This is a genomic window from Sphingobacterium humi, from assembly GCF_009768885.1.
Taxonomy (GTDB): domain Bacteria; phylum Bacteroidota; class Bacteroidia; order Sphingobacteriales; family Sphingobacteriaceae; genus Sphingobacterium; species Sphingobacterium humi.
The window spans coordinates 288,356-346,026 of record NZ_WSQA01000003.1; the positions used below are offsets into that span (position 1 = coordinate 288,356).

General features: G+C 43.4%; 46 protein-coding genes and 3 tRNA genes (2 of these 49 running past the window's edge). 21 read left to right on the forward strand and 28 right to left on the reverse strand.

Going from position 1 to position 57,671, the window contains the following annotated elements:
- Window positions 1-498, reverse strand: partial view of a ZIP family metal transporter gene (locus tag GQF63_RS05395; protein ID WP_160368093.1) — the 5' portion only. 363 nt of this gene lie to the left of the window's left edge; only the first 498 of its 861 coding nucleotides appear in the window; it begins with the start codon at window positions 496-498; the stop codon falls past the left edge of the window.
- The gene (locus GQF63_RS05400; RefSeq protein WP_160368094.1) at window positions 495-1,094 is read right to left on the reverse strand and encodes a phosphatase PAP2 family protein; all 600 of its coding nucleotides are present in this window, start codon (window positions 1,092-1,094) and stop codon (window positions 495-497) included. The genes GQF63_RS05395 and GQF63_RS05400 overlap by 4 nt, the downstream gene beginning before the upstream one ends.
- 188 nt (window positions 1,095-1,282) lie before the next feature.
- On the opposite strand from GQF63_RS05400, the gene glmM reads away from it, so the two are divergent.
- From glmM to rpmA, 4 genes are all read left to right on the forward strand, one after another.
- Complete coding sequence (gene glmM / locus GQF63_RS05405; protein WP_160368095.1) at window positions 1,283-2,665, forward strand: phosphoglucosamine mutase; 1,383 nt, start codon at window positions 1,283-1,285, stop codon at window positions 2,663-2,665.
- Between the two features lie 76 nt (window positions 2,666-2,741).
- Window positions 2,742-3,314, forward strand: a complete 573-nt coding sequence (locus GQF63_RS05410) for a hypothetical protein (RefSeq protein ID WP_160368096.1) — start codon at window positions 2,742-2,744, stop codon at window positions 3,312-3,314.
- Window positions 3,315-3,405: 91 nt separating this feature from the next.
- On the forward strand, window positions 3,406-3,717 hold the full coding sequence (rplU, locus tag GQF63_RS05415; protein ID WP_160368097.1) for a 50S ribosomal protein L21: 312 nt from the start codon (window positions 3,406-3,408) through the stop codon (window positions 3,715-3,717).
- A gap of 43 nt (window positions 3,718-3,760) precedes the next feature.
- Window positions 3,761-4,027 carry a 50S ribosomal protein L27 gene (gene rpmA / locus GQF63_RS05420; RefSeq protein ID WP_160368099.1) on the forward strand — a complete coding sequence of 89 codons (267 nt, stop codon included), beginning with the start codon at window positions 3,761-3,763 and terminating at the stop codon, window positions 4,025-4,027.
- 111 nt (window positions 4,028-4,138) lie between these two features.
- Here rpmA and GQF63_RS05425 read toward each other — a convergent pair whose 3' ends face one another.
- The 5 genes from GQF63_RS05425 to GQF63_RS05445 all read right to left on the reverse strand — a co-directional run bounded on the left by GQF63_RS05425 (window position 4,139) and on the right by GQF63_RS05445 (window position 10,473).
- Window positions 4,139-4,375 carry a hypothetical protein gene (locus tag GQF63_RS05425; protein WP_160368101.1) on the reverse strand — a complete coding sequence of 79 codons (237 nt, stop codon included), beginning with the start codon at window positions 4,373-4,375 and terminating at the stop codon, window positions 4,139-4,141.
- 263 nt (window positions 4,376-4,638) lie between these two features.
- A tRNA-Ala gene (locus GQF63_RS05430) sits at window positions 4,639-4,712 on the reverse strand.
- A 29-nt stretch (window positions 4,713-4,741) separates the two neighbouring features.
- Complete coding sequence (locus GQF63_RS05435) at window positions 4,742-6,643, reverse strand: DUF3857 domain-containing transglutaminase family protein (protein ID WP_160368102.1); 1,902 nt, start codon at window positions 6,641-6,643, stop codon at window positions 4,742-4,744.
- On the reverse strand, window positions 6,640-8,583 hold the full coding sequence (locus GQF63_RS05440) for a DUF3857 domain-containing protein (RefSeq protein WP_212592473.1): 1,944 nt from the start codon (window positions 8,581-8,583) through the stop codon (window positions 6,640-6,642). Before GQF63_RS05440 ends, GQF63_RS05435 begins: the two co-directional genes overlap by 4 nt.
- A 117-nt stretch (window positions 8,584-8,700) precedes the next feature.
- On the reverse strand, window positions 8,701-10,473 hold the full coding sequence (locus tag GQF63_RS05445) for an ABC transporter ATP-binding protein (RefSeq protein WP_160368104.1): 1,773 nt from the start codon (window positions 10,471-10,473) through the stop codon (window positions 8,701-8,703).
- A 296-nt stretch (window positions 10,474-10,769) separates the two neighbouring features.
- Between GQF63_RS05445 and GQF63_RS05450 the strand changes: the two genes are divergently transcribed.
- From GQF63_RS05450 to yajC, 4 genes are read left to right on the forward strand one after another with little or no spacing between them, the layout of a single operon-like run.
- Window positions 10,770-11,840, forward strand: a complete 1,071-nt coding sequence (locus tag GQF63_RS05450; RefSeq protein ID WP_160368105.1) for a Glu/Leu/Phe/Val family dehydrogenase — start codon at window positions 10,770-10,772, stop codon at window positions 11,838-11,840.
- Between the two features lie 45 nt (window positions 11,841-11,885).
- On the forward strand, window positions 11,886-12,836 hold the full coding sequence (gene nusB / locus GQF63_RS05455) for a transcription antitermination factor NusB (protein WP_170292226.1): 951 nt from the start codon (window positions 11,886-11,888) through the stop codon (window positions 12,834-12,836).
- Window positions 12,837-12,842: 6 nt separating this feature from the next.
- Entirely contained in the window at window positions 12,843-13,283 is a 441-nt protein-coding gene (locus tag GQF63_RS05460) for a DUF1573 domain-containing protein (RefSeq protein WP_160368106.1), read from the forward strand.
- A gap of 28 nt (window positions 13,284-13,311) precedes the next feature.
- A complete protein-coding gene (gene yajC, locus GQF63_RS05465; protein ID WP_160368107.1) occupies window positions 13,312-13,626 on the forward strand; it encodes a preprotein translocase subunit YajC in 315 nt (104 codons plus the stop codon).
- Window positions 13,627-14,416: 790 nt separating this feature from the next.
- Here yajC and rlmF read toward each other — a convergent pair.
- Window positions 14,417-15,295: a 23S rRNA (adenine(1618)-N(6))-methyltransferase RlmF gene (rlmF, locus tag GQF63_RS05470; protein ID WP_160368108.1), complete on the reverse strand. Its 879-nt coding sequence runs from the start codon at window positions 15,293-15,295 to the stop codon at window positions 14,417-14,419.
- Window positions 15,296-15,329: 34 nt separating this feature from the next.
- Between rlmF and GQF63_RS05475 the strand changes: the two genes are divergently transcribed.
- A complete protein-coding gene (locus GQF63_RS05475) occupies window positions 15,330-16,931 on the forward strand; it encodes a Na+/H+ antiporter (protein WP_160368109.1) in 1,602 nt (533 codons plus the stop codon).
- A gap of 1,075 nt (window positions 16,932-18,006) precedes the next feature.
- Here GQF63_RS05475 and purL read toward each other — a convergent pair.
- Complete coding sequence (gene purL / locus GQF63_RS05480; RefSeq protein ID WP_160368110.1) at window positions 18,007-21,681, reverse strand: phosphoribosylformylglycinamidine synthase; 3,675 nt, start codon at window positions 21,679-21,681, stop codon at window positions 18,007-18,009.
- A 169-nt stretch (window positions 21,682-21,850) separates the two neighbouring features.
- Between purL and GQF63_RS05485 the strand changes: the two genes are divergently transcribed.
- Genes GQF63_RS05485 through GQF63_RS05495 form a run of 3 tightly spaced genes read left to right on the forward strand, consistent with a single transcriptional unit; the run spans window position 21,851 to window position 24,366 of the window.
- Complete coding sequence (locus GQF63_RS05485; RefSeq protein WP_160368111.1) at window positions 21,851-22,798, forward strand: CdaR family protein; 948 nt, start codon at window positions 21,851-21,853, stop codon at window positions 22,796-22,798.
- Window position 22,799: 1 nt separating this feature from the next.
- Window positions 22,800-23,390 (forward strand): dephospho-CoA kinase, encoded by a 591-nt coding sequence (gene coaE, locus GQF63_RS05490; RefSeq protein WP_160368113.1) that lies wholly within the window; start codon window positions 22,800-22,802, stop codon window positions 23,388-23,390.
- Window positions 23,391-23,394: 4 nt separating this feature from the next.
- A complete protein-coding gene (locus GQF63_RS05495) occupies window positions 23,395-24,366 on the forward strand; it encodes an MBL fold metallo-hydrolase (RefSeq protein ID WP_160368115.1) in 972 nt (323 codons plus the stop codon).
- 355 nt (window positions 24,367-24,721) lie between these two features.
- Here the strand turns inward: GQF63_RS05495 and GQF63_RS05500 are convergent, their stop codons facing one another.
- The 8 genes from GQF63_RS05500 to GQF63_RS05535 form a co-directional block, all read right to left on the reverse strand.
- Complete coding sequence (locus GQF63_RS05500; protein WP_160368116.1) at window positions 24,722-26,122, reverse strand: arylsulfatase; 1,401 nt, start codon at window positions 26,120-26,122, stop codon at window positions 24,722-24,724.
- Between the two features lies 1 nt (window position 26,123).
- Window positions 26,124-27,515: a sulfatase gene (locus tag GQF63_RS05505; RefSeq protein ID WP_160368117.1), complete on the reverse strand. Its 1,392-nt coding sequence runs from the start codon at window positions 27,513-27,515 to the stop codon at window positions 26,124-26,126.
- 48 nt (window positions 27,516-27,563) lie between these two features.
- The gene (locus tag GQF63_RS05510) at window positions 27,564-29,351 is read right to left on the reverse strand and encodes a RagB/SusD family nutrient uptake outer membrane protein (RefSeq protein ID WP_160368118.1); all 1,788 of its coding nucleotides are present in this window, start codon (window positions 29,349-29,351) and stop codon (window positions 27,564-27,566) included.
- Window positions 29,352-29,363: 12 nt separating this feature from the next.
- Entirely contained in the window at window positions 29,364-32,759 is a 3,396-nt protein-coding gene (locus GQF63_RS05515; RefSeq protein ID WP_160368119.1) for a SusC/RagA family TonB-linked outer membrane protein, read from the reverse strand.
- A gap of 209 nt (window positions 32,760-32,968) precedes the next feature.
- Window positions 32,969-34,030 (reverse strand): FecR family protein, encoded by a 1,062-nt coding sequence (locus tag GQF63_RS05520; protein ID WP_160368120.1) that lies wholly within the window; start codon window positions 34,028-34,030, stop codon window positions 32,969-32,971.
- Between the two features lie 131 nt (window positions 34,031-34,161).
- The gene (locus tag GQF63_RS05525) at window positions 34,162-34,713 is read right to left on the reverse strand and encodes an RNA polymerase sigma-70 factor (RefSeq protein WP_160368121.1); all 552 of its coding nucleotides are present in this window, start codon (window positions 34,711-34,713) and stop codon (window positions 34,162-34,164) included.
- Window positions 34,714-34,831: 118 nt separating this feature from the next.
- A tRNA-Phe gene (locus tag GQF63_RS05530) sits at window positions 34,832-34,907 on the reverse strand.
- A gap of 41 nt (window positions 34,908-34,948) precedes the next feature.
- A tRNA-Phe gene (locus GQF63_RS05535) sits at window positions 34,949-35,024 on the reverse strand.
- A gap of 185 nt (window positions 35,025-35,209) precedes the next feature.
- Here GQF63_RS05535 and mnmA point away from each other — a divergent pair.
- Window positions 35,210-36,307 carry a tRNA 2-thiouridine(34) synthase MnmA gene (mnmA, locus tag GQF63_RS05540; protein WP_160368122.1) on the forward strand — a complete coding sequence of 366 codons (1,098 nt, stop codon included), beginning with the start codon at window positions 35,210-35,212 and terminating at the stop codon, window positions 36,305-36,307.
- Between the two features lie 91 nt (window positions 36,308-36,398).
- Here the strand turns inward: mnmA and gap are convergent, their stop codons facing one another.
- Genes gap through pfkA form a run of 3 tightly spaced genes read right to left on the reverse strand, consistent with a single transcriptional unit; the run spans window position 36,399 to window position 39,238 of the window.
- Window positions 36,399-37,397 carry a type I glyceraldehyde-3-phosphate dehydrogenase gene (gene gap / locus GQF63_RS05545; protein ID WP_160368123.1) on the reverse strand — a complete coding sequence of 333 codons (999 nt, stop codon included), beginning with the start codon at window positions 37,395-37,397 and terminating at the stop codon, window positions 36,399-36,401.
- A gap of 5 nt (window positions 37,398-37,402) precedes the next feature.
- Window positions 37,403-38,251, reverse strand: a complete 849-nt coding sequence (locus GQF63_RS05550; protein WP_160368124.1) for a hypothetical protein — start codon at window positions 38,249-38,251, stop codon at window positions 37,403-37,405.
- Between the two features lie 3 nt (window positions 38,252-38,254).
- Window positions 38,255-39,238 (reverse strand): 6-phosphofructokinase, encoded by a 984-nt coding sequence (gene pfkA, locus GQF63_RS05555; RefSeq protein WP_160368125.1) that lies wholly within the window; start codon window positions 39,236-39,238, stop codon window positions 38,255-38,257.
- Window positions 39,239-39,378: 140 nt separating this feature from the next.
- Between pfkA and GQF63_RS05560 the strand changes: the two genes are divergently transcribed.
- From GQF63_RS05560 to GQF63_RS05580, 5 genes are all read left to right on the forward strand, one after another.
- Complete coding sequence (locus GQF63_RS05560) at window positions 39,379-40,041, forward strand: NUDIX hydrolase (RefSeq protein WP_160368126.1); 663 nt, start codon at window positions 39,379-39,381, stop codon at window positions 40,039-40,041.
- 137 nt (window positions 40,042-40,178) lie between these two features.
- On the forward strand, window positions 40,179-40,784 hold the full coding sequence (locus GQF63_RS05565; RefSeq protein WP_160368127.1) for a TetR/AcrR family transcriptional regulator: 606 nt from the start codon (window positions 40,179-40,181) through the stop codon (window positions 40,782-40,784).
- 32 nt (window positions 40,785-40,816) lie between these two features.
- On the forward strand, window positions 40,817-42,109 hold the full coding sequence (locus GQF63_RS05570; protein ID WP_246163328.1) for a TolC family protein: 1,293 nt from the start codon (window positions 40,817-40,819) through the stop codon (window positions 42,107-42,109).
- A gap of 21 nt (window positions 42,110-42,130) precedes the next feature.
- Window positions 42,131-43,189, forward strand: coding sequence for an efflux RND transporter periplasmic adaptor subunit (locus tag GQF63_RS05575; RefSeq protein WP_160368131.1), 1,059 nt, complete (start codon window positions 42,131-42,133; stop codon window positions 43,187-43,189).
- A gap of 25 nt (window positions 43,190-43,214) precedes the next feature.
- Window positions 43,215-46,382: an efflux RND transporter permease subunit gene (locus GQF63_RS05580; protein WP_160368132.1), complete on the forward strand. Its 3,168-nt coding sequence runs from the start codon at window positions 43,215-43,217 to the stop codon at window positions 46,380-46,382.
- A gap of 737 nt (window positions 46,383-47,119) precedes the next feature.
- Here the strand turns inward: GQF63_RS05580 and GQF63_RS05585 are convergent.
- The 4 genes from GQF63_RS05585 to GQF63_RS05600 all read right to left on the reverse strand — a co-directional run bounded on the left by GQF63_RS05585 (window position 47,120) and on the right by GQF63_RS05600 (window position 49,808).
- Complete coding sequence (locus tag GQF63_RS05585) at window positions 47,120-47,965, reverse strand: EamA family transporter (protein ID WP_160368134.1); 846 nt, start codon at window positions 47,963-47,965, stop codon at window positions 47,120-47,122.
- Between the two features lie 29 nt (window positions 47,966-47,994).
- Window positions 47,995-48,675 carry an ABC transporter ATP-binding protein gene (locus GQF63_RS05590; protein ID WP_160368135.1) on the reverse strand — a complete coding sequence of 227 codons (681 nt, stop codon included), beginning with the start codon at window positions 48,673-48,675 and terminating at the stop codon, window positions 47,995-47,997.
- A complete protein-coding gene (locus GQF63_RS05595; protein WP_160368140.1) occupies window positions 48,669-49,586 on the reverse strand; it encodes a hypothetical protein in 918 nt (305 codons plus the stop codon). The genes GQF63_RS05590 and GQF63_RS05595 overlap by 7 nt, the downstream gene beginning before the upstream one ends.
- Before the next feature lie 69 nt (window positions 49,587-49,655).
- Window positions 49,656-49,808, reverse strand: coding sequence for a hypothetical protein (locus GQF63_RS05600; protein WP_160368142.1), 153 nt, complete (start codon window positions 49,806-49,808; stop codon window positions 49,656-49,658).
- 114 nt (window positions 49,809-49,922) lie between these two features.
- Between GQF63_RS05600 and GQF63_RS05605 the strand changes: the two genes are divergently transcribed.
- Both GQF63_RS05605 and GQF63_RS05610 read left to right on the forward strand, forming a co-directional pair.
- Window positions 49,923-50,606: a DUF421 domain-containing protein gene (locus tag GQF63_RS05605; RefSeq protein ID WP_160368143.1), complete on the forward strand. Its 684-nt coding sequence runs from the start codon at window positions 49,923-49,925 to the stop codon at window positions 50,604-50,606.
- Between the two features lie 71 nt (window positions 50,607-50,677).
- Window positions 50,678-51,652, forward strand: coding sequence for a YihY/virulence factor BrkB family protein (locus GQF63_RS05610; RefSeq protein ID WP_160368145.1), 975 nt, complete (start codon window positions 50,678-50,680; stop codon window positions 51,650-51,652).
- A 9-nt stretch (window positions 51,653-51,661) separates the two neighbouring features.
- Here the strand turns inward: GQF63_RS05610 and GQF63_RS05615 are convergent, their stop codons facing one another.
- Genes GQF63_RS05615 through GQF63_RS05625 form a run of 3 tightly spaced genes read right to left on the reverse strand, consistent with a single transcriptional unit; the run spans window position 51,662 to window position 55,300 of the window.
- Window positions 51,662-52,675, reverse strand: a complete 1,014-nt coding sequence (locus tag GQF63_RS05615) for an ATP-grasp domain-containing protein (RefSeq protein WP_160368146.1) — start codon at window positions 52,673-52,675, stop codon at window positions 51,662-51,664.
- Window positions 52,676-52,698: 23 nt separating this feature from the next.
- Entirely contained in the window at window positions 52,699-54,531 is a 1,833-nt protein-coding gene (locus GQF63_RS05620) for a peptidase MATCAP family protein (protein WP_160368148.1), read from the reverse strand.
- Window positions 54,515-55,300, reverse strand: coding sequence for an N-formylglutamate amidohydrolase (locus GQF63_RS05625; protein ID WP_160368149.1), 786 nt, complete (start codon window positions 55,298-55,300; stop codon window positions 54,515-54,517). The genes GQF63_RS05620 and GQF63_RS05625 overlap by 17 nt, the downstream gene beginning before the upstream one ends.
- Before the next feature lie 159 nt (window positions 55,301-55,459).
- Here GQF63_RS05625 and GQF63_RS05630 point away from each other — a divergent pair, with 159 nt between their 5' ends.
- Window positions 55,460-55,906, forward strand: coding sequence for a DoxX family protein (locus tag GQF63_RS05630; protein WP_160368150.1), 447 nt, complete (start codon window positions 55,460-55,462; stop codon window positions 55,904-55,906).
- Between the two features lie 63 nt (window positions 55,907-55,969).
- Here the strand turns inward: GQF63_RS05630 and GQF63_RS05635 are convergent, their stop codons facing one another.
- Window positions 55,970-57,671: the 3' portion of a multicopper oxidase domain-containing protein gene (locus GQF63_RS05635; protein WP_160368151.1), read on the reverse strand. 614 nt of this gene lie beyond the right edge of the window; 1,702 of the gene's 2,316 nt are visible here — the last part of the coding sequence; its start codon lies beyond the right edge, outside the window — the gene reads right to left on this strand; the stop codon is at window positions 55,970-55,972.

Genomic DNA, 57,671 nt, shown 5'->3' on the forward strand with positions numbered 1-57,671 from the left:
TGTCATGGCCGCGAAAATGGCCACAAATAGGGTGATGGTTTGTCTGGAAAGTTTGGTGTTGATCAATAAACTTCCTAAGGCAAAGGCAGCCGGAATATGGTGGATGGCAATACCAAATACCAGTTCGTTGCGGTGTCCTGAAGCCAAAGGGAAACCTTCTAAAAAGGCGTGCAAACACAAACTGATTAGAATCCCCATTGGGAATTTATGCTCGTGCTGGTGGATATGGCCGTGCTCAATACCTTGCGAGAAATGCTCAAGCACCAGCTGGAATAAGAAACCTCCTAAAATGTATAATCCGATTACTTCGCCCGATGTTTGGCCACTATGGTAAACTTCGGGAATTAAATGCAGTACCGTGATGGCGAATAAATACGCCCCACTGAAGGAAAGGATTAGTTTTAAAAGTTGGGTATTGTCTTTCTTAACAAAGAATACCGCGATACCGCTAATTAAAGCAGAGAAAAATAAGATCGATACAATTAGGAAACTACTCATGCAGAAACTGGTGATGGAATTTGTTTGGGTTCAAAAAAGCGTGGATAAAATCGTTTAAAGAGGTAACCTGTGCCTAAACCTATCAACGCGCCTACAATGGCTCCGCAGAGAATATCGAGCGGATAATGGACGCCTACATAGATTTGGGAAAAGGAAATGGATGCGGCCCATAGGATGCAGAGCCATAAGGTATGTCGCCACTTTCTACGGAATAAGACGATCCAGAAGAAAGCCATGGCGAAATGGTTGGTAGCGTGGGAAGATGTAAAACTGAAACCGGAACCACAGCGCGCCCGAAGATTAACTTCACTTTTGAAAACAACATCGTTACAAGGGCGAACGCGCTTGACAGACTTCTTGATTAAATGGGAAGAAGTGGCATCGGAAATTCCGAAGGTGGCCAAGGTGCAGGCGACAATCAAGATGCCGGTTTTGCCGTAATGCTTGATGAAAAAGATGATCAAAAATAAATAGAGGGGAGACCAGGTATATGGGTTTCGTAAGATTGGCAATAACCAGTCGAAAACTGGGTTGCTGAGTCCTTGGTTGATGGCCAGGAAAAAATCTTGATCGAATTGAATTATTTTTTCTAACATAATATTGGAATAGACTTGTTCGACATTTACTGCTAACCAAATCTAAAAAAAAAATGCAAGTAGCCTGGCTATTATTGCAAATGAAACATTGTTGCAACAAAGATAGGTAAATAATGGAAAAAAAGAATAAAAATCGAATTAATTGTATAAATGCCTTAAATTTACGGGCATTATAAATTTGAACTTGTATGGCATTAATCAAATCAATCTCTGGAATCAGAGGAACTATTGGTGGAAGACCAGGGGATAACCTTACGCCCGTTGACATTGTGAAATTTACGGCTGCTTATGGTAAAATCGTGACGGAAGGAGCGGCAAACAAAACGATCGTTGTCGGTCGGGATGCGCGCATCTCTGGCGAAATGGTTTCCAATTTAGTAATCGGAACCTTGCAAAGCATCGGGATCGATGTTATCGATCTTGGCCTTTCAACAACGCCGACGGTAGAGATTGCTGTTCCGAAGTTGCAAGCAGCAGGAGGGATTATCTTGACGGCCTCGCATAACCCGGGACAATGGAATGCCTTGAAACTATTGAATAGCAAAGGCGAGTTTATTGACGATGCCAAAGGGCAGGAAGTATTGGCCTTGGGCGAAAGCTTAGACTTTGATTTTGCCTATGTGGAAGATCTTGGCAAAGTAACCAAAGACGATAGCTTCTTACAAAAACATATCGATGAGGTATTGGCCTTGGAATTTGTGGATGTGGATGCTATTAAAAAGGCAAACTTTAAAGTTGCGGTAGATGCCGTGAATAGTACTGGTGGTTTCTTTATTCCTGAGTTGTTGAAAGCTTTGGGCGTAGAAACGGTGTACAAGATTCACTGCGAGCCGAACGGACAGTTTCCGCATAATCCGGAACCTTTAAAAGAACACTTAACCGACCTATCGGCAGCTGTTTTATCGAATAAAGCTGATTTAGGTATTGCCGTAGATCCGGATGTAGACCGCTTGGTGTTTATGATGGAAGATGGGGAGCTTTTTGGTGAGGAATATACCTTGGTGGCGGTTTCTGATTTTATCTTAACCCATAAAAAAGGAAATACGGTTTCTAACCTTTCTTCTACACGCGCACTTCGTGATGTGACCTTAAAACATGGCGGTGAGTATTTCGCTGCGGCTGTAGGTGAAGTGAATGTGGTGACGAAGATGAAAGAAGTTGACGCGGTGATGGGTGGTGAAGGAAATGGCGGTGTAATCTATCCGGCTTCCCACTACGGACGTGATGCCTTAGTAGGGGTAGCCTTATTCTTAACGCACTTGGCGAAGTTAGGTAAGAAAGCCTCGGAATACCGTGCTGAGCTTCCGCAATACTTTATGTCGAAGAATAAAATTACCTTGACCCCAGGTTTGGACATCGATAATTTATTGGCGAAGATGCAAGCGAAATACGCGCATGAGCAACATTCGACCATCGATGGATTGAAAATAGACTTCGAGAACGAATGGGTGCATTTGCGTAAATCGAATACAGAGCCTATCATCCGTATTTATTCGGAAGGGCATACACCGGAGGCTGCCGAAGCCATTGCGCAAAAAATTATGAACGAGATTCAGGAAATTGTAGGCTAAGCCTTCCATTTCTCTTATAAATAAATCCCCCAAAACAGCTATTTTTTGTGTTGGGGGATTTTTCGTTATTTACAATATGAATATAAAGAGCCTTTTGTTTGCAGCTTTTACCCTGCTGGCACTTTGCAGCCAGGCACAGACCCAGGTGAATGTGAAAGTGCGCCAAGATTACGCCATCGTTCCGCAGAAAGACCATGCGTTTAGCTTAAAGAAGAAACCTTTTCAGCTGTTGTTTCATGTGAAAAACAACGATGCTTTCCTGATTGCTTTTACACAAGATGCCGACTTGTATCGCTCGGCTATCGGAAAGGCCGATTTGGAAGTGAGCTGGTTCGAGAATACGGGTATGGCGGAAGGCTTCTTCAATGAGGAGAAGACCATCCTACTATCGGATGAAGCACCTAGCTACTGGTATTTTACCGACCTGCAAGATCACCGCTTCGATAAGCATCCGCAAGGAAGGCCAATAGAGTGGACAGCCATACGTACTGTTACACAGGTTTATCAAGTAGAATCTGAGGCTACTATCCCGGTAAAAGACCTACAGAAGCCTTTATACTTTGTTATTTATCAAACGGAGGTGGATGAGGAGCTGAACGTCATCGGGCAGGAAATCCTGAATCATGGGGAGTTAAATTGGCAAAACTAAGCTGCACTTAGATTTTTAAAATAAGTTTGTTTGAGTAGAAAATAAGTTTTATCTTTGCCACTCATTAAATAATAACAATTAATTCATAACAATGTACGCAATAGTAAATATAGCAGGACAGCAATTTAAGGTTGCAAAAGACCAATTCCTTTTTGTACACCGTTTACAAGGAGATGAAGGCGCTAGTATTGAATTTGACAATGTATTGTTAGCAGAGGACGGTGGTAAATTTACTGTAGGTACGCCAAGTATCTCAGGCGCTAAAGTTTCAGCTACGATTTTGTCTCATTTAAAAGGTGAAAAAGTAATCGTTTTCAAGAAAAAACGTCGTAAAGGCTACAAAAAGAAAAACGGTCACCGTCAACAATTCACTAAAATCCAGATCACTGGTATCAGTTTATAATCGAATTTTTAATCTGACGCAAGTCATAAATTAAGATAAAGAAATGGCACACAAAAAAGGTGCGGGTAGTTCCAAGAACGGCCGTGAGTCACATAGTAAGAGATTAGGTATCAAGATTTTTGGTGGTCAACAAGCTATCGCTGGAAACATCATCGTTCGTCAGCGTGGTACACAACACAATCCTGATGCAAACGTAGGTATCGGTAAAGACCATACATTGTATGCTTTAATTGATGGAACAGTAGTTTTCCGCAAAAAAGCAAACAATAAATCTTATGTTTCTGTATTACCTGCAGAAGAAAACAACTAAGGTTTAGTATAAAACATTGAAAAAGGGCTTTGCATTCGCAAAGCCCTTTTTGTTGTGTTCTATATCTTGATGCGTAAAAGATAGGATCTTCCTCCGCAGGTAGAGGCTGCATTAAGCTGCCTGTTCGATTTTCTCTTGTTTCTTTTTGAAGAGGTAAGCGTACGTAATAAGGCTTCCCAGCACTGGAATAAACAGCACAAAAACTACCCATACGAATTTCTCTACCCGGCTAAAGGCAGCAAAGTTTAATACCTTATAGATTACAAAGACTTTCGCTATTAATTCGATGAGCAATAGGATTTGCCATAACAATAGGGGAGTGGAAAAAGCAGAACTAAGGGTTGTCATGTGATGTCGTGCTAGATTTATAATGTAATTAAAATTACGGATTTTTTGTTCAAAACCCAAGTCCTTGGCGTTGCTGTTGCTTGTCCTTGCGCATTTTTGGGCGTAAAGTTGGCCAAGCTGCGGTAGTTTTTGACGGAAGAGTGAGCAATTTTTGAATGGGCTAGTGGTGTTCCAAAAGTGAGCTGGGGAGGAGGGGTATCGGAATCGCCTATAAAAGAAAAGAGGTAAAATTCTATCTACTAGTCTTTTACCTCTTTGATCTGTGGAGAATACCGGATTCGAACCGGTGGCCTCTTGCCTGCCAGGCAAGCGCTCTAGCCAGCTGAGCTAATCCCCCTTGGCGTAGGCCAAAGATATAAAAATGTTTTATTTTTTATCAACTAAAGTTAAATTAAATTTTATCCCATCTGAAGCTTGTACTTCGCGCATAAATTTGCTGAATTCTACATAGCTTTCTACTGGGAAAGTGCCTTCTTTTAATTCCACTTTACGATAATATTTTAGCTTCCCATCCACCTTGGATACGGTCTGATGGTAAGTGGCCATCGGCACTTCTAATTTCTTCTCGTAAGGCAGAATATGCTGCTCCTTCGGATTTGGCAGTTCTATTTCAATTTCATCGATATCTGTATAGCCGCGGTAGATACGGACCGGTTTCTTCCGATTAACAATTTCCGGAATACTGGATCCGCGGTTAAAGATATTGGGATGTAAGGTTAAGCTGTTGCCATTGACAATGCCATAGCGAGGGATATCGATTTGAAGCTCTTCTGTGAGCTCAATCTTGTCGGCGTCTAAGTTATATTTTACCTCAGTAAATTCGATGCGATCGATATCGTATTGCTGACGTAAGGATTTCTTCTGCTCGTCTAGATGCTCGTGATAGTTTGAGAAATGGTTGTCAAATTGGTTGCCTTTATACAAGGTTGATAAGCTGCCGCTCAGTTTGCCACTGGCGTCCAATGTAAGGTTAGATTTGCGATGCTGTAAGCTTTCATCATAGCTGTAGCTTGCGGTGCGCATGATTTTACCGCCATCCTTCGTTACAGCCAATACCAATCGGTTATCTGTGAAATCGCCAAGGTACCCAAAAGGGTAATTCGTACTGGTGCATTCCAACCAGGTTGTGTCATTCTCGAAAGGAATACACACGATGGCATGATTGCCATCCAAGCTAGCAAAGTTAGGGTCAAAGTCGACTTGTTGATTCCCTGCGGTCACAATAGCGTAATAGGAGGGGATCTCGACTACATCCAATAAGGCTTGCATGTAGTTTGCTAAGGCCTTACAATCGCCATAGCCAACGCGATCCACCTGCTCGGCAGGAAAGGGCTCATGACCACCAATCCCAATCTGTACACTGATGTATCGGGTTTTAGTTTGTAGGAATTTGTATAAGGCTTTAGCTTTCTCCTTCGGCGTCGCCATATCGGCGGTCAATTGTTTAATCTGGGCTACGGTTGCAGGCGGTAAGTTGCGTTTGTCTTTTACTAAGTTGCTATTGTACCAAGTACCGAAGGATTGCCAATCTGATATTTTACCCGCAAACTGATAGTACTGAAACTCCTCAGGCATAACCTCCACAATGGTTGCTGATTCTCGACGAATAGGGCTATATGGCTCCACACGATTGGCTGCCATGTTTTCAAAGGTCCAAGTATAGGATTGTGTTTTTCCATTCTTTTCCACTTTGGGGCTAACCGGGCAATTCTTCTCGTTGATTCTAAGCTTGCTGCTTTCAGCTGCCGTAAACTTGAAGATGCTTTTCTCAACCGAAAGGCCTTCTTGGTAGTTTAAAATCCATGCTGGTAATCCAAAAGATTGCTTATAGCGGTATTCATACTCAATAGCTAGCGTATAAGGGTAGTTATTCATCATGGGTTGATACACCTTGACTCTACTGTCGGAGTATAGCGTAGAACTCCCGGAAGCACTATAGTCTTTAAAATCTTTCAGGCCAAATTTACGGATCACTTTACCGTCTTCGTCCAGAATTTCCCCTTTCGCACTTTTGATCTGTCTTACTTTATCATAGCCAAGGGTCTGCTCTGCAAACTTCTCACCGGCTTTATTATGCACCGTAATGATGGTTTTGTTCATAATGTCCACATCATTCGGCGCTTTCATATGGATGGTCATTTCTTCAAGTCTCACCGTTGCAGAAGCGCGGCTAAGCAGCTCTTTGGGGATGTCACTTACAGCGTATTGGGCAAAGGCAGTACTGGAATAGCAGCATATAAAAAGGATAAATCCCGTTACTAATCTCATAATTTCTTGAATTGGAAGTCTGTATTTTGTTGCTGAATCAAGAGGGAGAAGAATTCTTTCAAATGGAAGTACTCTTCTGGAGAATAAATCGCGTTGTTCAAGTTACGCATCTGTTGCACCATTAAGACCCCATCTTGAAATACGGAGCGGTAGCTATATTTTGCGGAGTTCTCCGGCAGGGTAAGGGCCGTATTCTTCGGTGCCCGCTCCAAGGTATAGCCTTGTGGTATTTGAATACTGATATTATAGACCTCCGATTGGGCCGATCCCAAATCCACGTGGAAGTTACGTTCCGTTAAGTTGAATGGATTCTTGCGCTGTCGCTCGAACAGCACCGGATTCATCACCAGCATATTCCCCTGCATATTATCTTTGATATCCATTTCAAAGTCGATGGTTTCCACCAGAGATTCCTCCAGATTATCTTGATTTTTAATCTTCGCACTGAGGATACGTATGCCCGAGGCCTTTTCGATGGCTTTTTCCTCATACTCTTCCAGAGTCGGAAATTCACCCACTTCCGTTCTTTTTATCCAGGCTTCTAATCCGGTATAATACTTATCAATCTTCCCTGTAATCAAGCCCTCCGGACTGATTTTAGCATTGATGTTATAGGTGCTTTTTGTTGGAATCTGATTCACCAAAGAGATCCAGTCGGAATTCACTTTCGAATAGATAATCCTACCGCGGTCATTGATCGATCGGAGGGATAGCAGTCCGAAAGGTAGGTTCTTATCACTTGCATCCAATAGGTAATCCTTGCCATCTATTTTTGCCGATACAATTACTGCATTGAAATCCGTAATCACAGGGTGAATAATGTTCGGGATACCATTCGAACGGGTAGAGATAATTACCGGATAGGCTTCAATATCTGCCAGATTTAACGCCGAGACCAAGCCTAGGTTAATATCGGCCATATTACCTTTCTTGTCTTGTAAAGCATCTTTAATGCCTTTTTCAGCATATTTCCCTAGGTTTTTATTCCAGGTGATATTCTTTTGGATATAGCTATAAATAGCTTTTGCCTGTTGTAATTTGGAAGAGTCCTTATGGATAATCGTTGGCAATATTTTGCTATAGACAGATTTATTCTTAATCTGACCACCAAATTCCTTGTCATTCAGCAACTCCATATCGATATCTTTCCAGGTTCTGGTAAAGTTTTTCAGCAAGCCGTTGGGATCGTGATAGGTTCTTAACTCAAAATTGATGGCCGATAGGTAATTGACAGGTGCCAACATAAAATCCTCCTCTTTAAATGCCGGTACATCTTTCATGATGTAGGTCATGCGGGAGGCGTCTTGTCTTTTGCCGCCCCAAAGGAAGTGTTCCGATAGTTTGGTAGACTTCGTGTCGGATATCGGATAATGTCCTTTCAAGCTGACGTTATATTGGAAAATAGCCGGAATAACAGCGGTATATTCACTTTGAACAGTAGGGATTTCTGACTGGAAATACCAGGTCTTCAAGTTAAAGATCTGCGGAGAGTAAATGCGGTAGCTATATTCGATGATTGAGTTCTCCTGGATATTGGGCAAAGTAAACTTCACCTGATCGTAGTAATCTGTCACCTTCTCCGTGAAGATAGCGTCTTTCTTCAGCTTATCTTCCACAATCTGCCCGTTCACCAGGTTGTAGGTCGAGGCTTTAATCTCTCTGATTTTATCGTATTTACTACCGTATTTAAAGAGGGGAACTTCCACCGTGGCGTGTGTGTCGCCATCTTTCTTCAGGATTTTCTTCCGGATGGTACAGTAGAAGTTGAGGTGTAATCCACCCTCTGACTCTTGGACATCCAATTCAGACCGTCCGATTTCAAATAAAACAATGGCATTGGCGGCGGTATCTATTTGTTGATGGTCTGTCGTAAAATCAGCTACCGTTAATTTGGGTAAATTAGTAGACTGTGCAACAGCCCATGTGCTAGCAAATAACATGCTGCAGCAGGTTAGAAAAAACTTCATAATTGATTGGCTAATGAATATTGCCTTAAATTAATTCATTTTTTGCTAAGTTCCTAGACTAAGAAAAAATATAATTTTTACGTAAAGGTTCTAGGCTTCTAAAAGCTGTTTTTCGTATAACGATGCGTATTCACCATTCATGGTTAATAATTGTTCATGCGTGCCGCGTTCGATAATTTTTCCATCATCGAGCACCAGGATTTGATCCGCGTTTTTAATCGTCGATATCCGGTGGGCAATAATAATGGATGTTTTGCCCTCCATAATCCGGCTGAGGTTATGCAGAATCTCTTCCTCGGTCTTCGTATCTACAGCCGATAGGCAGTCGTCAAAGATGAGGATACTCGGATCTTTCACCAGCGCCCTGGCAATAGATACGCGTTGTTTTTGTCCGCCGGAAAGGGTAATCCCGCGTTCACCCAGGTGTGTTTCAAAGCCATCCTCAAAATGAATGATATTATCATAAACGGCAGCATCTTTAGCTGCTTGTTCAATCTTTGGCATCTCCACGGTATCTAAACCAAAGGCGATATTCCTAGCAATGGTATCTGAGAACAGGAATACCTGCTGCGGAACAAAGCCGATCTGTTCCCGAAGGGATTCCATTCTTAAGGATTTAATGTTTTGCCCGTCGATTTTAATGGCTCCGGCATCCACATCATACATGCGCAACAGCAGGTTCGCCAGGGTCGATTTTCCCGATCCTGTTTTCCCGATGATCGCCAGGGTTTCCCCCTTCGGAATATGGAAACTGATGTTATCGATAGCTTTAATACCCGTATCCGGATAAGTGAACGAAATATCTTGTACCCGGATATCGCCTTCAATTTCCGGCGATTGGCTACCCTCGGCAATTTCCGATTTTGTTTTCAAGAACTCATTGATACGTTTCTGCGAAGCAGCGGCACGTTGCACTAGGGAAGTTACCCAAGCAAGCGACATCGCCGGGAAGGTCAGCTGGTTCACATAAATAATAAACTCCGCAATATTACCCGCTGTGATGTTCCCGTTGTTCACTTCCAAGCCTCCCACATATACGGTAATAATCGTACTGAAGCCCACCAAAAAAATAATCAACGGAAAGAACACCGCCTGCACCTTTACCAAGTTTAAATTGATGTCCTTGTATTTATTACTTTCTTCTTTAAAAGAATCCATCTTATCCTGTTCGCGCGTGTAGGTTTTAATCACACGGATACCCGAAAAGGTTTCTTGCACAAAAGAGGACAAATGGGAAAGCTGTCGTTGGATTCGTTCGCTACGGCGATTGATCACCTTATTCACAAACAGGATCAACACCGAAATAATAGGAATCGGAAGCAAGGAGTAGGTGGCCAGTTTAGCATTTACGCTGTACATGGCGTAAATAATCATGATGGATAGCACCACCGTATTGATTGCATACATAATTGCCGGCCCCAAATAATTACGCACCTGATTTACATCCTCGGTGGCCCGGTTCATTAAATCTCCGGTATTATTCCTGCGGTAGAAGGCGAAATCCAACTCCTGATAATGCTGATAGATCTCGTTCTTGATATCGTATTCAATATGGCGGGAGGTCAGAATTAAGGTCTGCCGCATCATAAACAAGAAAATCCCACGCAGTAAAGCCAAGACCAATACCACCCCACCAAAGAACAATAAGCTGCTGCCAAACACCTGATAGATCAATGCTTGCCGATCGAAGCCGTCGTACAAGCGATACAGATCGATATTATCTTTCACCAAGTCGAAAGCTTCCCGAATCACCTGGGCCGGAAGAATGCCGAAATAGTTGGAAATGATAACGAAGATGACCCCAGGAACAATGCGCCAGCGATATTTATAGAAAAACTTATTGAGGTAGGAGAGTTCTTTCATGCAAGAACAAAAGTAAGGGATAATTTTAAATATTAATAGGTCTGATTATCTGCTGGCTGTTAAAAGAATAGCAATTCTCCGATCCGCTCTGGCCGCTATCGGAAACTAAGGCCTAATTTCCCGTAAAACGATTAACAGGTTGTTAATGCTTTCAGCCAATATTTTGCGATTTTGAATCAAATGACAGGCTTCCCTATTCAAACTCTTAATTCGTGCCGTTTAGGCCTATTATTTTGCGCCGTATACGCTTGGATGCAAAAATATTGCTATTTTTGTAGCTGTAAATAATATACCCTATGCAAAAGGATTCTTCCTCACTTTTTGACTTGATGCGCATATCTGACCATCAGAACCTTTTTTTCTGCACAGATAAAGAGGTTGGCTTGAAAGCGATTGTAGCTATTCATGATACCACATTAGGCCCTGCAATTGGCGGCGTACGTATGTTGCCCTATGCCACAGAAGCGGAAGCAATCGAAGATGCCCTGCGTCTTTCCAAGGCCATTACCTACAAGGCGTCCCTATCCGGATTGAACCTTGGCGGTGGTAGTGCCATTATCATTGGGAATAACCGCACCGAAAAATCAGAAGTTTTGATGCGTCGTTTCGGCCGTTTTATCAACGGGTTGAACGGTAATTTTATCGCTTCCATCGATGTGGGTACCACCCAAAAAGACTTGGAATACATTCATGCAGAAACCAACTACGTAGCAGGTTTGCCGACTTCCTTAAACGGAGCTGGTGATACCACTGTTTTTGCAGCGAAAGGTGTATATTATGGAATTAAGGCCGCCATCAAAGAATTGTATGGCGACGACAACCTAGCCGGCAGAAAAATCGCCGTGCAAGGTGTAGGCTCCGTAGGCGAGCACTTAGTATCCCTTTTACGTGCAGAAAATGCACGCGTCTATGTTTCCGACATGACCGAGGAGCGTAAGATGAAAATTGCCGCAAAATATAAAGCGGAACCGATTACTTATTCCACCAGTTTTGAATTGGATGCCGATGTTTATGCCCCATGTGCATTAGGCGGCACCGTGAATCCAGATACTGTACCGCGTATGCGTTGCAAGATTATCGCCGGATCGGCCAACAACCAATTGTTGGATGAAGAGGTAACCACCAAACTATTGAAAGATAACAATATCTTGTACACACCAGATTTCTTAATCAATTCAGGTGCTTTAATCAGCTGTTTCTCTGAATTAGAAGGCTATGGTGCCGATCGTACAGATTATTTAATCCGTCATATATACACGGCAACAAGACACGTTATCCAGAAGGCTAACGAAGAGAATATTTCAACCTATCAGGCGGCCAAGGAACTTGCTGAAAAGCGCATCGCCGATATGAAGAAATTGAAATAATAGTATAATATCGTTCTTTATTACATATTCGTTCTTTATATAATTATGCTAAATAGAAGACACCTTCGGGTAAAGGTCATGCAAGTATTGTATGCCTACAGTTTGTCGGAAGATAAAAACCTTCCTGATTTTGAGAAAAGTCTACTGAAAAATGTAGAGGAAGTTGATGAAATGTACATCTGGACACTGAATCTTTTGGATGAGGTGGCCGAATATGTACTGATTGATGTGGAAGGTATTGCAAATAAGTGGATTCCCACCCAAAAAGACAAAACGTTTTCTTCAACCAAATTAAACAATAACACTTTTATCGATTCCTTGCGTCAAAACCGCGAGTACTTGGAAAAAGTGAAAAAGTACAAAGTAGATTGGAATTATGACCCGGAGATCGTACGTTCCATCTTCGCGCAGTTAAAAGATTCCGAAACCTATTTGGAATACCTGGAGCAAGAAGATCGCTCCATCGCCGTAGAGAAAGATATTATTAAACATATCTTCAAGAAAATTATCTTGAAATCTACCGATGTAGAGCAGGCTTTCGAAGAACGCTTCATCAACTGGCCGGTAGACCGCGAGGTGTTACAAGCCATGATTGCCAAAACCTTTAAAAACTTCAGCTCTGAAGTTCCGGCAAAGAATAAATTAGCCGACCTTACCCCAAGCTGGATCGAAGACAAAGACTTTATTTTAGACCTGCTTAAATTAACCATTAAGTATGCGAAAGAGTACCAGGAATTGATCTCTGCCAAAACAAAAAACTGGGAAGCCGACCGTATCGCCTTAATCGATAATTTATTGATGCGCATGGCGATTACCGAGCTTATTCACTTCCCAACCATCCCGGTTAAGGTGACAATTAATGAATATATCGAGCTTTCCAAGTCGTTTTCTACACTGAAAAGTAGTACCTTTATCAATGGTATTTTAGATAAAATATTAGCAGACCTCACCGCTCAACGTCGTATTAAGAAAGAGGGCAGAGGGTTAATCGCATAATCACATATGAAGAAATTAAGCCTACTTATAGCCGCAGGTGCTTTCGTATTTGCTGCTTGTAACCAAACAGCAAAGGACGCAACACAAGAAACCGCTACAGAAGTTACCGAAGGAACAGATGCCCTTGCTGCAAGTGGCATTATGGAATTTGAGGAAACGGAGTTTAATTTCGGAAAAATTAAAGAAGGCGAGCAGGTTGAGCATGTTTTTAAATTCAAAAACACAGGAGAAGCCCCAATTGTTGTTGCGCAAGTTTCGGCCAGCTGTGGATGTACCACGCCAACTTATACCAGCACACCGGTAAAACCTGGCGAAGTAGGCGAGATTACCGTGAAGTTTGACAGCCATGGCCAAGTTGGTCAGCAACAAAAAATAATTACCATTGCTTCCAATGCACAAAAACGTGTAACCACGGTGCAGCTAAAGGGAGAAGTGGCCGTTCTATAAGTGTAAACAAATAAATTAAAATAATCAGATGATTTCAACTATTTTATTACAAGCAGGAGGCGGCGGAATGATGCAGTTCCTACCGATTTTACTGATGGTGGTCGTATTCTATTTCTTTATGATCAGACCTCAAATGAAGAAACAGAAAGACCATAAAAAATATATCGAAGAATTAGGTGTTAATTCTAAAATCGTGACCACAGCAGGTATTCACGGTAGAATTGTAGAAGTAAGCGATACAACTTTCTTAGTAGATGTAGGTTCAGGCGTAAAAATTCGTTTCGACAAATCTGCTGTCGCTCTTGATGCTTCTAAAGCAGCTAATGCACAAAAAACTGCCTAAGCAAAACTGAATTAAACAAAAAGAGGCCGTATCACAAACTAAAAGTTGATACGGCCTCTTTTTTTTCTTGTCACAGTATTCCCCAAGAACTTCACTTGATCCATTGTATAGGTACTACAGAGTTTCTATTTGTTATTAACACAGTAAATTAAAATCTTCAATTAAGATTTATTTAAGATATCCTTGTCAGGATCAGAATTATTTAGGTTTTTTTTATTATAATATTGTAGGGCTACAGTAAATAATAATGAAATGCAAAGCCCTACTAATATCCAACCCTCTTCTTTTTTTGAGTAATTACCATATAGGTGCACATACAGATTTATACCCAATAAACATCCTGTCAATACTATTGTAATTATTTGTAATATTTTCATTTTTTATTTAAACTCTATTTTTTCTTCTTCGATTTTTTTATTATAACATTTAATTTTTCCCTGTTCTAGTATAGAAATTATTTTAATGTATATAAAATAATAGAAGAATTTATTTTTAATACGTATTAAAATCACAAATTAAACAAGCATTTATTTAAAGCATGTAACGTAAAAGTATAAGTTTTATCACTTAGAGTCGTTCCGCATAGAAGCTACTTAAAAACATAAGTATTTAGTGATTTTTTCAATCCGTTTATATAGATGGTTATTTTAAAAAATTTAAGTAAAAATTATAAAGGTTTTTTTAATCTTAGTCAATCTCCTAATGATTGTAGGTCAATAAAAACATAAAATATAAACACAAAAAAAGAGGCTGTATCAACTATTTATGATACAGCCTCTTTTTTTTATGTTTAGCTTAGTTTCCAGGCCAAGATGCGATTGATCTTGTTTCCTTGGTTCATGGAAATCACTTGGATGTCTTCCACCTTATGGTATTCCAAAATGGCACGTAAAGGTTTCAAGTTTTCCTTATTGGATACCAGCGTGGTACAATAGCCTATTTGCTTCTTAAAAGTAAAGCTATCGTAAATCAACTGGGTAATAAATTTCTTCTCACCGCCTAGCGTCCACAACTCGGTGGCCAAGCCTTTGTAGTTAGACTCCGCATCGCTGGAGATTCGAAGGTTATGGTTTTTGCGGGCAACACTCTGCGCGTGGTCTTCACTCGATTTGAAGAATGGCGGATTGCACATAATGGCGTCGTAATATTCACCCGGCAGAATCATATCCTCCAATATTTTCTTCGAGTCATTTTGCTGCCGCAGGCGAATCTGTTTCGCCAAGTCGGGGTTATCTTTCAATATCCCTTTTGCATTGGTTAAAGAGGGGATATGTGTGTCTGTTCCGGTGAAGGACCAGCCATATTCCTTAACCCCCAGAATCGGATAAATTAAGCTAGAACCCGTGCCAATATCTAGAATATGCACTTGTGCACCTTTCTTTTCGCCCAATAAATCGGCCAGGTAATGAATATAATTCAATCGTCCCGGTACGGTAGGCACCAAACTATTTGGCAATATGCGCCAACCTTTTATACCATAGGTTGTTTTTAACAAAGCCTTATTCAGGTGAAATACTGCCTCAGGCTGCGTAAAATCAACCGAAAGTTGGTCGTCGTATAGGTTTAAGAGGTATTTCCGTAAGTCCGGAACATTCTTAGCCAGACGTTCAATATCATAAGATTGATTGAACTTATTTCTGGGATGTAAATTTTTTGCGTTTTTTTCCATTAATTTTATAACGTTCAAAGATACCTATTAATAAATGATTGAATCTAATATTTTGTTGGTCATGCTCTTATTTTTCTTCATGGCCATGTTATTTGTCTTAAGTCAGCGCATCAAAGTATCCTATCCTATCCTCTTAGTGGTGGGAGGATTACTTATTTCCTTGATTCCGGGCATCCCTGAAATTAGCATCAATCCCGATATTGTTTTCCTGATCTTCCTGCCACCCTTACTCTTTGAAGCCGCTTGGTATACCTCATGGAACAGCTTCTGGCGCTATAAACGCTCCATCATGATTATGGGATTCGGATTGGTGTTTGTCACTTCCATGGCCGTGGCCTTTCTTTCTGTGCATATTATTCCTGGCTTTACCTTAGCCTTAGGCTTTCTTTTAGGCGGTATTATCTCACCGCCCGATGCGGTGGCCGCGACCTCGGTGTTGAAGGATGTCGACATGCCAAAACGCGGAATTACCCTGTTAGAAGGGGAGAGCCTGGTGAACGATGCGGCATCCCTTACGGTATTTCGACTAGCCTTGGCTGTGATAATTACCGGAAGTTTTGAACCTCAAGCTGCCATATTCGATTTCTTTATGCTGGCCATCATGGGCATCTTTGTCGGCCTTGTTATCGGGCATATCCTCTATATATTCCTTAAATACATCGCCAAGGCTTCCAGTATTACCACGCCAATTACCTTAATTGCGCCTTATATCATGTATATCGTGGCCGAGCATTTTGAATGGTCGGGCGTATTAGCCGTCGTCGCCGGTGGATTGTTTCTGTCCTTCCGCGCGAAGGATTATATGGATTACCATACCCGCATTCAAACCCGCGAGGTATGGGATACCGTAGGCTTTCTCCTCAACGGCTTTGTATTTATATTAATCGGATTGGAACTGCCGATTATTATTGAAGGCATTGAAGATGTATCCATGGAATGGGCCATTCAGATGGCCTTGGCCATTACCGCCCTGATTATCGTTTTACGCATTGTATTTATCTACGCCTCAGCCTTTATTCCACGGATGATGTTTCGTAGCATCCGTACAAATGAAAAGAATCCAGGCTGGAAGCTGCCCCTCATCATCGGTTGGGCAGGGATGCGCGGGGTTGTTTCTCTGGCCTCGGCTTTAGCTATTCCCCTTAGCCTCAGTGATGGCTCGGCCTTCCCACACCGAAACCTGATCTTGTTTATTACATTCGTAGTCATCTTAATCACCCTAGTGCTGCAGGGGCTCACCCTGCCTTGGGTAATCAAAGCCTTAAAGCTTCGCGGCAACTCCGAGGAGATCCCTCGGGAGGTGCAGATTGAAGCCATCCGCTATCGCCTGGCCCGAGAGGGGATGAAGATGGTCGAATCCAAATACGAAAAAGAACTGCGCGAAAGCTTTACGGTAAAAGCGATCTATACCCAAATGAAACGCCGCCTGGATACCTCCGCCTCCACCATCGACGAGGAGTCCAAAATCCGTATTGCCAACGAAAAAGAACTCTATAAACGCATTACCCAAGATGTGATCAATACCCGCCGCAAAACCCTATACGCCATGCTCGGCGAAAAGAAATACGATGATAGTGTTTTGCGGGAGTTAGAGCATACGCTAGATTTGGAAGAATCGAGGTTGCATAGGAATTAGGGAAGGCTGTGTCATCGTGAGTATTTAGTATTTAGTAGTTAGTATTTAGAGCGTGGTGCCATCGTTTTTGTCATCATTTTGTCACCATTTTGTCATGATGAGGAGGGTAAAATGTTTGCAAAATTATTGGAAGGTGATGACATTAAGTAGCATTGCTTGTTAAGCATTGCTTCCAAACTACGGCACGCTATGCTGGTAAACTGCGGCCCGCTTTGTGTCGCGTTGTGGCCAGGGTTGTCATGGTGAGCGGAGTCGAACCATTGGTACGTCAATGCAAACCAAAATACATAACCACCTTATTTACAGTGTTTTGTAGAAAAATGTCATTGGTAGCGGAGTCGAACCACGAACGACTGGTACGTCAATGCAATCAACCAAACAACCCACCTGTACTAACAAAGCATTACAAAAACATGTTATTGGTAGCTGTGTCAAACTAATGGTACGTCAATGCAATCAGTAAACACAGTTTTCTCCGCTAGCAATTTTGGTCTCATATAAGATGTTGACAGTAAGTGTGTTAACCATTTTTGATTGCATTGACGTACTAGTCGTTCGTGGTTCGACTCCGCTCACCATGACAATTCCATGACAAATCGAAAAACAACGGCTGAATACGCCATACTCTAACTACTAAATACTCCATACTAAATACTTTTCACTTCCTTTTCTCACCCCTTTCACTCCCCTTTCAAACCCCTTTGCAAAGGGGAGAGCAACGCTTCTCAAACGTTACAACAAAGCTTCATAAAAAATCTTCATTAACTTCAACGTAAAAGCATTATTACCTAAAAGTTAACTGTAGGTAACTATGCACCTTCGGTAACTCCTATTGCAATACCTTCCGATTGCACGTATATTTAGGCTGTACAATGAATATTTTATTCCATTAAATACTTACAATTATTTTAGATTGCACACTTCATGTTGATAAAACGAAAGTTTTTAAAATGAAAATCGAAAATAGCTGCCACAAGGCAGCTATTTTTTTTGGGGGAAATATAAAAGGGAGGAAATAAAAAAGTCCTGCAGGCTAATACCTGCAGGACTTTCTATTATATTACGTTATTCCAACTTATTTCGATTGGTTTTCTATCCACTTACGGGCATTCACGAAGGCTTCTAACCAAGGACTTACCTCGTCTTGGCGACCTTTGGGATAATTCGCCCAGTTCCATTGGAAGATGGAACGCTCGATGTGTGGCATGGTCACTAAGTGACGACCGGTTTTATCACACATCATGGCTGTGTTAAAGGCAGAGCCGTTCGGGTTATGTGGATACTCTTGGTAGCCATACTTCGCTACAATCTGGTATTGATCTTCTGCGTATGGTAAGTTGAATTTACCTTCGCCGTGCGATATCCAAACCCCTAATGTGCTACCAGCAAGGGTAGAAAGCATGATGGAGTTGTTTTCTTGCACTTTTACCGATACGAAGTTTGATTCGTGTTTTTGGGAAGTATTGTGCCCCATTTTACCATGAACTTCATGATCTGGGTTAATTAACTCCAATTCCATAAACAATTGACAACCATTACAGATCCCTACGGATAGGGTATCTGGACGGGCGAAGAAGTTTTCCAAGGCGTTTTTAGCTTTCTCATTGTATAAGAAGGCGCCCGCCCATCCTTTTGCCGATCCTAAAACGTCGGAATTGGAGAAGCCACCTACGGCACCAATAAATTGGATATCTTCCAGGGTTTCGCGACCTGAAATTAAGTCTGTCATGTGCACATCCTTCACATCGAAGCCGGCAAGGTACATGGCGTTGGCCATTTCACGTTCCGAGTTCGATCCTTTTTCGCGGATGATGGCGGCCTTCGGTCTAGGTTTGCTGGCGTCGATTTGTGGTTTTTTACCATCAAAATGGGCCGGCAGGTTAAACTGCAAAGGCTGGTTTTTATAGTTTTGGAAACGCGCATCGGCGGTTCCGTTTTTCGATTGTTTCTGATCAAGCAAGTACGAGGTTTTATACCAGGTGTCACGTGTTTCAGCTACATCGAAGCTAAAGCTATCGTTTTGATTTTTGATGCTTACTGTAGTTCCAGCAATGGCTTGTCCGATTTTCACAGCGTCAATTTGCGCATCAGCCATGAATTTCTCGAAGCTGCTATCGTCTTTAGCTTGCAAAATCACCGCAATATTCTCATTGAATAGGGCTTTAACCGTATCAGCCTCGTTTAGGGCAGATAGGTCGTAGTTTGCAGCAAGGTTTACATCGGCAAAGCACATCTCCAATAAGCTGGTGATTAATCCACCGGAACCTACATCATGTCCTGCAGCAATCTGTCCGTCTACAACCAATTCTTGAATGCTGTTGAAGGCATTAGCGAAGTAATTGGCATCTTTAACGGTAGGGACTTCTGAACCAATTTTATTGTTTACCTGCGCAAAGGAAGAGCCACCTAATTTGAAGCAATCTTTGGATAGGTTGATGTAGTAAATAGAGCCTGCATCTTTTTGTAAAACAGGTTCTACCACTTTATTGATATCGGTACAGTTTCCTGCGGCCGAGATAATTACCGTACCTGGCGCAATCACGTTTTCACCATTCGGGTATTTTTGTTTCATCGACAAGGAGTCTTTTCCTGTCGGGATATTAATACCTAAGGCAATAGCAAAGTCTGAACAACCTTTTACTGCTTGGTATAGGCGTGCATCTTCACCCTCGTTGTTACATGCCCACATCCAGTTGGCTGAAAGGGATACCCCTTGTAAGCCTTGCTGAATAGGTGCAAATACCAAGTTGGATAAGGATTCGGCGATGGCGTTTCTAGAGCCTGCAACCGGATCGACTAATGCTGTTAATGGCGAATGCCCTACGGTAGTGGCAATACCTTCTTTCGATTTATAATCTAAGGCCATGACACCTACGTTGTTCAACGGTAATTGCAATGGACCTACACATTGTTGCTTAGCTACACGACCACCCACACAACGGTCTACCTTATTGGTTAACCAGTCTTTCGCTGCTACAGCTTCCAGTTGTAACACCTGGTTCAAGTAAGCTGGAACCTCAGACACTTGGTAAGTTAAGTCGGAATAGTTACGTGTCAGCTTTTTGTCGTTCATCACAGTCTTCGGTGAAGAGCCAAAGAAATCTGCCAAGGCATAGTCCATTGGTTTTTCGCCAGTACTTTCCGATTGGAAGGTGAAGCGGTGATCGTTCGTTACGTCGCCTACGGCATACATTGGTGCACGCTCGCGATCGGCAACGGCTTTTAATTTTTCAATATCGGCTTCTGCAATCACCAAGCCCATACGTTCTTGAGACTCATTTCCGATAATCTCTTTTGCAGAAAGAGTAGGGTCGCCTACAGGCAGTTTATCTAAATCAATTAAACCACCGGTGTCTTCCACCAATTCTGATAAACAGTTTAAGTGTCCACCTGCACCATGGTCGTGGATGGAAACAATAGGGTTATGATTTGACTCTACAAATGCGCGGATGGCATTTGCGGCACGTTTTTGCATTTCCGGGTTAGAACGTTGGATGGCATTCAATTCAATACCTGATCCGAAAGCTCCGGTATCGGCAGAAGATACGGCTGCACCACCCATACCAATACGGTAGTTTTCACCACCTAGGATAACAATTTTATCGCCAGCTTCGGGTTTATGCTTTTTGGCCTGGTCTAATTTACCATAACCAATACCGCCTGCTTGCATAATCACTTTGTCGTAACCTAATTTACGGCCATCTTCTTCATGCTCGAAAGTTAATACCGATCCGGTGATCAATGGCTGTCCGAATTTGTTACCAAAGTCGGATGCTCCGTTGGAAGCTTTAATCAGGATATCCATTGGTGTTTGGTATAACCATTTACGTTCTTCCATCCCTTTTTCCCATGGTCTGTCGGCCAAGAGGCGAGAGTAGGCCGTCATGTAGATGGCTGTACCTGCCAAAGGCAAAGAACCCTGACCGCCAGCAAGGCGATCGCGGATTTCCCCTCCAGAACCTGTTGCAGCGCCAGAGAAAGGCTCTACTGTTGTCGGGAAGTTATGGGTTTCCGCTTTTAAGGAAATAACAGAATCAAACTCTTTTTCTTCGTAGAAATCAGGCTGATCGGCAGATTTGGGAGCAAATTGGGTAACGCGCGGGCCTTTTACAAAGGCTACGTTATCTTTATAGGCAGAAACAATGCCATTTGGGTTTGTTTCCGAGGTTTTCTTAATCAATTTAAAGAGTGAAGTCGGTTGTTCTTCACCATCGATCACAAAGGTACCATTGAAAATCTTGTGACGGCAGTGCTCGGAATTCGCTTGCGAGAAAGCAAAGACTTCAGAGTCAGTCAGCTTGCGTCCAATTTTGTCGGCAAGGGCATTGAGGTAATCCACTTCTTCAGGGCTTAATGCTAAGCCTTCGGATTGGTTGTAGGCCGCGATATCATCGATGGCTAAAATAGGCTCCGGGCTAATGTTGATGGTATACATGTCCTGCGTTAGGGCGCTGTATTTTTGCGAAATCATCGGGTCGAAATCCGTGAATTCGGCACTTACCGGCTGAAACTCTTCGATACGAATTAACCCTTCAATCCCCATGTTTTGGGTAATTTCTACGGCGTTGGTACTCCATGGCGTTACCATGGCAGCGCGTGGGCCTACATAGTAATCGTTTAAAGCTTGTTCGTTGAGTTTTGTAGCATTGCCAAAAAGCCAGTTTAGTTTGGAGATATCTTCGGTAGATAAATCTTTTTGGGTTTGAACAGCATATACACTGTTCGATTGGTTCACGAAGAAATGAATCATTATTAAAGTGAATTTTTAACGTCCTTCAATTAAAGCACAAAGTTACGTATTATTTTAACAATAAGTTCCTAGGGAAAGTCATCTTTTTACCTTGAAATGCTTTTTTTCACGGCAACAGCCCCCCTGGGGCGGGATGGGATTTTTAGCAACAAAATAGTACATTTGTAGCATGGCAGTGAGGCGAATCAGTAAAGTGCAACGGCGTAAATTATCTATTTTTTTACGCTGCATCATTATTTCATTTTTAGCTTGGACATTATTCGCCATATCGAGCGATTATATCTATTCGAAAAAGGCCAGCATGAGCTATGTAAACCTGCCGGAGAGTAAGGCCTTTCACCCCCTGCAATCGGACACGGTGACGGTAAAGCTGAAGATGACCGGCTGGAAAGTGTTGATGGAGCGCCTGAAACCCGATACAGCAAAGATTCAAGTGGATTTAAGTGGATTGAAAAACCGGAATTTCATTGTGTTTGGCAATCAAATTGGTTTTATTAATCGCCAATTCCGACAGGAAGAACAGGTGGTTGGCGTTTCACCCGATACCTTATATTTCGACTTCTCCAAGCAAACGCAGCGGAAAATCCCGGTAAAAGCGGTGCATGCCCTTACTTTTCAGAAACAATATGGCATTGTCGGTGAGACGAAAACATCACCAGAATATGTCACCATTACAGGGCCTTTAGAAGATGTTGCCAGTATTGAATACTTGGAAACCGATACCATTAAAGGTAAAGACGTAAATACGGATGTACGTACGGTGGCCTACCTAAACCGCCAACAGCGAACAAACATTACCATTTATCCTACCTTTGCCGAAGTGACGATACCGGTGGGGGAGATGACCGAAAAAGTGATCGAATTGCCCATTAAAGTTGAAAATGGGAAACAATATACCTCCGTTCGGGTTTTGCCTAGTAAGGTGAAAGCGACGGTGCTGGTTGCCGTTAAGGATTACAATAAATGGACCTCCCGCGATTTTGAGGCCGTGGTGGATTTGGATGCCTGGAAGGAACATAAAGTAGAAAGTTTGCCGGTGATTATGACCAAGGTGCCAGACTTTTGTCAGGTATTGAGTGTGGAACCGCAAAATGTAGATTTCTTTGTGCGCAAATAATATGGGATTGAAAATTGGAATAACCGGAGGAATTGGTGTTGGGAAAAGTGTGGTGGCTCGAATTTTTAAAATTTTGGGGGTGCCCACCTACGATGCCGATAAGGAAGCGAAAGCCATTATGTATACCAATGATCAGGTGCGTGCCGCCTTGGTGGATACGTTTGGAAAAGAGGTGTATCATGCGGATGGCAGCCTAGATCGGGCTTGGCTTTCTGCGCGGGTGTTTTCCAATGAAACGGAATTAAAAAAATTGAATGCCATTGTGCATCCTGCCGTCATTCAAGCGGGGGAAGATTGGGCCGATGCCCAAACGACAGCCTATAGTTTAAAGGAAGCCGCCCTTTTATTTGAAAGCGGCTCCTATAAGGCCTTGGATTATTGTATTTTAGTGAGTTCACCGGAGGATGTTCGTATCCAACGGGTGATGGCGCGCGATGGCTTAACGGAAGCGGAAGTGCGCCAGCGTATGAGCAAACAGATGCCGGAAGCTGAAAAAGAAGCACTGGCCGATTTTATTATCTATAACGATGATGAGCATAGCCTTATTGAACAGGTTATGCAATTGCATCAACAATTCTTATCGAATACCTAGCTGTATGGCTGAAATAATTGAAGACTTTCTGGTGAAACGTGATAAGGGCTATTACTGTCCTTATGGCGATTTTTATATTGACCCTTTGTACCCGGTGAACCATGCCGTGGTATCGCATGCGCATGCTGATCATGCGAGTCCCGGGCATAAACACATATATTGCACGGCAGCTACTGCAGCCTTTATGCAGGTGCGTTATGCCAAGCAAGCCTTGGCTTCCTACCAATGTTTTGAATTTAAAGTTGACTTTCACCTCAATGGGGTGGATCTGGTTTTTATTCCTGCAGGACATATATTGGGCAGTGCGCAGATATTTATGACCTACAAGGGCGTTCGTTATTTGTATACAGGTGATTATAAGTTACAGGCCGATCCTACCTGCGAGCCTATTGAAATGGTAGAAGCAGATGTGCTGATTACGGAAACCACCTTTGCCAATCCGGAGGTTAAGCATCCCAATCCGGAGACGGAAATCCTTAAATTGGATGTCGCCAGTAACATTATGTTAGGCTGCTATTCCTTGGGTAAAGCCCAACGCTTAACTGCTCTGCTGAACACCTACTTACCCGAAAAGGAAGTGTTGGTGCATCACAGTATGCTGGCCTTCCATAAAATATACGATCGCTATGGCAATTTCCCGCTGCGCTATGAATTATACAATAGAAAGCAGATGAAAGGACCGGAGCAGAATAAAGTGTATTTGATACCTCCATTAACATTTAATAGCTATAGACGGGCCAAAAATGTATTGCGCGTTTTTGCATCGGGCTGGGCCCGCCTGCAGGCCAGCAACGATATCAGCCTGTATTTATCGGATCATGTGGACTGGGAAGATATCTTAGTTTTTATAGAACAAGTGAAGCCTCGGGCCATTTGGACCTTACACGGCGATGGCCGACAATTGCATCAATACCTCGCCGATAGTTTAGAGATTCGTGATATTATAGAACAAACATATAGTCCTGATTTTTGTTAGTACTAGGTACAAACTTAAAAGGAAAGACATATGAACAAATTCTTTAGAGCATTAATTGCTGGATGGGGCGCCAAAAAGATGGGCCTTGGCTGCTTCGGAACCATCATTGTATTTATCATTATCTATTACTTATTAGGGTATTTATAGGCCCTATATAATAATGGCTAGTAGTTTTGCTACTAGCCATTTATAAAACTAATACCCGAGCGGGCCTAAACAATGAAACAACTTATTCATTAGCGTTTCAATACGGTAACTTAATAACGATTTATACTACATATTGGAGATGTAGTTAAACTGTGGGTTAAAAATATCCTTTGTATAGCACCTTTAAAATACCTAATAAGGGGTATTTTTAGGGTAATAAGGGAAAAATTGGACTCTCCCGATGTTCCTGCGCTATCAATTTCAATATTTTCTTCGTCAATTTCGCATTCTGGATGGGATGCTGCTCCTGCGGATCTTTTTTCAAATCATATAATTCCACATAGCTTTGCTGTGGATCTTTCACTTTAAACTTTATCAATTTATAGTGTTTATAGATGACCGCTTGGCGGCCTCCATCTTCATGAAACTCCCAATACAGGTGTTTATGCTGCTTTTGTTTTCCTTTGTTCAATAGGGTAGGCAGGATGGAAATTCCATCGGTGGTTTCTTTACCTTGATCATTGGTCAGGTCTTGGATGGTGGGCAGGATATCCCAAAAGGCAGACACATGACTTGTCGTTACACCTGAAGGGATATGGTATTTCCAAGATACCAATAATGGCGTACGGATACCACCTTCATACAGATCACGTTTATAGCCTTTCAATCCGGCGGTGCTGTTGAAGAAATCCGGATCGGCACCACCTTCGCGGTGTGCACCATTATCGCTACTAAAGATAATAATGGTGTTCTCCGTTAATCCGTACTGATCGAGTTTCTGCATAATTTCCCCTACATAATGATCCATACGGCTCACCATAGCGGCAAATGTGGCGCGAGGTTTCTGCACGGAGGCATAGCCAGCAATGGTCGCATTCGGGCCATAATCGTTGCCTTTATGTGGCGTTTCAGGGAATGCATGTTCATATTTTTTATAAAACTCATCATCCGGGCCCGCCAGTTCGGCATGTGGCAAAACCGTAGGCACAAACAGGAAGAAGGGTTTATCTTTATGCTGATCGATAAAGGCCAGGGTTTTGGCTTGAATGAGTGCCGGCGCATAGGTTTCTTTTTGACGTAAATTATTGCCCTGAAGTTCTACACGCTGGTTATTGTCCCATAAGTGGGTGGGGTAATAGCGGTGCGACTGGCGTTGGCAATTGTAGCCAAAGAACTCATCAAATCCTTTACGGTTCGGATCGCCTGTGGTTCCCACCATGCCTAGTCCCCATTTTCCGAAGACCCCCGTTTGGTAGCCTTTTTCTTGTAAAATCATGGCGAAAGTGCGGATGGAATCGGCAAGGGGTTCCTGGCCTTCGGGTTCAATTTCTTTATTCCCCCGAACGTAGGTATGACCGGTGTGCTGCCCGGTCAATAACGCGGAGCGCGAAGGTGCGCAGACCGAGGTGCCGGCATAGAAATGCGTAAATCGCATACCCTGCTTGGCCAGTTTATCCAGGTTGGGGGTGCTGATTTTCGTTTGTCCATAACTTCCAATATCGCCGATACCAAGATCGTCGGCAAGGATAAAGACGATATTTGGTTTTGCGTGTTGTGCTTTAGCATAAAACCCGGCACAGAGCAGGGCAAGGAGGAGTAGTTTTTTCATTTTATTTCGATTGGTAATCAGGGTTTAATTCTGTTGGAATCGGAGCCTTTGTTTTTTCAATCCAGGCCTTCATCATTTTTTCAAGCTTTCGCAAGGTGCGGGGCTGTTCCTGCGCCAGGTTATGGCGTTCGCCGATATCGCTATTCAGGTCGTATAATTCGGCCTGATTATCTTCATAGAAGTATTGCATCTTCCAGTTTTTATGGCGAATAGCAGTGCCGGGGCGCGTGCGATATAGCGGGTCGCGGCCATCATCTACTTGCGGATTATAAGCCCTTAAATAAATAGGGTAGTGCCAATACAGGGTAGACTGGCTCGATTTTCCGTTCTGTAAAGTAGGCCATAAAGATTGACCATCGAGCTTGGGTTTGTTTTCATGAGGATGCAGCAGATCTACAAGCGTTGGAAACACATCTAACAGACTGATGATAGACTGTTCGTCTTGCTGGGCTTTGATTTTGGTTGGCCAATGGAAAAACATAGGAATGCGAATACCGCCTTCGTAGTAACTTCCTTTTCCGGCCCGTAAAGGGCTTTGTGGGGATATGAAATTAATGCCGCCATTGTCTGAGCAAAAGATGAGCAAAGTATTTTCGGCTTGTCCGCTGTCTTTGATTTGCTGTACAATTCGACCGATATTCTGATCTAAGGAATGCACCATGACCGCATAAGTTGGGTAATCTTCTGTGCCGGTTCCTTTTTTACCCGCATACTGTTGCACAAGGCTGTCGGGTGCCTGAATTGGCGTATGTACCGCAAAATAAGAGAGGTACATGAAATAAGGCTTTTCGGCTTGGGTTTGCTTCATGTAGCGTATAGCCTCATCGGTTACCCGGTCGGTTAAGTATTCGCCCGCTTCGCCATCCGGAATATCCGGATTGTTATAAGGGCTGAAATGTTTGTTATGCCCTTGATGATTGCCCGCAAAGTTATACTGAAAGCCATAATTAAGCGGTGTTTCGCCGACATGCCACTTGCCAATGGATGCCGTTTGGTAACCTTGTTTACTAAGAAAGTCGGCCATGGTTTGCAAGTCTTCGTTCAAGACATCAGTATTGGCAATGGGGATAATCTTTCGGTCGGCGCTTTTTCCCTGTGCGGAGTTTCCGACCGTATAGATCCCATGTCTGGGGGTATTTAAGCCGGTGAGTAGACTTGCGCGGCTCGGTGCACAATTGGCAGCACCTGCATACGCCTGGTAATAGACATGGGCTTGTTTTGCTAAAGCATCCAGATTGGGGCTATGAAAATGTTCGCCCCCCATAAAACCGAGGTCTTTATAGCCTAAATCATCGGCAATAATCAATATGATATTGGGCTTAGGTTGTTGGGCAAAGCTCCATTGCGCCGAGCATAGGAGCAATAGTACAATATAGGAGTTTATAATACGCATAGGCTAGGTTTTAGAAACCGGCATAGCCTGGCTATGCCGGTTTATGTATTATTTATCCCATCCGGGATTTTGTTTGATATTTGGATTTAACACCAATTCGGCAGAAGGAATAGGGTAAAGGTAATAATAACTTGGGAAGCTTGGTGGTACGGCCTCATAGGCTATGTAGCCAGCTTTAGCGTTATTTAATACAGGGATTGGTGCACTTTCAGGTACATCAACACCTTTTGTAATGTAGCGGCCTAATTTTCGCGCTGCGGCATAGTCCATTTTCTTCCACCGTCGTAAGTCATCAAAGCGGAAGCCTTCGCCCATGAGTTCAATTGCGCGTTCGCGACGGATCTCCCATAATGCCGGCGCTACAGTAGCATCGCGCTTCGGATCGCTAGGGATGGCTGCCAGTTGGAGTGCAGCAACCTGTCCGCGTTTCCTTAATTTATTGATGGTTTGATCGAGGATGGCTTGTGTCAATTCGCCAAGCTCAAACTTCGCTTCAGCATAATTTAAAAAGACCTCCGCAGTACGGAATATCGGCGCATCGTTGATGTCTTCATTCTGAAGCATCTTGATCTTGTTGCTGAACTTATAGAAACGGTAGCCCGAGAAGGTCACATTAAAAGGTTGCCCATTGGTATAATCGGCATAATGTGGCTCTTGGCGCAATACCAATCCTTGCCAGTTTACGGCAGGAAGGGTTTTACGGGTAGCAACCGATAAGGTATTCATCAGATCGATATACTCGCGATCTGCCGGATCGTTGGTTAAGGTGAAATTGAAGCTCGGATGGTTTACTTGCACTTTGTATGGCGGCGGAACCGTATAATACAAACGGATGTCGCGGTTTCGGAATTCTTTGAACGGCGTTTCATCCCCCGCAAATAAAGGACTCGTCCAGCGCGTCTGTCCATCCTTCATCAGGTAGAGATCTGCTGCAGCTTTGGTTATATCCCATCTTCCGGAGGAGTTCCTGGCCATAGAGGCTAGGGTATGGGTTATTTGGTTTACCTCATACTGTTTGTAGAGGAGGACCTCGATATTGTTAGCCAAAGACTCGCTATTGAACACCTCATCGTAATCGGGGTGCAATTCCGGGAAATTGCCAATGATCTTCGCAGCGATATCCGCCGATATGCGCAGGTATTTTTCGCTGTCGTTTAAGCGATGGTATTTTCGCCAAGTTCCTTCGCGCAGAGCAAAGCGGGAAAGTAACGCGCGAACTACATGCACATTGATGGTGTTTTTACCATCGCCAGCTGCCTTAATATTTGTTTCTGCAAATTGCAGCATGTCCAGAATTTTAGTGGCAAGTTCATCCCGACTGCTCGGCGTGCCGTAAAGGATTTCCTTATCGCCATCGTTAATGGCACGCTCTACCCAAATAGCGGAGCCGTATTTATTCAATAAGTCCATGTAATTATAGGCCTTAAAGAAATAGCCGATACTGCGCACATGGTTTTTATCGGCATCTTTTAGGTTGCTACCATCGATATTGTCGAGCAGAATATTGATGGAACGGATTTGATTATATGGGCCTGTGTATTCTGCTGAACTGCCTGGAATAACGATACGATTCCACAACCAATCGGAGGTCGCATTGTTGTTGGCCAAGGAAAACAGGTCGCTATTTACTTCCGAATTCGGAACGCTATTGCTGTATCCGGGGAAGATGCCATAAAACTGCCAAGCATAGGCAATAAAATTATCGTAATTAGCAAAGGTGGTTTGCTCGGTCAGTGTGCCTTCGGGTTTTAAATCCAATAAATTACTGCAACTACTGCTTGCGGCAGTTAAACTGCTGGCCAGACCTATATATAAAAGTGATTTTAGAATTTTCATACGTCAGAATGTTTAGAAATTGATGTTTAAACCGAAGCTGTATTTCTTTAGGAACGGATAAATTCCGCCGGAACCTAAGTCGACGCCATCCGCCTCAAAGCCGGCCGGTAAATTGTCGAATAAGAACAGGTTCTCTCCCGTAACATACAAACGGATGCTTTCCAGGAATTTCGATTTCAAGACGTCCTTGCCCAAGTTATAGCTTAGGGTGATGTTTCTAACCCGCAGGTAGGAACCATCTTGTAGGTATCGGGTTTGTACGCGACGGTTGGCACCCGTGTTTAAGCCGGCATTCGCATAAACACGACCATAATAAGCATCCTGGTTTTCAGGGGTCCAATAATCTAAACTATGTTTAAAGAGGGTGCCGAACTCGTTGGAGTAAGGCCATAGTAAATGGCTACCCATCCATAAGTCTCTTTTCCCTACGCCTTGTAAGAAAATGGATAAATCGAAGTTTTTATAGGAGAAGTTTGAATTGATACCAAACTGATAACGACGGTTGTTATTCCCGATGACACGCATATCTCCCGGATCGCTCAGCGTACCATTACCCGAGAAGATTTTACCATCGTTGTTCAGGTCTTTAAATAGCACATCGCCTGGGTTCTGGGCTACACCTGTAAACGCAGGGATACCATCTTTCAGGGTGCCACCCATTAATTTATCGTTTAATGAGCCATCCACAAAGTCATTCACCGTATAGAAACGGTCGGTTTCATAGCCCCAGATTTCGCCTATTTCTTTGCCTACATAATACCCGTTGATTAAACCGGCGCTGTTCTCAATCTTGGTGATATAGCCTCGGTTATCGGATAGGTTGAAGCCTAAGGAATAATGGAACTCATTGATTTTATCTTTCCAGGTTAATTCCCATTCCCAACCTTTAGACTCTAGGTCTGTGGTGTTTTGGAAAGGCGGCTCGGCACCTAATACAGCAGGAAGATCGGCACCCCGGTAGAGCATTCCGATGGTTTGTCTGCGGAACCAGTCGAAGCTGGTATTTAATTTATTGTTGAATAAGGCAATATCAACCCCTACGTTTAGCGTGCGTACTTTTTCCCAGGTAAAGGTAGAGGATACCAATCCCGGAGGCGCAATGGTTAAATAGCGGATGCCTGTGGTTGGATTAATCCAGTTGGCGTTAGAGGCGGACATGGTCGGGATTACCGGGAAGTAATTCTGACCGCCGTCTGAATTCAAGACTACCTGGTTTCCAATCTCCCCGAAGGAACCTCTAAACTTTAACAATGGAATGCTATTGCGAATGCTAGACATAAAGCTTTCTTCCGTCACATTCCATCCTGCGGAAACCGAAGGGAAGAAACCGAATTTGGAACCGTCTTGAAAGCGCGAAGAACCATCGATACGGCCATTCAGTTCTAAGAGATAGCGATTGGCATAATCGTAATTGATACGGCCAAAATAGCCTAATACCGCATACTGCCCGAAGCTATCGTTTACAAATTGATTTCCACTGCTGGTTCCCAAAGAAGGGGAATCTGGGCTTAATAAATCGTAACGTGTGGCATTGTATGATTCGTAATGGTTTTTCTCGTAGTTGGTTCCTAAAAGGTATTTAAAGTTATGTTGATCTAAGGCATGTGTATAGCTGGCATACATATTCAACGCATTGTAATTGGTGATGCTACTTCCGCGTTGGTAGTATTGGTTGTTGAATAAGTATTCTTCGCTGTAGTTGTTAGGGTTCATGTATTTATGACGCACCTGATAATACTTGCTGTTGGTGTTGGATTTGTTGAAGGTGTACTCAGCAGTAATGTTGAAGCCTTGGATAGGGTTGTATTCTAACTTACCGAACATCCGCAGATCATCACCATAATTTAAGCTGGGATCTTCGTATTTCAGGTAGTTGTTTGGCGTGCCGAAGGGTACTTCTGTACCATCCATACCGGTATTATAGCCTGTATTGATGTAAGCGCCATGCGTAATGGAGCGGTAGAACATTTCCCCCATATTCATTGGCGTGGTGCGGTTGTCGTTTTTGTATAAGATATTCGCGCTGGCATTCAAGTTTTTGGCAATCTCACTGGTGACAAAAGCATTGATGTTATAGCGTTTGTAGCTGTCTTTGTTGGTCTTCATGATACCATCCTCATCAGCAAACATACCGGAGAGACGGTAGGCAATTTTCTCGCCACCACCCGAGAAGGACAGGTTGTGTAATTGTTCGAAACCGGTTTCAAATACTTCGCCATACATATCGTATTGGCGTAGGGGATAGCGGGTGCCATTTACTTCCGTAATTCCATCTGGATATTTGGAAGGGTCGGCCTCATATTCTTTTAATAGATTCAACCAAGTTTCCACATTCTGGCCCGTCCAGTTGGTCGGTTGGCCAAAGTCTTTTAAGCCTTGCACAAATTCCAGAGGCGTTGCTTTTTCTGGTAGGGTACTGGCTTCTGACCAAGTGAGGTTGGATGAATAATTGAATTGGATTGGTTGGTTTTTTCCTGCTTTTTTGGTAGTCACTAAGATAACCCCATAAGCAGCACGCGCACCATAGATGGAGGAGGCTGCCGCATCTTTCAACACCGTGATGTTTTGAATGTCTTTCGGATTCACATCGTCCAGGCTCATCGGTACGTTATCGACCAATACCAAAGGGCTGCCGCCGTTAATGGACGTTACACCGCGGATGTTCAAGGAGGTTCCTTGGCCCGGGCGTCCACCACCAAAAGTTACCTGCATGCCCGGAATAGCGCCTTGCAATGCTTGCGAAGAACTACTAACCGGCCGATCGCCTAATACCTTATCCATATCAACGGAAGATACGGCACCGGTGAGGTTGGATTTCTTCTGCGTACCGAAACCTACAACCACCACCTCATCAAGGGAGGTTAAATCTTCTTGTAGGATGACGCGGACTTCACTGGAAGATACGGGAATCTGTTGACTCGTGTAGCCAATAAAACTGATGATCAACTCGGCCTGATCGCTGGAAGCCATTAATTCGAATCGACCGTCTTCCTTCGTGCTGGTTGCACGCGTAGAGTTCTTCTCGGTAATACTTACCCCAACCAAGGGTTTACCCGTGTTGTTGGTTACTATACCCTTCACTGCAAAGCCTTCTTGCTTCTTTACGCTTGGGCGGATGATCATCCGGTTGTCTTCAACTTCCTTGATGGTTAATCCGGCCTGGTCTAAGATAGGCAACAACACTTGGGTCCAAGGGAGATTGGATACTTGGATCTTTCCCAGGTCTCTCATCTGAATGAGGTTGTCTGAGTAGATGAATTTTATTTTTGTTTGTTTCTCTATGGAACGCAGGACGGTTTTTAAATCGCTGTTATACAGCAATAGCGATACCTTTTCCTGCGCGGCAGAAGGATTGGCTACCACACGGATAGAGAATGCACAAATAAAGCAAATGATAAGTTTAAACATCAATAATACTTTAAATAGGAGGGGGCAAATCACTTGGCCCCTAATGGCAAGTAAATTAATTTTCATAAATTAGTGGAATTGATTTAAGTGTCTTACTTTCTCAGGGCTAGGCACTTAGTTAATGATAAATTGTAGAAGGATGCATCATGGGATGCGTCCTTTTTTTATGCTGCTTGGTTATTTCTGTTTCTTGGTATCTAAGTTTTTGGTTAATAAATGGTTATCTGGTTATTGTTGATCGTGTAATTCAAATTGAGACCACTTTCCTTGATCCAAAACAGCACGGTTTCGATATCTGTATCTTTGAAAGAACCCGATACTAAGTTCTCCGCAAGTGCTTTGTTTTTTAACACAATTGGAATGTTATACCATTTCTCCAGTTTGGAGATAATGACTGCCAAAGGTTCGGCATCAAAGGCCAGGGTATTATCTTTCCATGCAATTTCAGAAGGTTGAATGCTAGGGTCTTTTTTCAAAAATTGGCTCTTTTGGATTTTTAGCTTTTCCGGCTGAACAACGGCGACTTCTTCTTTCGCTGTTTCAGCTTCCGCTTCCTGCGCCTGGATTTTAATCTTCTCTCCCGGAACAACATGGATAGGTTCTCCATGTTTAAGGTTTTTATTGACATACAGCTCAATGATGCCATCCACTAAGCAAGTTTCTGTATTGGCTTCATCAGGATAAGAGCGCACGTTAAAGGAGGTTCCCACGACTTTAATGGTCATGTTCTTGGCTTCAACATACATCGGTAAGCTCTTGTTATGTGCAACATCAAAAAAAGCTTCGCCTTCCAACCGGATATCCCGGTCTTCTTTGCCGAAAGAATGCTTATAGGCAAGCTTACTACCGCCGTTTAGCCATATATGCGTGCCATCGGGTAAGGTGATTTCTTTGCGCTCGCCGTTTTTGGTTTCCATGAATACCGCATAGCTATCTGCTTTCGATGAACCGTAATAACGATAGATAAGTCCGGCAGCTAAAAGAAAAATTAGGAGAACGGCGGCATATTTTAAGTAACCATGCTTTTTGATGGCAACTACAGGCGTTTCGATTGTTTCTTCAGGATGCAGGGGGCTATCCACAATCTGTTGAAAGCGTTTTTCTAATTCGCTAGCTGGAACAACGATTTTCTTCGCACTCGTCAACTCTTGGAAAATCAACGCGCGCTCGGCATCCGCTTTCAAGATCGCGGAAAGCTCGGCTTGCTCCTGATCGTTCAGTTGCTTGCTTAGAAATAAATGTACTAAATCATAAAATCGTTGGTCGTCCATGGTCTTCTTTTCGGGTAATCTACCTATAAGACAGGTAGCGAAAGAGAACTCCCCAATAGAAATTGAAAAAAAATATAAATTTTTAAAAGTAGGGGATATTCCTGCTTCTTGCTGCGGTTGAAGGAATTTATTTAGCGGTTCAAGAAATCGCGGATCTTGGCTAAAGCAATCTGGAGGTGCCTATCCACGGTTTTAATGCTTATTTCCATAATATCTGCGGCCTCGGCATAGCTGCAGTCATTATCTTTCACCAACGTGAAAGCCATCTTAGTTTTCGGCGGAAGTTGTTCGATGGCTTGATTAATCTTCTGGATGATTTCTTTGGAAACCAACTGATCTTCGGGATTGTAGTCTTGTTGAGTAATCTCTGGATTGCTCAAGATGTAGTTGTCGCGAACCTTATTCTTCTCCAGGTAATTGAGGGTCAAGTTTCGAGTAGAGATGAAGAGGTATGTTTTCAGGTTTTTTACCCCTAGGAGCTTCTCCGGTTGCTGCCATATCTTTAGCATCAACTCGGCAATAATATCTTCGGAAGCTTCTTGATGATTAGAAATAGCGGTTGAAAAGCTAAGGAGATCCGTGTAAAAATGATGGAAAAGCAATTTGAAGGCGTTTGCATCCCTATGGTCATTTATCTTGCCAATTTCCTTTTGCCAGTCAATTTCATATGGTATAGGGTTCATGCTTTTCACAAAGTGAAACTAAATTATCAATAATAATTTATAACGGTGAACATTTCCCCGGCAATTTCCGTGACTATGGGGCAAAAAAAATCCTCAAACTGTAACGTATGAGGATTCTTGGTGGTGCCAGCTGGATTCGAACCAGCGACACAAGGATTTTCAGTCCTTTGCTCTACCAACTGAGCTATGGCACCTTTTTCAAGTCTTTGTTTGGAATCTGTTACTTGTCAGATTGTGGTGGTGCCAGCTGGATTCGAACCAGCGACACAAGGATTTTCAGTCCTTTGCTCTACCAACTGAGCTATGGCACCTTTTTTTGCAAATCCCTTACCGAACTTGCGATGCAAATGTACCGTCTTTTTTCGTAATCTAAAACTTTTCGCCGAATATTTTTCGAGGAATTCAGCAAAACCTTGATTTTGATTGAGATAAAATTACATCAAATAAACATTGGTATTCCTCAATTTACGGTATCTTTGCACTTCAATAAAAGGTTATGAGTAAAAAAGGAAGAGTTTTGGTAGCCATGAGTGGTGGAGTGGATAGCTCAGTAGCTGCCGTTATGCTACATGAACAGGGCTATGAAGTGATTGGTATTACCATGAAGACATGGGATTATGCAAGCGCAGGGGGCTCTTCTAAGGAAACAGGATGTTGCAGCCTCGATAGCATTAACGATGCCCGCACTTTAGCGGTGAACTACGGTTTTCCACATTATATTTTAGATATCCGTGATGAGTTTGGCGATTATGTCATCGATAATTTTGTTGATGAGTATATCGCGGGTCGCACACCGAATCCTTGTGTGTTGTGCAATACCCATATTAAATGGGAAGCCCTCATTAAGCGAGCGAATAAGTTAGACTGTGAGTTTATTGCCACCGGACATTATGCAAACATCCGCTTGCACGATAATGGCCGCTACGTCATCTCAAAAGGTCGGGATGAGAATAAGGATCAATCTTACGTGTTATGGGGTGTTTCGCAAGAGAACTTGGCCCGTACGCAATTCCCATTAGGAAGCTTTACGAAACAGGAGATCCGCCAGATGGCCTTAGAAATGGGACAGCAGGAATTGGCTAACAAATCAGAGAGCTATGAGATCTGTTTTGTACCGGATAACGATTACCGATCCTTCTTGCGCCACAAGAAGCCGAATATCGATCAGGAAATTGGGCCAGGAAACTTTATTCTATCCGACGGAACGGTAGTAGGACAGCATATTGGCTATCCCTATTTCACCATCGGACAGCGTAAGGGATTAGGGATTGCCTTAGGAAAGCCGATGTTCGTGATTCAGATCCTTCCGGAGAGCAATTCTGTGATGCTAGGCGAGGAGCATGAGCTCGAACGTACGCAAGCCTTTGTTCGCGATATTAACTTGGTTAAATACGCTTCTTTGGATGAACCGATGGAAGCTATCACCAAGATCCGTTATAAGGATCCAGGCGCTTTATCTACCCTTACACAGCAAGGAAATATTATGCAGGTAGACTTTGCCCATCGGGTGAAAGGAATTGCACCAGGACAGTCTGCTGTATTCTACGAAGGCGATGACCTATTAGGCGGTGGCTTCCTGATGAAAGAAAACTAAGCAGTACTAAAAGAAGTCAAGCCTTATTAACAAAGCATAAAAAAAAGCTGATGGAATTCCATCAGCTTTTTCTATTATTAACCTGCCAGGCTTAGCTTAATTTAGCTACTTCTTGCGCAAGGTCGATGATTTTGTTCGAATAACCCCATTCGTTATCATACCATGAAATTACTTTCACGAAGTTATCATTTAGGGAGATACCTGCTTTCGCGTCGAAGATGGATGTACGCTCGTCGCCTAAGAAGTCTGTAGAAACTACATCATCTTCTGTATAGCCTAAGATACCTTTCAATTCACCTTCAGAAGCATCTTTCATTGCTTTTTTGATGTCTTCGTAAGATGCTCCTTTGTCTAAACGTACCGTTAAATCAACAACAGATACGTCAGCAGTAGGAACACGTAGGGACATACCCGTTAATTTACCTTTCAACTCAGGCAATACTAAACCTACAGCTTTTGCTGCACCTGTAGAAGAAGGGATAATGTTTTGGTAAGCACCGCGACCACCTCTCCAGTCTTTTGCTGAAGGGCCGTCTACTGTTTTTTGCGTTGCTGTTACCGCGTGAACTGTAGTCATTAATCCTTCCACGATACCGAACTTATCGTTCAATACTTTCGCGATAGGCGCTAAACAGTTTGTAGTACAGGAAGCGTTTGATACGATGTTGTACTCAGCTTTCAAATCTTTATGGTTCACACCCATTACGAAAGTAGGGGTGTCATCTTTTGCTGGTGCAGACATAATAACTTTTTTCGCACCTGCGTCGATGTGTTTTTGTGCTAATTCTTTGGTCAAGAAGAAACCTGTAGATTCGATAACAACTTCAGCACCTACTTCGTCCCATTTCAAGTTTGCAGGGTCTTTTTCAGCCGTAACACGGATGGTTTTTCCGTTTACTACTAAATGACCGTCTTTCACTTCTACTGTACCGTCAAATTTACCGTGCGTAGAATCGTATTTTAACATATAAGCTAAGTAGTCTGGCTCCACTAAATCGTTGATACCTACTACTTCAATATCACTGCGTTTTACAGCAGCTCTGAAAGCTAAACGACCAATACGGCCAAATCCGTTAATTCCAATTTTCATTTTAACTAATTTTTATTTAAATAATATTTTAATAGGTTCTGTACAGGTTCGCGAATAATCGTTCCTACCGTGAGGTGATGATCATCGGCGATTGACCGTAACAAATCAGCGTAGTGATTGGCTACGGATCCTGTAAAATGTAAGGTTGCATCTGGATACGATTCCGATAAGGGAACCAGGTATGTTTTCACATACATTTCCAAGCCCTTTTTAATAATTCCCTCCATGTAAGGGTCCTCTTTGTTTTCCAATATAAAATCGGCAAAGGAGGTCAGGAATATGTTCGGGTTTGGGGTATTATATATTTTATCGAGAATAGTTTTCCGGTCGATATTATGCTTGCGCAGTAATTTCTCACGGAATCCCTGTGGCATAGCTTCGGTCAGGAAGTCCTTCAGAATCTGTCGGGCTTGCCAGTTGGTGGAAGCTTCATCGGCCAGGATATAGCCTAGGCCATAGTTATTATCGATAATCTTGCGGCCGTTATAATAGGCAGCATTCGATCCCGAACCAATAATGCCGATAATGCCTTTTTCATTGCCGAAGGTAGAGATCGCTGAGGCGAGCACATCATGGCTGGCTTTTACTTTGGCATTTTTAAAGAACTGCGCGAAGACCTTTTCAATTTTGGCTTGCCGCTCTCTGGAGGAGGCGCCGGCACCAAAGAAATAGATCTTGCGAATTTTCTCCGCATTATTGATCAATTGGGTGTTCTTGTTTAGCAGCTGGTAGATAAAGCGTTCATCTTGGATATACGGATTAATACCGGTTGTCCGGAAGCCATGTAAAATCCTGCCTTTTTCTGCCAACCGCCAATCAGCATATCTTGATCCGCTATATACTACTGCTATCATGTGTTAAATATTCATTACTTCGGAAATGGTAAGGAGTTCTTCATCCAGCTTGAACTCTTTGTTTTTCAGGGCCTCTTCCAGGCTGGTTGAGGTGATCTTGCTGCCTCTGATGCCTACAGTTCCGTTCGTATTTCCACGTAATAACTCATTTACGGCGAAATAGCCCATACGAGTTGCCAAAATCCGGTCGAAGCTGCTCGGCGATCCGCCGCGTTGCAAGTGTCCTAATATACTAACTTTTGTGTCATAAAAATCAAATTTTTCTTTCACACGTTTCGCTACATTATACACCCCGCCGTTTTTGTCGCCCTCGGCTACAATCACAATCATCGAGGTTTTATTGCGCTCTTTGGCCACTTCCAAAAGGTCGATAAGCTCGTCGATGGCGGTATCTTTTTCCGGAAGCATAATGGCTTCCGCGCCACCTGCTACACCGGCGTATAAGGCGATACTGCCGTTATCTCTACCCATTACTTCAACGAAAAATAAACGATTATGTGATGCAGCGGTATCTTTAATTTTATCGATCGCTTCAATTACCGTATTATTCGCGGTATCAAATCCTAAGGTAAAGTCTGTTCCGTAAAGGTCGTTATCAATGGTTCCGGGAATACACATCACCGGGATATTATATTCTTCCGAGAAAACTTTTGCTCCGGTAAATGTACCGTCGCCACCAATGGCCACTAATGCATCTATTCCAGCTTTCTGAATGTTGTCAAAGGCTTTTTTACGGCCTTCTGGCGTTCTGAATTCCGGGCAGCGGGCCGATTTCAACATGGTTCCCCCTTTTTGCAAAATGGAGCTTACCGAGCGGCTTACCAAGTCTTTAAAATCACCTTCAATCATCCCTTCGTAACCGCGGTAAATACCGGTTACTTTGATATTATGGAATAATGCCGTTCTCACAACAGCGCGTATGGCAGCATTCATCCCAGGGGCATCGCCCCCCGAAGTATAAACACCAATCCTTTTTATCGTACTCATTAGGTTCCTCAATTTTAGAAATACGAATATAATGTGTATTTCTTACACTATTAAATTTTTTTGGTAATTTGTTTGTCTATTTCTATTATTGTTGATATTATTTAGGAAACCAGTTTAATCAGTTAAATTAAATTTAGATTTTGCAGACGCATTTTACCATTGATTGTGTGATTTTTAGTTTTGATGAGGGTCAACTAAAGATACTTTTAGCCGAACGTAACGAATATCCGTATAAAGATTGGTGGGCACTCCCGGGATATTTTGTCAATAAATACGAAGAAATGGAAGATGCGGTTGCCCGGATTTTACTGGAGATGACCGGCCTTAAAGACATCTATATGGACCAATTGGCCGCTTTTGCAGGCGTTAAGCGCCATCCCGAGGGTCGCATTCTCACTGTAGCCTACATGGCCTTGGTACAAATGGAAGAGGTGAAAAATAAAATTGCCCCAACCTCCAGTTATATGCGCCAATTAAAATGGTTCTCCATCGATGAACTGCCTGATTTGGCCTTCGACCATCGTGAAATTATTCAACTAAGTTTAGAGCGTTTAAAAAAATCTGTTACATACTCTACGGCTCCGTACGAATTATTACCTACAAAATTTACACTTACCCAATTGCAACAAGTGTATGAGGCCATCCTTAACAAAAAGCTCGATAAACGGAACTTTCGGAAGAAAATTAACAACCTAGGTTACTTAAAAGAGCTTAATGAATTCCAAAAAGGGGTTTCCTACCGTGCAGCCAAACTCTATTCCTTTGATAAGAAAAAATTCCTGAAGCAATTTTCTCAAGACTAAATGTAGCTTTTCCCTTATCCGTTACGTTAAGAAATTGTTAATAAGCAACTTTTTGACACTGGTATGATATAATTTACTGGACTTTCTTTACTTTTGAACAAAATTTGAAAAAAGTCAAAAGATAAAAAAGGAGAGAAATGGAAAATCGTAAAGATCAGATCGTCGAAACAGCGCTCAAACGCTTTTCGCATTTTGGTTTCCACAAGACCACAATGAACGAGATCGCTGATGATTTGCGAATTACTAAAGCAAATTTATACTACTACTATCCAGACAAGTCGAGCTTGATTCTGGATGTGTTGAATTTTATTATTGATGGCATCCACCAAGAAGAGCTGGAGATCATTAAAAAGTACAATAACAACCTCATCGATATCATCATCGAAATCTTGACCATGAAAAATAGTTTTATGCGCAAATACTATGTGTTGCATATTACAGAGAATATGGACTGGTTGAAAGGTATTGATATTAAGTGTACGATGGAAGAACACTACGAACGCGATATGTTATGTGTCGAAGTGTTGTTCAAAAAAGCAATAGAAGCTGGCGAACTAAGCATGGACGATCCGAAAGAAGCAGCACAGGCCTTTACCGAAATTATAAAAGGCGTAAGCTTGTTGCACACCCTTTCAGACGTTATCACCGGTATTCCTAATGAGGAGAATATCGCCATCATTCTAGCAAGTCAAATCCGCGCGGCCCGTCTAATTTTTGAAGGGCGTATTATTAGAAACAAATAGAAATGAAAAGGATAAATATAATCACACTATTCATGGCTGGGATATTTTCCAGTTCCATGTTGCATGCTCAAGAAACGCTGACCTTGCAGGAAGCTGTGCAATTTGCACTGGAAAACAAGGCCGAAGCGAAGAAGTCCAGATTGGATGTTGAGAATGCGCAATACCAAATTGATGAGGTTCGCGCTGGAGCACTTCCTCAAATCAATGGTTCTGCTTCCTTGAAATATAATGCGATTATCCCAAGTATGCCCATTGATATGAATGGACAGACCACCTATCTTAAAATGGGGCAGCCTTGGAACTCGACCGCGGCACTTTCAGTGAATCAGCAAATCTTCAACCAATCCCTATTTACCGGGTTGAAGGCGGCGCGTACAACACGCGAGTTTTATGCCATTAATCATCAATTAACCGAAGAACAATTGATCGAAAAAGTAGCAAATTCGTACTATGACGTGTACACTACGCAATTGCAATTGCAGACCATTGAAGATAACTTAAACAGTACCACCAAAACCAGGGATGTCATCTCGGGTTTGGTGACTGCCGGCTTAGGTCGTAAAATTGATTTAGACCGCACGAATGTGGCTATCAATAACTTACAGGCCAATCGCCAGATTATCGTGAATGCTTTAGAATTAAAGGAAAATGCCTTGAAGTTTGCCATTGGTATGCCAATGGAAACGGATATCGTTTTACCGAATGAGACCTTTGCTATAGATGCTAGCCTGGCTTCGGCAGCGGGCTATGATTTAGCTGCACGCTCTGAGATCAAAGTGTTAGAGAAACAAAATGAATTGCTGGAGTTAAACCGCGAAAGCATGAAAGCCGATTACTACCCAAGATTATCTTTCGGTGGTGATTTAGGCTACCAAGGATTTGGTCAAGGCTTCCCTGTCGGCGGAAACTTCAACTGGTTCGGAAGTTCCGGATTAGGCTTAAACCTGTCTATCCCTATTTTCAATGGGGGAGCAACCAAGGCCAAAATCAATCAGGCAACCATTAAGATCAAACAGGCGCAGGTTGATTTAGAGGATACCAAGCTAGCCTTAAACTTAGCCAATGAAAATGCCCGTGCGCAAATTAAGAACAGCTTGTTAACGGTTGATCAAAACCGCCGCAACGTGCAGTTGGCCAAAGAAGTGATGGATGATACCCAAAACAACTATAGAAATGGATTAGCCACCTTAACGGAACTGCTAGATGCCGAGAACGCCTATGCAGACGCGCAAAACAACTTAAATACCTCGCTGTTAAACTATAAAGTTGCCGAGGTACAGCTGATCAAAGCAAACGGAAATTTAAAATCATTAGTAAACGAATAATCACAACCCTTAATACACATTATGAAACGCGTAATTATATCCATCATAATCATTGCTGCAGTTTTAGCCGGCATCATGTTCATCCTGAACAAAAACAAGGCGAAAGTAGAGCAAGAAACAGCCATCGTAGCGCAGAAAAATGCGGCCGTTGCCGTGCGTATCGATACGGCACAAAATCAACAAATGAGCCTGGCCTACCAATCCAACGGTACCTTTATGCCGAAGCAAGAAGTAACCGTTGCTGCTGAAACAGGCGGCCGTGTGGTTCGTGTTTTGGTTGACGAAGGTTCTCGTGTATCTGCAGGTCAAACTTTAGCCGTAGTAGAAGGCGATAAATTAAACGTAGGGGTTGCTAATGCGCAAGCCGCTTACGATAATGCACAAGCTACCTTACAACGCTACGAAAGCGCACTTTCAACAGGTGGGGTAACCCAACAACAAGTAGATCAGATGCGCTTACAATTTGAAAACGCGAAGAACAACTTGAAAAGTGCGAAGTTAAACGCAGGTGATGTAACGATCAAAACCTCCGTAGGCGGTATTGTCAATGCCCGTAAAATTGAACCAGGTGCTTATGTAAGCCCAGGTACGCCGGCGTTCGATATCGTGAATGTTAGCACCTTGAAACTGCGTGTAAATGTAGACGAGAAAAATGTGGCTACCCTACGTGTGGGGCAGCAAGTAGAGGTATTGGTAAGTGTGTATGCCGATAAGAAATTCAGCGGACGCATTACCTTTATCGCGCCAAAATCGGATGGCAGCTTAAACTTCCCGGTAGAAATTGAAATCGCGAATAACCCGAACAATGAGCTTCGTGCAGGGATGTACGGTACTGCTGTATTCGGTGGCGAAGGTTCAGCCTCTGTATTGGTTATTCCACGTACGGCTTTCGTAGGAAGTATCTCCGACAACCGCGTATTTGTGCTTAAAAATGGTAAAGCTATTGAAATAAAAGTAATGGCAGGTAGAAGCTTTGGTGATCTGATCGAAGTAACCAGCGGATTACAAGCAGGCGACCAAGTGATTATCTCGGGTCAAATCAACCTGTTAGACCAATCTCCTGTTGAGGTTATTAAATAGTTTGTGCCCATTCTAAAATTAAATCATGAAGATTACTGAAATATCGATAAAACGTCCCAGCCTGATCATCGTATTATTTATAATACTGACCTTGGGTGGGATATTCTCCTATTCCCAATTGGGATATGAGCTCGTACCTAAGTTCGAGGTAAACGTAATTACCATTCAAACGGTTTACCCGGGAGCATCGCCTACCGAGGTGGAAAATACCGTAACCAAGAAAATTGAAGATGCCGTTTCCTCCTTAGAGAATATTAAGAAACTGGAGTCAACCTCCATGGAGAACGTCTCTATTGTAATGATTACCTTGAACGATGGAGCCGACGTCAACTTCTTGCTGACCGATGCCCAGCGTAAAATTAACGCCATCTTAAAGGATTTACCCGAAGACGTAGATCCGCCATCGTTGAACAAGTTCTCCTTAGACGACGTGGCCATCATGAGCTTAGCGGTAACCTCTAAGCTTTCTGAAAAGCAACTTTACGACCTCCTAGACAATAAGATTCAGCCTATTTTCGCCCGTATCAACGGGGTAGCTAAGGTAGACTTGATTGGTGGTGAGGAACGTGAAATCCAGGTAAGTGTAGATGCAGAGAAATTAGAGGGTTACGGCCTTTCTATTGCGCAGGTTCAACAGGTTATCGCCCAGTCGAACTTAGACTTCCCTACCGGAAACGTGAGTACCCGAGAAAACCGGACCACCATCCGTTTGGCCGGAAAAGTAACATCGGTGGATGAGTTGAGAAACCTGCCTATCACCACGCCAAAAGGAATCACTATCTTTTTACGTGATGTGGCCGATGTGCAAGATGGTATCAAAGAGATTGAGAAAATTGCGCGGTTAGACCAAAAGAACACCATCTTATTGCAGGTGTTCAAGCAGTCGGATGCCAATGCCGTGGAAGTATCCAAATTGGTGAAAGAAACCATTCAAACGGTAGAGAAAGATTACGCAACGAATGATGTAAAAGTATTGGTGGCGAATGACTCGACCGACTATACCTTGAATGCCGCTAACAACGTAATGCACGACTTAATGATCGCCGTAGCATTGGTAGGTTTCATCATGTTATTCTTCTTACATAGTTTGCGTAATGCGGCCATTACCATGGTGGCTATTCCACTATCCTTAGTGGCTACTTTTATCGGACTCCTGTTAATGGGCTATACCCTAAACTTGATGTCTTTATTAGGACTTTCCCTGGTAGTTGGTATCCTGGTGGATGATGCGATCGTCGTAATCGAGAACATTCACCGCCATATGGAAATGGGTAAAAATAAAGTGCGTGCCGCCTATGACGGAGCGAAGGAAATCGGGTTTACCGTATCGGCCATTACCTTGGTAATCGTCGTGGTATTCTTGCCTATCGCTATGTCATCCGGATTGGTAGCCAATATCTTGGCTCAATTCTGTGTTACGGTAATTATTGCCACCATGTTATCCTTATTGGTATCCTTTACCGTGGTGCCTTGGTTATACTCACGTTTTGGAAAAATCGAACATATCAATTCAAAATCATTCTTTGGACGTATTATCCATGGTTTCGAAGCTGGATTGACCAAATTTACCAACTGGATTACCGCTATCTTGGAATGGTGTTTAAAAAGCCGTGCCACTAAATTGGCAACCTTGGCTATTGCCATTGTGCTTTTCGCCGGTTCTTGTAGCTTATCCTTCTTAGGTTATATTGGTTCCGACTTCTTCCCGGCTTCTGATAAAGGGGAGTATATGATTCAATTGGAATTGGAGAAAGATGCTTCTTTAGAGAAAACAAACTTCTTGACCCAGAAAGCAGAAGCTATTATTAAAGCCAAGCCAGAAGTAGAGCGTATCATTACCACCGTAGGTCAATCATCCGATGGGGTGATGTCTACCGCAGGTTCTCGCTATAAATCAGAGATCCACGTGATCATGAAAGATAGCTATACCGAGAACTCCAAAGTATATGCGGCCGTATTGCAACGTGAATTGGAAAATGCCTTGATCGGCGCAAAAATTAAGTCGGTGAATATGGGCTTAATGGGCGCAGAGCAAGCACCGTTGAAACTGACTGTAATTGCTTCGGATGTGGCTGATGCCTCTGAGTTCGCCGTACAAGCGGCAGACCTGTTGCGTAAGGTGCCAGGAGCAACCAACGTGAAATTATCTTCTGAAGGGGGTAACCCGGAGATCAACGTCAAAGTAGATCGCGAGAAAATGACTTCTCTAGGCTTGAATGTGGCCACTGTTGGTATGACCATGCAGACTGCCTTCTCCGGAAATACAGATAATAAATTCCGTGCTGGCGATAATGAATACGATATTAATATTCGTTTCTCAGAATCTAGCCGTTCGAATATTGCAGACGTGAGAAACTTGAAGTTTATCAACGACAAGGGTACTCCGATTTCCTTAGAGCAATTTGCTGAAGTAGGCTATAGCTCTGGACCATCCTTATTGGAACGTCGCGATAAATCACCTGCCGTATCCGTACAGGCGTCTATTATCGGTCGTACCTTAGGTGAGGTTGCGGGCGAGTGGGAAACAGAATTCTCGAAATTAGAGCGTAAGCCAGGGGTAGTTTACATCTGGGGAGGTAATATGGAAAGTCAGCAAGAAGGTTTCGGTACCTTAGGTATCGCCTTATTGGCCTCCATCTTATTGGTATACTTAGTAATGGTATCCCTATACGATAGTTTCTCTACACCATTTGTCGTGATGTTCTCTATTCCTCTGTCCTTTATCGGAGCCTTGTTACTCTTGGCTTTGACCGGACAGTCCTTAAACATCTTTACCATCTTAGGTATCATCATGTTGATTGGATTGGTAGCGAAGAACGCGATTCTATTGGTCGACTTTGCCAACCACCGGAAGGAACATGGCGACTCGACACACGACGCCTTGGTAGCGGCTAACCACGCCCGTCTTCGTCCGATTTTAATGACGACCATCGCGATGGTGTTCGGTATGATTCCTATTGCTATGGCAACAGGTGATGGTGCCGACATGAACCGTGGTCTAGCCATCGTTATTATCGGGGGACTTTTGTCATCCCTGTTATTAACCTTGGTGGTTGTACCTGTGGTATACTCCATCTTCGATAGCTTGCAAAGAAGATTCGGTAAGAAAGAAAAAACTGATTACGCCGAATTGATGGATGCAGATTTCGTGATGAACGAAAACTATGTGGACGAAATGGACGTGAAGCATTAGGTTTAATAGATATGAGATGTGAGATGTGAGATATGAGAGCTGGGTGGTGATCCTTGTTTTTCATTGTTGACGCTTTGTGCCGCGTTGTGTCCAGGGTTGTCATGGTGAGCGGAGTCGAACCACGAACGACTGGTACGTCAGTACAATCAGCAATGCTTATCACGCATATCAACAATAAGTTGTATTAACATTTTTATTAATACATAAAATAATTTTAAACGGGCAGGTGGAAACCACTGCCCGTTTTTTTATCGTTATTGCATAAGTCACCTATGCTTCCCAATTACCCTATTTTTTCATCCATTCAATCTTTTTTCTGTTCCCTATTTGCCCCCTTTTCAAAGGGGGTTGAATTGGGTTTGAAAGGGGAGTGAAAGGGAAGAGGAAAGGGGTAAACTTAGAGGTGTTTATAAGCTTTGCTTATTTGTGATGGCAAGTTTTAGTAATGATCTATTGCTATAAAATGCTATTAATAAATGTGCTTAGTACGGTTGATTGCACTGACGTACCAATGGTTCGTGGTTCGACTCCGCTCACCATGACAGCTACCAATGACATGTTTTTTTTTTGCAACATACTGTTAATGAGTATTATATGTGTTGCTGATTGCACTGACGTACCAGTCGTTCGACTCCGCTCACGATGACAACTCTGGACACAACGCGGTACAAAGCGTCAACAATGAAAAACAAGGATCAGCACCCAGCTCTCACCACCCAGCTCTCATATCTCATATCTCACATCTCATATCTCCTATTGAACAATGTTGTTCCCACGCTGGCCATTACCACGCAGGCAATGGATATCCATTGCAGGAAGCTGAGGTTTTCTTGCAGGAAGAGTAGTCCGGAGAGGGCGGCGAAGGCTGGTTGCAGGCTGGTGAGGATGGAGAATGTTTTTGCCGGTAATTGTTTGAGGGCAATCATATCTAAGGAGAAGGGGAGGGCGCTTGATAAAATAGCGACGCCTAGTCCTTGTAGGAATAGCAGGGGTGTAATTTTTAGTAATTGGCCATCCCAAATGGCGAAGGGAATAATAAAAAGGGCTGCGATCAGCATGCCTGTGGATACGGCATCTTTGCTATCCATTACTTTGGATACTTTACCGCCCATTACAATATAGACGGCCCAGAATACACCGGCAAGGAAGGCCAGGAATACGCCGAGCAGATCGACTTCCCCGGTTCCCCAAGGCACAATCAATAAGATGCCTGTACAGGCTAATAGCGCCCACAGCAGGTCGAGGACTTTGCGGGAGAGGACTAGGGCCAAAAACAAGGGGCCTACGAACTCAATGGTAACCCCCAAACCTAGGGGGATTCGTTGGATAGCCATGTAGAAAATGAGGTTCATGGCGGCAATGCCGAGGCCATAAATGCTGCAGTAGAGCCATTGTTTTTTGTTGAAGCTTCCTAGTTTGGGGCGGTTGATAAAGAACAAGATAATAGCCGATAGCCCGATGCGTAGGGTACTGGTGCCGATGGCGCCTAAAGCGGGGAAGAGTCGTTTGGCTAGGGAAGCACCCCCTTGGACACAGATCATCGATGCCAAGGCGGCAGGAACGGCAATATTCTTATTTTTCATGCTAAGACGAATATACAATTACTTTCGTCTTAAAGACCAAAAAATCGATCCAGCTCTACCCGTAGGATTTTTGTCTTCATTTCTTCTTCCAGTTTATCGAAATCGGGCTTTTCCACCCTTTGTTTTATTTGGCCTTCATCGAGGTAGAAAATCTCATCGCAGGTATCTTTGAGGGTGGAGTAGATATGGGAGGATATTAATATGGTTTTTCCTTCTTCCTTTAAGCGATGGATAATGGCGGTCAGGATAATGGCACTTTGGAAGTCGATACCATTGTAGGGTTCATCCAGAATGAAGTATTGGTTTTGCTGCAGCAGTACCGCCGTGAGGGCAAGTTTCTTTTTCATGCCGGTGGAGTAGCTGCTGGCTTGATTTTTTAATGGCAGATCGAACAGGTTGCAGTTCGCTAGGTCCTGTAATTTAATGCCGCGTGCTTCAGTTAATAGTAAAATATGCTCCTCAGCGGTTATTTTCGGAATAAAATAGGAGTCGGATGTCAGGTAACCTAAGACATCTTTTAAGGGTTTATGGCTACTTTCTAGCTGCCCATCATAGGGTTCCAGACCGGCAATGCAGCGGAATAGGGTGGTTTTGCCGGCTCCATTTTCGCCTACCAGGCCATACACCTTGCCCGGCAATAAGTCCATGGAAACATCTTGGAGCACCTGTTTTTCGCCATAGGATTTGGAGAGCTTCGTAAGGGTTAACATAAGAATAGCTTTAAGTTTTGGGTGGCCTTTCGGAAATAATAGGGATAGAGAAAGAATATAAAAATGGGGATGCCAACAGCAATGGCAAAGATCATAGCTTCAGGTATGTTTTTCTCCCGCGGATAGATGGCGTATTTGATTAAGATCAACAGACCCAAAGCCAATAAAAAGAGGAGCAAAATGGCCAGAGCAAATAATTGATGATATAAAGGGCTAAAGAGCAACATGACAAATAAAGGGCTAAAGAGCAACAGATGCTGCCCACATCCCCGCGCTATCTTCATGGCTAAAAAGGAGGCTGCGCTACGGTTATAATTCCAGATATAAGGTTCGGGTTCGATATAGTCGTAAATATTTAATACCGGAATAGCGATTAACAGGAAGCTTGCCAAGATGAGGTTAGGGTTGTCTACTGCTAAGCCGATGCCCCCAAAGCAATAGGCCAACACGTAAAAGCCTATAAATCGCCGTAAGCCCTGCGTAAATTCGAAGGGATGATGGGGAAAGAAGCTCAGGTAATATTTGTTGCTACCCAGGCGAAGTGGAAAGAAATAAAGCAGTAGGTGAAAAAGGACTAAGGCTAGAATTACCGTGTAAAAGCCATAGATCAAGCAAATAATGAGTAATGGGATAATAGGGAGGAACTGCTCCAGCAGTCGTATTTTCCGGTAAGTTGGGGTTGGGAAGTTGCTTTTCAGCAATTCATCCTGTTGCTTATTGCTTAGTTTTACGCCCGCAAAGAACCCGATAGCTAGTATTGCGAATGGCGCAATGGTCATGTAGCGTTGTACCTGAAAGGCTAGAAAAACGTAACATGCAAGTGCGAATAGTAGGCCTACCCATGCGGGTAATCCCGCATCTTCAAGCTGTCTTTTTAGTAAGGTAAAGCGTATTCGGAAATAGAATCTCATTAATTGTCGGCAGGTTTAGCTGTTCGTTTTACTAAGTACCTAAATTAATAAAATAAAAAGAGATGATCGTTAATGATCATCTACTTTATTTGGGTTGGGCGGTAGCGGGTTGGTATCCTTCTCCGGCCTTTTCCCGGTGTCTTGTTCTACATCGGTTTGCGTTTCCTCTTCTTTCGGGTATTTCTTTTCCTGTTCTTCTTGTAATTTTTCTTTCTTGCTCATGATCTTTTTCTTTTAAAGGGTAGTATAGATAGAACACGTGAAGCCCAAATTAGTTTAGCAAGATGAACCTTTCGAGCGGATAACTGTTTCTACCTGAAACAAAGGAGATCTTATATGCGATTGAACATTGAAAGTATTATCCTCGATGGTGTGGAATGGGAATTTATGTTGGAAATCATCAGCCGTACCTTGCTGATGTTTCTGATTATCCTACTTGTATTACGTTTATCCGGTCGGCGGGGTGTGCGCCAATTAACCTTGTTTGAAGTAGCGATTATCTTGGGGATGGGATCGGCCGCCGGCGACCCGATGTTTCAAGATGATATCCCTATTCTATATGGTTTTATTGTGCTGCTGACCATTATTTTGTTCTATAAGCTGGTGACCTGGCTTACCCGAAAATCGACCTGGTTTAATGTGGTATTAGAAGGGAAACCCATGTGTATTGTGAAGGATGGCATGTTTGAGATTAAAAAAGAAAACGATAGCGATTTCTCGAAAATGGAATTCTTCGCCGAATTAAGAAACCATTCGGTAGAACATTTGGGGCAGCTGCGTACCGCTTTATTGGAAGTGGATGGTTCCATGAGTTTACTCTATTATCCGAAGGATGATCGCCGTTATGGTTTGCCCTTATTTCCGGGGCAATATGAAAAGATTGATCCTACCCGGCATTCCGGACCCTTTGCATGTATGTTTTGTGGGAATGTGTTGGAGCGAGTAGCAGCAGAAGATTCGGTATGCCCGCGATGCGATAGAAGGGATTGGACATTGGCCATTAATGTGGGCAGGGATTGATCAGCTGATATCCTTCGCAAACAATTTACCCTCCGTCCTGTTTCATTTACAAGATCAAGCATTTTATTTGTATGGCAGAAAAGAAGAAAGGAAATTTCTTTACCGATAGTTTTAATATTTTGAAGAATTCTGTGATGGGATTCTTAAATGAGGATAGTTTAAAATACAGTGCCTCCTTAGCCTATTACACCATTTTTTCCTTAGGCCCCATCCTTGTGTTGATGATTTCATTGGCCGGTATTTTCTATGGGGAAGAGGCGATTAAAGGGAAGGTTTTTACGGAGTTGAATGGCCTAGTGGGGCCGACGGCAGCACGACAGATTCAGGAAGTTATCAAGAACCTGGAGCTTTCCGGAAAGTCGAATATGGCCTTAATTATCAGTATTGTGACGCTGATTATCGGTGCTACCACGGTGTTTGGCGATATTCAGAATTCCATCAATAAAATATGGCATGTGCGGGCCAAGCCTAAAAAGGGCTGGTTGAAAATAATAATGGATCGCTTACTTTCCTCTTCTTTGGTAATTGGTTTGGGCTTCCTGTTGGTGGTAACTTTGGTGGTGAATGGTATTATATTGGCCTTAACCGATCGCTTGCTGCGGTATTTTCCGGATATGACTGTCTTTGTGATGGATGGTATTAACTTTCTATTGACGTTCGGTATTATCTTCCTGCTCTTTGCGGTGATTTTTAAGGTATTGCCAGACGTAAATATTAAATGGAAAACCGTGCGTGCAGGGGCGCTTTTTACGGCGGTGCTCTTTATTTTTGGACGCTTATTGATTGGGGTTTACCTGCAGAATTCAGATACGGAAACTACCTACGGGGCAGCCGGATCTATTGTACTGATCTTACTTTGGGTCTATTATACCGCGGCCATTCTGTACTTTGGGGCGGTGTTTACCCGGGAGTATGCCACCTATAAAGGGGTGTCTATTGAACCTTCGGTGTTCGCTGTACATGTAGAAGTGAAAGAAATTGAGCGCAATGTGGATGAGATACCACCTGCGCCCTTAACAGAAGAGGAAAAGGTTATTGAAAAATAACCTTTTCCTTTAAGTTCGGTTTCCATAGAATACCGCGATTCTTTCCTCCAGATCGGCAATAATAGCGCCTGCAAAATCCTCATCTTCTAAGTGGATGGCATGGGCTAAAGCCCCTGGGCTAAACACATTGACCTCCATGATTTTATCGCCTACGATATCCAAGCCAACCAAGTACATATTGTCGTCTTTCAATTTTTGGGAAACCTGACCCACCAAATGTAATATGTCCTCGGTGATTTCGGCATGTTGGGCCGTGGCGCCTTGGTGAATATTGCTACGGATTTCATTCTCGGGTTGTACGCGTTGCACAGCGGCATATTTTCCATTGACTACTAAGGGTTCACCATCCAGCATAAAGAAGCGGATATCGCCTTTGGGGGCATCTGGCAGGTATTCCTGCGCAATGACATAGCCATCGCGGGAAATGGCTTCCACCGTTTGTTTCAGGTTCTGCCGCTCATCGTATTTGATCATAAAGACATTCTTGCCCCCGGAACCTTTTAAGGGCTTGAGGATGATTTTATTTTGCTGCTCGTCTAGAAAGCGTAGGACATCTTCATGGTTGCGGGTGACCATGGTTTTTGGGCGGACCGCTTTGGGGAAATTCTCTAGGTAGAGCTTGTTGTTGGCCTGCACCAGGTTGTCGGGGTCATTGATTACAAAGCCACCGTTTTTCTTAACCAGTTGGGCAAATTGAATGCCTGTGGCTGCCGCCCAGGGCCGGTTGATCATGTCTAGGGTAGGGTCGAAGCGCAACCACAGCACCTCTACGGTAGCTAGGTCTACCAAGGTTTTCTTTACATTTTTGAGGTGCTCCATCAGCTTTTTGCCTTGGTCTATCTTTTCCTCCGGATGCACGATGCGGCAATGGGCATGGATGCTATGTTCATCTTCATACACAAAGTCGGCCAGGCCGATGTACAATACGGTATGGCCACGTTCCAAGGCCTTTAGGGCCAGGATTGTCGTGGTGAATTTTTCTTCTTCTTTATGCGTCTGATTGATTAAAAATGCAATTTTCATCGGTATGTCTCTCTGGGTTTTATTTAGTCAACGAGTTTAAAAATAGATCCTTTTTGTTTTACTTCTTCCCATTTTGGGCGGTATTCGGCCGATAGGTAGCGTGGGATAATTGCTGGAGGAATGAGAATTTCCCGTTGCAGCAAATCCTTGATAATCGGGAGGTAATCCTTGCGGATTTTCCCCATCATCAGCAGATCGACCTGATGGCCTTCTTGTATGTAATTTAAAAGTTCGATGATGCCTTTTAGGTAGAGGGCATCTTTGGTGAGTCCGCCGCCGCGGTATACCCGCATGGTGAGCTGGAAGGCGGTTTCCGGTTGGAAATAATATTGATCGATCAGCAGATCGAAGGTATCGGTAAAGGTATTACCGAGTAGCATATGGTGCACGGCAATTACGCGCGCAGCAATAATACGCAGGCGATCGTTGTTTAAGCCATTCACAATATATTCCGACAATACGGCAAGGCCTTCCTGCAATTCTTCATAGCCGGGAACCCCCAGGCTAAAGAGGTTTAAAGGCTGCTGCCGACCGTTGAAATAGGTGACAACATGGGTGCCTATTTCGTGCTGAATAAGCGCCATAGCTCTGTTTTTGGTTAGCTTATATTCCTTGGAAATATTGAGTGCGCCTCGATTCACCATGACGCCGGAGATGTCCTCACGAACACGTACCGGACTGTTAAATTCGGGGTTTTGCTTTTGCAGGTATCGGATTTCTTCGCGTGCCATTTTAGCGAAGTCGTTGGCCGATATGATGTCATCCGAGCGCTTGGGGGCGCCCTCTGGTTCGGTCATCATCAGGATGGCCAGCGCAGAATTATAGAGCTTCTCTGATACATTCCCGAAGACCTGCAAGCTGCCATGTAGGAAGTCGTCCTTGCCACGGTCGGCCAGCATGGTAATCATGGAGTCCAGTTCGGCCCTTTTGTCGCGGAAGATATAGGCCATGGTGGGGTCGTAAATATCTTCGATGCGCAGGTTGTATAAGCGTCGTTTCACCAAGTCCGGGTCCACATGCATGGGCCGGTAGAGAAACTTGGGTGTTTTCCAGTATTTGTCTTTCTTAAATTGCAACCAGGCTTCATGTGCATTCAGCGGGGTCACCATCAGCAGGAAATCAAACTTCTTGGTTTCCTGAGCTAAGGCCTGATCGATGTCGACCATCATCGGTGTGAGTTCCTGATGGAAGTTTATCTTCTGGGCGGTCGCATTTAAATGGGTATAGACCCTAAGAAATTCGAAGAAGAGGCGGGATAAGGACTTGGCCAGGGTTTCCCGATACATGCGGATCAGGATGGGCAGCACATTCTCGTTTTCATCGATGTAGTTCTGCCGGATGGAGAGGCCCATTAAAAGGATCTGTCGGTTTTGAAGGTCTTTTTTGGAGAACAGCTGTTCGGTATCCGGGGCATGCGGAATCTCTTGCTCCTTTTCAATGTCTACGCGGATTTCCGGGGCTTCCATGCGGATGTTCTTCTCCAGGTACTCGGCCAAGGGCAGCAGGTCTTTTTGCGCTAAATGGACTTTGATATCTTCCTTCTGAGTGGGCTCGGCTGTCCAAGCCTCAATGAGAAGACAGGCGCCAAACTCTTCTGCTAATTTCTGCGCAATTGGCTGTATCCAATCTTTTAAGGGGAAGTCGCTGGAGCGACTTACAATGCTTGCATTTTCTGTTTTGGCTAAATCAACCAGCATCTTGTCCTTTTTATCGGCATCGTTGATGCGGTAGATAAATACATAAGGGACAATCTTGTTGAAAATAAACTTTCCAACATTGGGTATCTGGTAATGAATGGCCGTGCCTTTGCCAATCGCGTGGAGAATGCGCTGTAAAGGCTTATTTTTGTCGGTCATACGCAAAATACTGCTTTAAGGTGGCTACTGAGTTCATGAGCAACTGCTTACAGGCGGTAATGCGGCTGGGATCAGGGGCACCCGTCCATTCGTTCATGAAATCCTTTCTAAATTCTATGGACACCACGCAGCCATGCTCGCCATATTGGGCGTTGAGATACTGGTTGAGGTATCCACCCTTAAATTTAACATTCTCCCGCACATCCGGTACCTTTCCGTATAAGAATTCATCTTGCAAGGCTTGCTGAAAATGCGCCACTAAGGGGCGCCATTTGGGCTGCACATAGGCGGTGCCCAGATTAATCTGTGGATTGGCGACGGTATCTATTTCTTCTTCCGAGCCATTGCGCTGGGCATTGTAACTGTGGATATCGTAGATAAAGAAATAGCCGTGCCTCTCGATGGTCTGCTGAATGAGGGCATCAATTTCCTGATAGACTAGGGCATGCTCTTTTTGCAAAGTCTGTAACAAATCTTCGGGTAAGTCGTGCCAAACGTCTAATCCCCAAGCTTGCTCGGGCTGTAAGTAGATGGCATTGGGGAGGTTGCGATTCAGGTCGAGTTGAAAGCGGGAGCTCCCCACAATAAACTGATTGATGGCCAGTTCGGCCATGGCAGCAGTAAAAGGATCTTCCTCCCGCAGGCGCTCCTCCGGGGAAAGCCGTTGATAGGCTTGCAGGCTTTCATCCAGTTGATGTCCGTCGTGAATGGCAAAGGCCCAGAAGGGACTATCTACCTGTTCGATATGATATGTGGTCAGTAGCTTCATGTTTTTCGTTTAGGAAATCGACTAGATACTAAACAAAAGTAAGCCGGAATAGTTTGATTTACGATAAGAAGACTTACGAAAATAAAGTGATAACAAACAAATACTATTTTGAATTGTTTCAGCGTTATAAAATTGTAACCAATTAAAAAGGAGGTTGTTATGAACCTAGTACAACGCATCGAGCATTGGGGAGATGCCCATCACCCCCGCTGGATAGACTTTGTCCGTATCATCTTGGGAATTGTTATTGTTGCCAAAGGTGTTAGTTTTATTATGGACCGGGATTCGGTCGCTCGTTTAATCGAGCAAACTCATTTTCAATTATCCATCTGGTCAGCGGTGCATTATGTGGTCTTTGCCCATTTGGTAGGAGGTATTTTTATCATCCTGGGGCTTTGCACCCGATTGGCTTCGGCTATCCAGATTCCCATCTTAATCGGCGCGGTATTCTTTGTGAATATCACCAATGGATTCAGCTTTCTGAATTCGGAGTTCTGGTTATCCTTGGTCGTTTTATTATTACTGATCTATTTCCTTATTGTAGGCTCAGGGCCGATGTCCTTGGACAAGGAAATGGATAAACCCGGCTATAAACGTAGGATTTAAGGAATTAAATAGCGTTTTGGGCAAATAAAAATAGCCTGCATGAGACATACAGGCTATTTGGAATTAATAATTGAGGGAGAGACCTACACCTAATCCCATATCGGAATCGTAATGCGTTCTGACCCCCATATGTCGGGTTAAGATGTAGCGCAACTCACCCATGTATTCTTTGTCGGAATTGACCATAAATCCGGCACGGAGTCGCTTTGTGACTGGAATATCCTCCCGCATTAGTTGCAAGCGCACATTCCCATCGTGATAGAGTTCCGCTTGGAATCGAACCAGCATCGGCAGCATATAGGCAAATCCGACCGAGAACAATGCCCGTTCGTTCTTGCTGTTTGTCTGTCCGAAGATATTGGTCTCGGGGCCATGCTTTTTCATATCCCGATAGCGCCAGTCGAATCCTACAAAAGGCATAAACCATTGCATGCGATCCAGATAGCGTCCGAGGTGAGTTTCCACCTCATAGCCGTGGCTATTGTGATAGCCCAATCGCCATTCGGACGTTAAGCTCCAACGCGCATTGTGCAGCATCAGCTCGCCATCATTACCGTTGGTCGCAAAGTCGTTCTGGATCATAAAGTGTGGCATATTGCTTTCCTTTTGCAATTGGCGATAGCCCCAGCTTTTGTTGGGAAGCTTCGGATTCGCAGGCTGATCTTCCGTGCTGAAAACGCGGTTCATGCCTGCCATCATATGATAGAGGATATGGCAATGGAAGAACCAATCACCATGTACGTTGGAAGCAAATTCAATGGTATCAGTTTCCATAGGCATGATATCCAATACGTTTTTCATGGGCGCATATTCGCCCTGCCCGTTAATGACGCGGAAGTCATGACCATGCAGGTGCATCGGATGGCGCATCATGGAATTGTTATACAAGATAATCCGCAATACCTCACCCATTTTAATCGGGATTTTATCCACTTCCGAAAGCACCTTATTGTCCATGCTCCACACGTAGCGGTTCATATTGCCGGTGAGTTCAAACTTAAGCTCCCGTACGGGAGTACCGTCCGGAAAGCTGCTTGGGGAAGTTGCCCGTAGCATGCCGTAGTTCAGGGTTTTGATTCCCTGATCATGACCTTGCTGATGTTGGCTATGGTCCATTGTGGACTTATCTTTCATCTCATGCTGTCCATGCTGATTGTCCTTTGGCTTCCCTTGAACATGACCTTTATCATGACTTTGATGCTGGCTATGGTCCATACCTGCCATGCCGCCTTGGTTTTCCATCTCCGGATACATTACGGTGTTCATGTCCATTTTCTGCATAGACATCTTCATGCCCATATCATCGAGGTCGCCGTTCATTTTCATCATGTCATTCATCATCTTCATGCCCTCAAAGTATTTGAGAGTAGGCAAGGGGCTCACCAATTGCTTGATACCCGAGCCCAAGTAGATGGATGTATTGCTGGTTCGATCCTCCGGTGTAGCCATAAACTCATAGGCGAATCCGTCTTCCGGTATCTCGACTACCACATCGTAGGTTTCCGAAACCCCGACCAGCAGCCGATCCACCTCGACAGGCTCAACATCATTACCATCGGTCGCCACTACCTTTATTTTCCCTCCGGCGTAGGTCAGCCAGAAGTAGGAGGATGCTCCGGCATTGATTACCCGAAGGCGTACCTTATCGCCGGCCTTAAACTGGGATAGCATCTGCTCGCTATCGCCATTGATCAGAAAGCGATCGTAATACACATCGCTGACATCCATGGCCAGCATTCGCTTCCATTCGTTGGTCAATTTAGTT

Bases quoted from the DNA above. Each gene is read 5' to 3' on its own strand.
- GQF63_RS05400 (WP_160368094.1), bottom strand. From the start codon at position 1,094: ATGTTAGAAAAAATAATTCAATTCGATCAAGATTTTTTCCTGGCCATC.
- glmM (WP_160368095.1), top strand. From the start codon at position 1,283: ATGGCATTAATCAAATCAATCTCTGGAATCAGAGGAACTATTGGTGGA.
- GQF63_RS05410 (WP_160368096.1), top strand. From the start codon at position 2,742: ATGAATATAAAGAGCCTTTTGTTTGCAGCTTTTACCCTGCTGGCACTT.
- rplU (WP_160368097.1), top strand. From the start codon at position 3,406: ATGTACGCAATAGTAAATATAGCAGGACAGCAATTTAAGGTTGCAAAA.
- rpmA (WP_160368099.1), top strand. From the start codon at position 3,761: ATGGCACACAAAAAAGGTGCGGGTAGTTCCAAGAACGGCCGTGAGTCA.
- GQF63_RS05425 (WP_160368101.1), bottom strand. From the start codon at position 4,375: ATGACAACCCTTAGTTCTGCTTTTTCCACTCCCCTATTGTTATGGCAA.
- GQF63_RS05435 (WP_160368102.1), bottom strand. From the start codon at position 6,643: ATGAGATTAGTAACGGGATTTATCCTTTTTATATGCTGCTATTCCAGT.
- GQF63_RS05440 (WP_212592473.1), bottom strand. From the start codon at position 8,583: ATGTTATTTGCTAGCACATGGGCTGTTGCACAGTCTACTAATTTACCC.
- GQF63_RS05445 (WP_160368104.1), bottom strand. From the start codon at position 10,473: ATGAAAGAACTCTCCTACCTCAATAAGTTTTTCTATAAATATCGCTGG.
- GQF63_RS05450 (WP_160368105.1), top strand. From the start codon at position 10,770: ATGCAAAAGGATTCTTCCTCACTTTTTGACTTGATGCGCATATCTGAC.
- nusB (WP_170292226.1), top strand. From the start codon at position 11,886: ATGCTAAATAGAAGACACCTTCGGGTAAAGGTCATGCAAGTATTGTAT.
- GQF63_RS05460 (WP_160368106.1), top strand. From the start codon at position 12,843: ATGAAGAAATTAAGCCTACTTATAGCCGCAGGTGCTTTCGTATTTGCT.
- yajC (WP_160368107.1), top strand. From the start codon at position 13,312: ATGATTTCAACTATTTTATTACAAGCAGGAGGCGGCGGAATGATGCAG.
- rlmF (WP_160368108.1), bottom strand. From the start codon at position 15,295: ATGGAAAAAAACGCAAAAAATTTACATCCCAGAAATAAGTTCAATCAA.
- GQF63_RS05475 (WP_160368109.1), top strand. From the start codon at position 15,330: ATGATTGAATCTAATATTTTGTTGGTCATGCTCTTATTTTTCTTCATG.
- purL (WP_160368110.1), bottom strand. From the start codon at position 21,681: ATGATTCATTTCTTCGTGAACCAATCGAACAGTGTATATGCTGTTCAA.
- GQF63_RS05485 (WP_160368111.1), top strand. From the start codon at position 21,851: ATGGCAGTGAGGCGAATCAGTAAAGTGCAACGGCGTAAATTATCTATT.
- coaE (WP_160368113.1), top strand. From the start codon at position 22,800: ATGGGATTGAAAATTGGAATAACCGGAGGAATTGGTGTTGGGAAAAGT.
- GQF63_RS05495 (WP_160368115.1), top strand. From the start codon at position 23,395: ATGGCTGAAATAATTGAAGACTTTCTGGTGAAACGTGATAAGGGCTAT.
- GQF63_RS05500 (WP_160368116.1), bottom strand. From the start codon at position 26,122: ATGAAAAAACTACTCCTCCTTGCCCTGCTCTGTGCCGGGTTTTATGCT.
- GQF63_RS05505 (WP_160368117.1), bottom strand. From the start codon at position 27,515: ATGCGTATTATAAACTCCTATATTGTACTATTGCTCCTATGCTCGGCG.
- GQF63_RS05510 (WP_160368118.1), bottom strand. From the start codon at position 29,351: ATGAAAATTCTAAAATCACTTTTATATATAGGTCTGGCCAGCAGTTTA.
- GQF63_RS05515 (WP_160368119.1), bottom strand. From the start codon at position 32,759: ATGTTTAAACTTATCATTTGCTTTATTTGTGCATTCTCTATCCGTGTG.
- GQF63_RS05520 (WP_160368120.1), bottom strand. From the start codon at position 34,030: ATGGACGACCAACGATTTTATGATTTAGTACATTTATTTCTAAGCAAG.
- GQF63_RS05525 (WP_160368121.1), bottom strand. From the start codon at position 34,713: ATGAACCCTATACCATATGAAATTGACTGGCAAAAGGAAATTGGCAAG.
- mnmA (WP_160368122.1), top strand. From the start codon at position 35,210: ATGAGTAAAAAAGGAAGAGTTTTGGTAGCCATGAGTGGTGGAGTGGAT.
- gap (WP_160368123.1), bottom strand. From the start codon at position 37,397: ATGAAAATTGGAATTAACGGATTTGGCCGTATTGGTCGTTTAGCTTTC.
- GQF63_RS05550 (WP_160368124.1), bottom strand. From the start codon at position 38,251: ATGATAGCAGTAGTATATAGCGGATCAAGATATGCTGATTGGCGGTTG.
- pfkA (WP_160368125.1), bottom strand. From the start codon at position 39,238: ATGAGTACGATAAAAAGGATTGGTGTTTATACTTCGGGGGGCGATGCC.
- GQF63_RS05565 (WP_160368127.1), top strand. From the start codon at position 40,179: ATGGAAAATCGTAAAGATCAGATCGTCGAAACAGCGCTCAAACGCTTT.
- GQF63_RS05570 (WP_246163328.1), top strand. From the start codon at position 40,817: ATGGCTGGGATATTTTCCAGTTCCATGTTGCATGCTCAAGAAACGCTG.
- GQF63_RS05575 (WP_160368131.1), top strand. From the start codon at position 42,131: ATGAAACGCGTAATTATATCCATCATAATCATTGCTGCAGTTTTAGCC.
- GQF63_RS05580 (WP_160368132.1), top strand. From the start codon at position 43,215: ATGAAGATTACTGAAATATCGATAAAACGTCCCAGCCTGATCATCGTA.
- GQF63_RS05585 (WP_160368134.1), bottom strand. From the start codon at position 47,965: ATGAAAAATAAGAATATTGCCGTTCCTGCCGCCTTGGCATCGATGATC.
- GQF63_RS05590 (WP_160368135.1), bottom strand. From the start codon at position 48,675: ATGTTAACCCTTACGAAGCTCTCCAAATCCTATGGCGAAAAACAGGTG.
- GQF63_RS05595 (WP_160368140.1), bottom strand. From the start codon at position 49,586: ATGAGATTCTATTTCCGAATACGCTTTACCTTACTAAAAAGACAGCTT.
- GQF63_RS05600 (WP_160368142.1), bottom strand. From the start codon at position 49,808: ATGAGCAAGAAAGAAAAATTACAAGAAGAACAGGAAAAGAAATACCCG.
- GQF63_RS05605 (WP_160368143.1), top strand. From the start codon at position 49,923: ATGCGATTGAACATTGAAAGTATTATCCTCGATGGTGTGGAATGGGAA.
- GQF63_RS05610 (WP_160368145.1), top strand. From the start codon at position 50,678: ATGGCAGAAAAGAAGAAAGGAAATTTCTTTACCGATAGTTTTAATATT.
- GQF63_RS05615 (WP_160368146.1), bottom strand. From the start codon at position 52,675: ATGAAAATTGCATTTTTAATCAATCAGACGCATAAAGAAGAAGAAAAA.
- GQF63_RS05620 (WP_160368148.1), bottom strand. From the start codon at position 54,531: ATGACCGACAAAAATAAGCCTTTACAGCGCATTCTCCACGCGATTGGC.
- GQF63_RS05625 (WP_160368149.1), bottom strand. From the start codon at position 55,300: ATGAAGCTACTGACCACATATCATATCGAACAGGTAGATAGTCCCTTC.
- GQF63_RS05630 (WP_160368150.1), top strand. From the start codon at position 55,460: ATGAACCTAGTACAACGCATCGAGCATTGGGGAGATGCCCATCACCCC.